The 55059-nt window shown below is 71.5% G+C and carries 60 protein-coding genes, 1 tRNA gene and 1 pseudogene (1 of these 62 only partly in view); 41 read left to right on the top strand and 21 right to left on the bottom strand.

The features are described from left to right. From recQ to AB0N84_RS13430, 4 genes are all read left to right on the top strand, one after another. Positions 1-1358 carry the 3' portion of a DNA helicase RecQ gene (recQ, locus tag AB0N84_RS13445; RefSeq protein ID WP_363547110.1) on the top strand. It extends 535 nt beyond the left edge of the window, so only the last 1358 of its 1893 coding nucleotides appear in the window; its start codon lies off the left edge, out of view; the stop codon is at positions 1356-1358. Positions 1359-1468: 110 nt separating this feature from the next. After that, positions 1469-2212, top strand: coding sequence for a lysophospholipid acyltransferase family protein (locus AB0N84_RS13440; RefSeq protein WP_182047173.1), 744 nt, complete (start codon positions 1469-1471; stop codon positions 2210-2212). 111 nt (positions 2213-2323) lie between these two features. Continuing rightward, complete coding sequence (locus AB0N84_RS13435; protein ID WP_289459390.1) at positions 2324-2566, top strand: hypothetical protein; 243 nt, start codon at positions 2324-2326, stop codon at positions 2564-2566. Positions 2567-2718: 152 nt separating this feature from the next. After that, a complete protein-coding gene (locus tag AB0N84_RS13430; RefSeq protein ID WP_220456237.1) occupies positions 2719-3561 on the top strand; it encodes an NAD(P)-dependent oxidoreductase in 843 nt (280 codons plus the stop codon). 25 nt (positions 3562-3586) lie between these two features. Here AB0N84_RS13430 and AB0N84_RS13425 read toward each other — a convergent pair whose 3' ends face one another. Both AB0N84_RS13425 and AB0N84_RS13420 read right to left on the bottom strand, forming a co-directional pair. Further along, positions 3587-3811, bottom strand: coding sequence for a hypothetical protein (locus tag AB0N84_RS13425; protein ID WP_141718917.1), 225 nt, complete (start codon positions 3809-3811; stop codon positions 3587-3589). 9 nt (positions 3812-3820) lie between these two features. Continuing rightward, positions 3821-4333 carry a MarR family transcriptional regulator gene (locus tag AB0N84_RS13420; RefSeq protein WP_069712473.1) on the bottom strand — a complete coding sequence of 171 codons (513 nt, stop codon included), beginning with the start codon at positions 4331-4333 and terminating at the stop codon, positions 3821-3823. 134 nt (positions 4334-4467) lie between these two features. Between AB0N84_RS13420 and AB0N84_RS13415 the strand changes: the two genes are divergently transcribed. After that, positions 4468-5358, top strand: coding sequence for an alpha-E domain-containing protein (locus AB0N84_RS13415; protein ID WP_182047171.1), 891 nt, complete (start codon positions 4468-4470; stop codon positions 5356-5358). Between the two features lie 158 nt (positions 5359-5516). Here AB0N84_RS13415 and AB0N84_RS13410 read toward each other — a convergent pair whose 3' ends face one another. Together AB0N84_RS13410 and AB0N84_RS13405 are read right to left on the bottom strand one after the other, a co-directional pair. After that, positions 5517-6863, bottom strand: coding sequence for an MFS transporter (locus tag AB0N84_RS13410; RefSeq protein ID WP_182047170.1), 1347 nt, complete (start codon positions 6861-6863; stop codon positions 5517-5519). After that, the gene (locus AB0N84_RS13405; RefSeq protein WP_289459389.1) at positions 6860-7279 is read right to left on the bottom strand and encodes a MarR family transcriptional regulator; all 420 of its coding nucleotides are present in this window, start codon (positions 7277-7279) and stop codon (positions 6860-6862) included. The genes AB0N84_RS13410 and AB0N84_RS13405 overlap by 4 nt, the downstream gene beginning before the upstream one ends. A gap of 119 nt (positions 7280-7398) precedes the next feature. Between AB0N84_RS13405 and AB0N84_RS13400 the strand changes: the two genes are divergently transcribed. Further along, a complete protein-coding gene (locus AB0N84_RS13400) occupies positions 7399-8151 on the top strand; it encodes a glucose 1-dehydrogenase (protein WP_069712477.1) in 753 nt (250 codons plus the stop codon). Between the two features lie 453 nt (positions 8152-8604). Here AB0N84_RS13400 and AB0N84_RS13395 read toward each other — a convergent pair whose 3' ends face one another. Genes AB0N84_RS13395 through AB0N84_RS13385 form a run of 3 tightly spaced genes read right to left on the bottom strand, consistent with a single transcriptional unit; the run spans position 8605 to position 11002 of the window. After that, positions 8605-9546 (bottom strand): acetamidase/formamidase family protein, encoded by a 942-nt coding sequence (locus AB0N84_RS13395; RefSeq protein ID WP_363547102.1) that lies wholly within the window; start codon positions 9544-9546, stop codon positions 8605-8607. 41 nt (positions 9547-9587) lie between these two features. Continuing rightward, on the bottom strand, positions 9588-9857 hold the full coding sequence (locus AB0N84_RS13390) for a hypothetical protein (protein ID WP_069712479.1): 270 nt from the start codon (positions 9855-9857) through the stop codon (positions 9588-9590). Between the two features lie 8 nt (positions 9858-9865). Then, positions 9866-11002 (bottom strand): inorganic phosphate transporter, encoded by a 1137-nt coding sequence (locus AB0N84_RS13385; protein ID WP_363547099.1) that lies wholly within the window; start codon positions 11000-11002, stop codon positions 9866-9868. 87 nt (positions 11003-11089) lie between these two features. Between AB0N84_RS13385 and AB0N84_RS13380 the strand changes: the two genes are divergently transcribed. The 4 genes from AB0N84_RS13380 to AB0N84_RS13365 all read left to right on the top strand — a co-directional run bounded on the left by AB0N84_RS13380 (position 11090) and on the right by AB0N84_RS13365 (position 14314). Then, positions 11090-11959 (top strand): alpha/beta hydrolase, encoded by an 870-nt coding sequence (locus AB0N84_RS13380; RefSeq protein ID WP_363547096.1) that lies wholly within the window; start codon positions 11090-11092, stop codon positions 11957-11959. Positions 11960-12153: 194 nt separating this feature from the next. Beyond that, the gene (locus tag AB0N84_RS13375) at positions 12154-13203 is read left to right on the top strand and encodes a biotin/lipoate A/B protein ligase family protein (protein ID WP_289459385.1); all 1050 of its coding nucleotides are present in this window, start codon (positions 12154-12156) and stop codon (positions 13201-13203) included. Positions 13204-13246: 43 nt separating this feature from the next. Further along, entirely contained in the window at positions 13247-13756 is a 510-nt protein-coding gene (locus AB0N84_RS13370) for a hypothetical protein (RefSeq protein WP_363547093.1), read from the top strand. A gap of 228 nt (positions 13757-13984) precedes the next feature. Next, positions 13985-14314, top strand: coding sequence for a hypothetical protein (locus AB0N84_RS13365; RefSeq protein ID WP_182047163.1), 330 nt, complete (start codon positions 13985-13987; stop codon positions 14312-14314). Positions 14315-14357: 43 nt separating this feature from the next. Here the strand turns inward: AB0N84_RS13365 and AB0N84_RS13360 are convergent, their stop codons facing one another. Further along, entirely contained in the window at positions 14358-14642 is a 285-nt protein-coding gene (locus tag AB0N84_RS13360; protein WP_069712486.1) for a GNAT family N-acetyltransferase, read from the bottom strand. Positions 14643-14742: 100 nt separating this feature from the next. Between AB0N84_RS13360 and AB0N84_RS13355 the strand changes: the two genes are divergently transcribed. Further along, entirely contained in the window at positions 14743-16092 is a 1350-nt protein-coding gene (locus AB0N84_RS13355; RefSeq protein ID WP_363547089.1) for a hypothetical protein, read from the top strand. A gap of 78 nt (positions 16093-16170) precedes the next feature. Further along, the gene (locus AB0N84_RS13350; RefSeq protein WP_363547086.1) at positions 16171-17043 is read left to right on the top strand and encodes a DNA methyltransferase; all 873 of its coding nucleotides are present in this window, start codon (positions 16171-16173) and stop codon (positions 17041-17043) included. Positions 17044-17120: 77 nt separating this feature from the next. Here the strand turns inward: AB0N84_RS13350 and AB0N84_RS13345 are convergent, their stop codons facing one another. Continuing rightward, positions 17121-19649, bottom strand: coding sequence for a DHA2 family efflux MFS transporter permease subunit (locus tag AB0N84_RS13345; protein ID WP_363547083.1), 2529 nt, complete (start codon positions 19647-19649; stop codon positions 17121-17123). Between the two features lie 203 nt (positions 19650-19852). Further along, positions 19853-21472: a phosphoglucomutase (alpha-D-glucose-1,6-bisphosphate-dependent) gene (gene pgm, locus AB0N84_RS13340; protein ID WP_363547080.1), complete on the bottom strand. Its 1620-nt coding sequence runs from the start codon at positions 21470-21472 to the stop codon at positions 19853-19855. Positions 21473-21549: 77 nt separating this feature from the next. Between pgm and AB0N84_RS13335 the strand changes: the two genes are divergently transcribed. The 10 genes and pseudogenes from AB0N84_RS13335 to AB0N84_RS13290 all read left to right on the top strand — a co-directional run bounded on the left by AB0N84_RS13335 (position 21550) and on the right by AB0N84_RS13290 (position 28146). Further along, entirely contained in the window at positions 21550-22437 is an 888-nt protein-coding gene (locus AB0N84_RS13335) for a DUF6177 family protein (RefSeq protein ID WP_289459380.1), read from the top strand. Continuing rightward, complete coding sequence (locus tag AB0N84_RS13330) at positions 22434-22796, top strand: DUF6507 family protein (protein WP_289459379.1); 363 nt, start codon at positions 22434-22436, stop codon at positions 22794-22796. The genes AB0N84_RS13335 and AB0N84_RS13330 overlap by 4 nt, the downstream gene beginning before the upstream one ends. Then, positions 22793-24583, top strand: a complete 1791-nt coding sequence (locus AB0N84_RS13325; RefSeq protein ID WP_363547075.1) for an RNase A-like domain-containing protein — start codon at positions 22793-22795, stop codon at positions 24581-24583. Before AB0N84_RS13330 ends, AB0N84_RS13325 begins: the two co-directional genes overlap by 4 nt. Then, on the top strand, positions 24576-24917 hold the full coding sequence (locus tag AB0N84_RS13320) for a hypothetical protein (protein ID WP_182048069.1): 342 nt from the start codon (positions 24576-24578) through the stop codon (positions 24915-24917). Before AB0N84_RS13325 ends, AB0N84_RS13320 begins: the two co-directional genes overlap by 8 nt. Then, positions 24895-25431, top strand: a pseudogene (locus tag AB0N84_RS13315) (contact-dependent growth inhibition system immunity protein); the annotation flags it as partial. The gene AB0N84_RS13320 and the pseudogene AB0N84_RS13315, both read left to right, overlap by 23 nt. A 209-nt stretch (positions 25432-25640) precedes the next feature. Beyond that, positions 25641-25781, top strand: coding sequence for a hypothetical protein (locus AB0N84_RS13310; RefSeq protein ID WP_353063199.1), 141 nt, complete (start codon positions 25641-25643; stop codon positions 25779-25781). Beyond that, on the top strand, positions 25774-26145 hold the full coding sequence (locus AB0N84_RS13305; RefSeq protein ID WP_363547071.1) for a hypothetical protein: 372 nt from the start codon (positions 25774-25776) through the stop codon (positions 26143-26145). Before AB0N84_RS13310 ends, AB0N84_RS13305 begins: the two co-directional genes overlap by 8 nt. Further along, positions 26145-26747, top strand: a complete 603-nt coding sequence (locus AB0N84_RS13300) for a contact-dependent growth inhibition system immunity protein (RefSeq protein WP_363547068.1) — start codon at positions 26145-26147, stop codon at positions 26745-26747. The genes AB0N84_RS13305 and AB0N84_RS13300 overlap by 1 nt, the downstream gene beginning before the upstream one ends. A 279-nt stretch (positions 26748-27026) precedes the next feature. Beyond that, a complete protein-coding gene (locus AB0N84_RS13295) occupies positions 27027-27341 on the top strand; it encodes a hypothetical protein (RefSeq protein WP_363547065.1) in 315 nt (104 codons plus the stop codon). 388 nt (positions 27342-27729) lie between these two features. Further along, entirely contained in the window at positions 27730-28146 is a 417-nt protein-coding gene (locus tag AB0N84_RS13290; RefSeq protein WP_363547062.1) for a hypothetical protein, read from the top strand. A 99-nt stretch (positions 28147-28245) separates the two neighbouring features. Here the strand turns inward: AB0N84_RS13290 and AB0N84_RS13285 are convergent, their stop codons facing one another. The 6 genes from AB0N84_RS13285 to AB0N84_RS13260 all read right to left on the bottom strand — a co-directional run bounded on the left by AB0N84_RS13285 (position 28246) and on the right by AB0N84_RS13260 (position 32944). Beyond that, entirely contained in the window at positions 28246-28491 is a 246-nt protein-coding gene (locus AB0N84_RS13285; RefSeq protein ID WP_363547059.1) for a hypothetical protein, read from the bottom strand. 120 nt (positions 28492-28611) lie between these two features. Continuing rightward, positions 28612-29274, bottom strand: a complete 663-nt coding sequence (locus AB0N84_RS13280; RefSeq protein WP_363547056.1) for a methyltransferase domain-containing protein — start codon at positions 29272-29274, stop codon at positions 28612-28614. Continuing rightward, complete coding sequence (locus AB0N84_RS13275; protein ID WP_363547054.1) at positions 29271-29921, bottom strand: DUF2064 domain-containing protein; 651 nt, start codon at positions 29919-29921, stop codon at positions 29271-29273. The genes AB0N84_RS13280 and AB0N84_RS13275 overlap by 4 nt, the downstream gene beginning before the upstream one ends. Then, positions 29918-30658 (bottom strand): glycosyltransferase family 2 protein, encoded by a 741-nt coding sequence (locus AB0N84_RS13270; protein ID WP_289459374.1) that lies wholly within the window; start codon positions 30656-30658, stop codon positions 29918-29920. Before AB0N84_RS13270 ends, AB0N84_RS13275 begins: the two co-directional genes overlap by 4 nt. A 349-nt stretch (positions 30659-31007) precedes the next feature. Then, on the bottom strand, positions 31008-32081 hold the full coding sequence (locus tag AB0N84_RS13265) for an NAD-dependent epimerase/dehydratase family protein (RefSeq protein WP_363547051.1): 1074 nt from the start codon (positions 32079-32081) through the stop codon (positions 31008-31010). Then, the gene (locus AB0N84_RS13260; protein ID WP_363547048.1) at positions 32078-32944 is read right to left on the bottom strand and encodes an MTAP family purine nucleoside phosphorylase; all 867 of its coding nucleotides are present in this window, start codon (positions 32942-32944) and stop codon (positions 32078-32080) included. Before AB0N84_RS13260 ends, AB0N84_RS13265 begins: the two co-directional genes overlap by 4 nt. A 116-nt stretch (positions 32945-33060) precedes the next feature. Between AB0N84_RS13260 and glp the strand changes: the two genes are divergently transcribed. The 8 genes from glp to AB0N84_RS13220 all read left to right on the top strand — a co-directional run bounded on the left by glp (position 33061) and on the right by AB0N84_RS13220 (position 39641). Next, positions 33061-34305, top strand: coding sequence for a gephyrin-like molybdotransferase Glp (gene glp / locus AB0N84_RS13255; protein ID WP_363547045.1), 1245 nt, complete (start codon positions 33061-33063; stop codon positions 34303-34305). A gap of 98 nt (positions 34306-34403) precedes the next feature. Beyond that, positions 34404-34832, top strand: coding sequence for a cyclic pyranopterin monophosphate synthase MoaC (moaC, locus tag AB0N84_RS13250; RefSeq protein WP_363547133.1), 429 nt, complete (start codon positions 34404-34406; stop codon positions 34830-34832). Further along, the gene (locus AB0N84_RS13245) at positions 34829-35341 is read left to right on the top strand and encodes a molybdopterin-binding protein (protein ID WP_363547042.1); all 513 of its coding nucleotides are present in this window, start codon (positions 34829-34831) and stop codon (positions 35339-35341) included. Before moaC ends, AB0N84_RS13245 begins: the two co-directional genes overlap by 4 nt. Continuing rightward, complete coding sequence (locus AB0N84_RS13240) at positions 35338-35766, top strand: molybdenum cofactor biosynthesis protein MoaE (protein WP_069712505.1); 429 nt, start codon at positions 35338-35340, stop codon at positions 35764-35766. The genes AB0N84_RS13245 and AB0N84_RS13240 overlap by 4 nt, the downstream gene beginning before the upstream one ends. Before the next feature lie 34 nt (positions 35767-35800). Then, positions 35801-36424, top strand: a complete 624-nt coding sequence (locus tag AB0N84_RS13235; RefSeq protein WP_363547039.1) for a hypothetical protein — start codon at positions 35801-35803, stop codon at positions 36422-36424. Between the two features lie 104 nt (positions 36425-36528). Next, positions 36529-36927: a PLD nuclease N-terminal domain-containing protein gene (locus tag AB0N84_RS13230; RefSeq protein ID WP_363547036.1), complete on the top strand. Its 399-nt coding sequence runs from the start codon at positions 36529-36531 to the stop codon at positions 36925-36927. Next, entirely contained in the window at positions 36927-37586 is a 660-nt protein-coding gene (locus AB0N84_RS13225; protein WP_363547033.1) for a hypothetical protein, read from the top strand. Before AB0N84_RS13230 ends, AB0N84_RS13225 begins: the two co-directional genes overlap by 1 nt. A gap of 207 nt (positions 37587-37793) precedes the next feature. Continuing rightward, positions 37794-39641 (top strand): ABC-F family ATP-binding cassette domain-containing protein, encoded by a 1848-nt coding sequence (locus AB0N84_RS13220; protein ID WP_363547030.1) that lies wholly within the window; start codon positions 37794-37796, stop codon positions 39639-39641. A 31-nt stretch (positions 39642-39672) separates the two neighbouring features. On the opposite strand, the gene AB0N84_RS13215 is transcribed toward AB0N84_RS13220, so the two are convergent. From AB0N84_RS13215 to AB0N84_RS13205, 3 genes are read right to left on the bottom strand one after another with little or no spacing between them, the layout of a single operon-like run. Next, the gene (locus tag AB0N84_RS13215) at positions 39673-40236 is read right to left on the bottom strand and encodes a hypothetical protein (RefSeq protein WP_363547027.1); all 564 of its coding nucleotides are present in this window, start codon (positions 40234-40236) and stop codon (positions 39673-39675) included. 18 nt (positions 40237-40254) lie between these two features. Beyond that, entirely contained in the window at positions 40255-40752 is a 498-nt protein-coding gene (locus AB0N84_RS13210) for a VOC family protein (protein ID WP_363547024.1), read from the bottom strand. A 30-nt stretch (positions 40753-40782) separates the two neighbouring features. After that, the gene (locus tag AB0N84_RS13205; RefSeq protein WP_069712512.1) at positions 40783-41277 is read right to left on the bottom strand and encodes a MarR family transcriptional regulator; all 495 of its coding nucleotides are present in this window, start codon (positions 41275-41277) and stop codon (positions 40783-40785) included. An 81-nt stretch (positions 41278-41358) separates the two neighbouring features. Here AB0N84_RS13205 and AB0N84_RS13200 point away from each other — a divergent pair. Then, positions 41359-41430 (top strand) — tRNA-Gln (locus tag AB0N84_RS13200). 32 nt (positions 41431-41462) lie between these two features. On the opposite strand, the gene AB0N84_RS13195 is transcribed toward AB0N84_RS13200, so the two are convergent. Then, the gene (locus AB0N84_RS13195) at positions 41463-42038 is read right to left on the bottom strand and encodes a DUF2510 domain-containing protein (protein ID WP_289459362.1); all 576 of its coding nucleotides are present in this window, start codon (positions 42036-42038) and stop codon (positions 41463-41465) included. 57 nt (positions 42039-42095) lie between these two features. Beyond that, positions 42096-43136, bottom strand: coding sequence for a LacI family DNA-binding transcriptional regulator (locus tag AB0N84_RS13190; RefSeq protein WP_289459361.1), 1041 nt, complete (start codon positions 43134-43136; stop codon positions 42096-42098). Between the two features lie 184 nt (positions 43137-43320). Here AB0N84_RS13190 and AB0N84_RS13185 point away from each other — a divergent pair, with 184 nt between their 5' ends. The 10 genes from AB0N84_RS13185 to dapA all read left to right on the top strand — a co-directional run bounded on the left by AB0N84_RS13185 (position 43321) and on the right by dapA (position 54918). Further along, positions 43321-44571, top strand: a complete 1251-nt coding sequence (locus AB0N84_RS13185; RefSeq protein WP_363547020.1) for an extracellular solute-binding protein — start codon at positions 43321-43323, stop codon at positions 44569-44571. A 58-nt stretch (positions 44572-44629) separates the two neighbouring features. Continuing rightward, positions 44630-45601: a sugar ABC transporter permease gene (locus tag AB0N84_RS13180; RefSeq protein ID WP_182045542.1), complete on the top strand. Its 972-nt coding sequence runs from the start codon at positions 44630-44632 to the stop codon at positions 45599-45601. A gap of 130 nt (positions 45602-45731) precedes the next feature. Next, positions 45732-46493, top strand: a complete 762-nt coding sequence (locus AB0N84_RS13175) for a carbohydrate ABC transporter permease (RefSeq protein WP_069712588.1) — start codon at positions 45732-45734, stop codon at positions 46491-46493. Positions 46494-46525: 32 nt separating this feature from the next. Beyond that, on the top strand, positions 46526-48460 hold the full coding sequence (locus AB0N84_RS13170) for a beta-L-arabinofuranosidase domain-containing protein (protein ID WP_363547017.1): 1935 nt from the start codon (positions 46526-46528) through the stop codon (positions 48458-48460). 82 nt (positions 48461-48542) lie between these two features. Continuing rightward, positions 48543-48764: a LacI family DNA-binding transcriptional regulator gene (locus AB0N84_RS13165; protein WP_069712522.1), complete on the top strand. Its 222-nt coding sequence runs from the start codon at positions 48543-48545 to the stop codon at positions 48762-48764. 50 nt (positions 48765-48814) lie between these two features. Next, positions 48815-50584 carry a hypothetical protein gene (locus AB0N84_RS13160; RefSeq protein WP_363547014.1) on the top strand — a complete coding sequence of 590 codons (1770 nt, stop codon included), beginning with the start codon at positions 48815-48817 and terminating at the stop codon, positions 50582-50584. 309 nt (positions 50585-50893) lie between these two features. Then, positions 50894-52144 (top strand): exo-alpha-sialidase, encoded by a 1251-nt coding sequence (locus tag AB0N84_RS13155; RefSeq protein ID WP_182045540.1) that lies wholly within the window; start codon positions 50894-50896, stop codon positions 52142-52144. After that, a complete protein-coding gene (locus AB0N84_RS13150) occupies positions 52141-53574 on the top strand; it encodes an SLC13 family permease (protein WP_363547010.1) in 1434 nt (477 codons plus the stop codon). The genes AB0N84_RS13155 and AB0N84_RS13150 overlap by 4 nt, the downstream gene beginning before the upstream one ends. A 24-nt stretch (positions 53575-53598) precedes the next feature. Beyond that, on the top strand, positions 53599-53973 hold the full coding sequence (locus AB0N84_RS13145; protein WP_220456173.1) for a VOC family protein: 375 nt from the start codon (positions 53599-53601) through the stop codon (positions 53971-53973). A 48-nt stretch (positions 53974-54021) separates the two neighbouring features. After that, positions 54022-54918, top strand: coding sequence for a 4-hydroxy-tetrahydrodipicolinate synthase (gene dapA / locus AB0N84_RS13140; RefSeq protein ID WP_182045538.1), 897 nt, complete (start codon positions 54022-54024; stop codon positions 54916-54918). Positions 54919-55059 lie beyond the last annotated feature (141 nt).

Here is a 55059-nt window from a genome sequence, read left to right as displayed (position 1 = left end):
CGGACTACCTCGAGCTCAGCGTGCTGCACGAGCGGTGGCCGACGGTGCCGCGCATCGCCCTGACCGCCACGGCGACGCCGCAGACCCACCGCGAGATCTCCGGACGGCTCGGGCTCGACGACGCCGCACACTTCGTGGCCGACTTCGACCGTCCGAACATCCAGTACCGCATCGAGCCGAAGACCGGCGCCCTGCAGCAGCTCCTCACCTTCATCAAGACCGAGCACCGCGGCGACGCCGGCATCGTCTACTGCCTGTCCCGCAACTCCGTCGAGCGCACCGCGGCCGCCCTCGCCGACCAGGGCATCCCCGCACTGCCGTACCACGCCGGACTCGACGCGAAGGTGCGCGAACGCAACCAGTCCCGGTTCCTGCGCGAGGACGGCATCGTCATGGTCGCGACCATCGCGTTCGGCATGGGCATCGACAAGCCGGACGTGCGGTTCGTCGCGCACCTCGACCTGCCGAAGTCCGTCGAGGGCTACTACCAGGAGACCGGCCGTGCCGGACGCGACGGGCTGCCGTCGACCGCGTGGCTCGCCTACGGCCTGAACGACGTCGTGCAGCAGCGCCGGATGATCGACCAGTCCGAGGGTGACGCCGCCCACCGGCGCCAGCTCAGTGCCCACCTCGACGCCATGCTCTCGCTCTGCGAGACGATCGAGTGCCGCCGGGTCCGGCTGCTCGCCTACTTCGGGCAGGAGTCGACGCCGTGCGGCAACTGCGACACGTGCATCGCGCCGCCCGAGCCGTGGGACGGCACCGTCCCCGCGCAGAAGTTCCTGTCCACCGTCGTCCGACTCGAGCGCGAGCGCGGCCAGCGGTACGGCGTCGCGCACCTCGTCGACATCCTGGTCGGCAAGCAGTCGCCGCGGGTGCAGGAGCTCCGGCACGACTCCCTCGCGACCTTCGGCATCGGCAGCGACCTCGGCGAGGGGGAGTGGCGCGCGGTCGCCCGGCAGCTCCTCGCGCAGGGGTACGCGGCGGTCTCCGGTGACGGGTTCGGCACGGTGGTGCTCAGCCCGACGAGCGCCGAGGTCCTCGGCGGTCGGACCCGGGTGCTCATGCGTCGCGACCCCGTGAAGGCCTCCCGGGCGTCGCGGTCGCGACGGCAGCCGGTGACGGACATGCCGCAGGAGGCACTCGGACTCTTCGAGGCGCTGCGAGCCTGGCGTGCGGCGCAGGCCCGCGAGCAGGGCGTGCCCGCCTACGTCGTGTTCAACGACGCGACGCTGCGCGGGATCGCCGCGGTCAAGCCGACCGACGAGGACGCCCTCAGCGAGATCTCCGGCGTCGGTGGCGCGAAGCTCGAACGCTACGGCCGAGCGGTGCTCGACGTCGTCGCCGCGCACGACTGAGCCACTGGATTGCCGGGCATCTGACGCCGATCACGGGTGCATGCCGTTCGGGGCATGTGGTGCTGCGGGCGCTCACTACACTCGGAACCCCTGTCCACGAGGAGGCCCGGGTGTCCGGTTCGACGACGATCACCACCACGCTCAGCCGCACGGTGGTGACCCCGCTCGCGCGACTGCTCTGGCGTCCCCGGGTGATCGGCCGGAAGAACGTCCCGAAGCGCGGCGCGGTCATCCTCGCGAGCAACCACCGGTCGTTCATCGACTCTCCGGCGATCACCCTCCTGGCCCCGCGGAAGGTGTCCTTCCTCGCGAAGCAGGAGTACTTCACGGGCACCGGCTTCCGCGGAGCGGTGTCGCGGGCGTTCTTCGGCGGCATCGGTGCGATCGGCGTCGAACGCGGCGCCGGAGCGGCCGCCCAGCACGCGCTCGACCTCGGGCTCGAGCGCCTGGAGCTGGGCGAGGCCTTCGCGATCTACCCCGAGGGGACGCGGTCCCTCGACGGCCGGCTCTACAAGGGCCGCACGGGCGTGGCCTGGCTCGCCCTGACGAGCGGGGCGCCCGTGGTGCCCGTCGCCCTCACCGGCACGGAGGACGTCCAGCCCGTCGGCTCACGGCTGCCGCGGCTCGCCCGGGTCACGGTCGAGTTCGGCCAGCCGATGGACCTGACGGGCTTCGGGGAGGCGTCCTCCGGTCGGGCTCGTCGGCACGCGACGGACGCGGTGATGGCAGCGATCCAGGAGCTCAGCGGGCAGGAGCCCGCCGGCACCTACAACAACCCGCCCACGACGATCGTCGAACGGGTGAAGCAGGCGCTGCGCCGGGACGACCCGACGCAGGCGGTCGAGCCGGACTGATCGGTCCCCTATTGCACATGCTGCATACCAGTGGTTGAATCGGGGGCGCGTCGGCCGCGTGTACACCTCGGTCGACGGCCCCGGATCCGCCGCCGATCGGAAGGCAGCAGCTTGTCGACCACTCCGCTCTTCGACGCCGTCGCTCGACGAGCCGACCTCGGGGACGACGCCGGAGCGCCGGCGCCCGGCTCCCGGGACGGCACCGGCACCCCGGCGGCCGTCGCAGGCCACCCGGTCGCCGTCGACCAGCTCGCCCTGGTCGAGGCCGTCGCGGGTGCCCTGACCCGTGCGGTGGTCGACGCCGTCGCCGCCGAGGTCGAGCGCATCGCGCGCGAGGGGTTCGTCCGCGCCTGACCGGACCGCCGCCGTGACCACGCACGTGCGCTTGCGCTCGACGTGCGCCCGCGCTCGACGTGCGCCCGCGCTCGACGTGCGCTCCACCGGCAGGCGTAGCGTCGACCGCGCGGCGGCAGGGTGCCGACCGCAGGACGGAGACGCTGGTGCGCGTGACGGTGCTGGGTACGGGGACGATGGGGGCAGGGGTCGCGAAGTCCCTGCTGCGCGAGGGCCACGAGGTCACGGTGTGGAACCGGAGTGCCGACAAGGCCCGACCGCTCGCGGACGACGGCGCCACCGTGGCGACGGACGCGGCCGCGGCGGTCCAGCACGCCGAGGTCGTGCTCCTCACGCTGTTCGACACGGACGCCGTCGTGGACGTCCTCGAGGCCGCCGCGGGTGACGCCCCGACCGACGCCGTGTGGGTGCAGTCCTCGACGGTCGGCACCGACGGCACCGAGACGATCGTGCAGCTCGCCGAGAAGTACGGCATCACCCTCGTCGAGGCCATGATGCTCGGCACGAAGGCCCCGGCGGAGCAGGGGAAGCTCACGATGCTCGCCGCGGGTCCGTCCGACCAGCTGGAGGCGATCGACCCGGTCCTCGACGCCATCGGAGCGAAGACCGTGCGAGCTGGCGAGCGGGTCGGCGACGGCACCGCGCTGAAGCTCGCCGCGAACGCCTGGATCGCCTCGATCACCGCCGCGACGGCGCAGTCGCTGGCGATCGCCCGGGCGCTCGGGCTCGACCCGGCGCTGTTCCTCGACGCGATCGACGGCACCGCGAGCGACTCGCCCTACGCGCACACGAAGGGCGAGGCCATGCTCTCGGGCGAGTTCGCACCGCAGTTCGCCCTCGACGGCCTCCGGAAGGACATCGGCCTGATCGGCGAGGCCGCGCGGGCCGCGGGTGTCTCGACGGTGCTCGTCGACGCGCTCGACCGCGTCTACGCGCAGGCCAGCGCCGAGGGGCACGGCGGCGACGACATCGCGGCGGTCGGCACCGCCTTCTGACGAGCCGGCGGTCCTGCCGATCCGGTCAGGACCGCCGGAACCACCGTCGGACCGCGCCGCTGAGCCGACCGACGGCCTCGTCGTTCATCGTGTTCGCCAGGTCGAACGCCTCGCGGGCCGGGTCGGACCCGTTGCGGATGCGCCGCAGTGCCGCGTCCGCCCGCGCCCGAGCGTCGAGCTCGGCGAGGGGCATGTCGTCCTCGGGATCGTGCTGCGGTGCCCCGGCCGGGCCGCCAGGAGCGCTGCGCATGAGAGCAGGCTACGCGGAACGCTCGGCGTCGTCCTCGTGGTCGACGACCCGCGCCATCTGCTCGAGGAACGTGACGATCACCGACATCTCCGACTTCGGCAGGTGCTCGGCGACCTCGATCGCGCGGGTGTCGAGCTGGTCGATGACCTGCAGCACCTGACGCATCGAACCGCCGGATGCCGTCAGGATCACGCCGCGCCGGTCGTGGGGGTCGGGGTGGCGCTCGACGTGGCCGCTGCGGACGAGCCGGTCGACCAGTGCCGAGGTCGACGCGGGTGTGATCTCGAGCCGGTCCGCCAGCTCCTTCGCGTTCACCGACCGCCCGTCCGACTCGGCGTCGAGGAGCACGCGGAGGGCGAGCAGGGCGTTCTCGCCGATGCCCAGTGCCTCGCGAGCACGTCGTTGCGCGGCGCTCTCGGCGCTCCGGTACCTGCGGAGCGCATTGAGCACGTCCACCGCGTCGACCCTGGAATCCGTGCCGTACCAGAAGCCCGTGGTGGTGTTCGTCACCTCGGTCGTCATGGTGACAATGCTAGACGCTCTAGTTAGTTTGTCTAGCGAGCGCGCCTCGTGGACGACCCCGCAACACCCGTGACGCGGTCCGGAAACACTCCCGCAACGCCCGCTCGGTACCGTCGCCGCATGCAGGAGCCGACGTGCTGAGCCGACTCGCGGGGAGCGTGTTCCACGTCGGGAGCGCGGTGGAGCGGGCGGACGTCGTCGCCCGGATGCTCGACGTGTACGTCGCCCGCCCGGACCCGGCGTCGGGCCACGAGGACGCCGCCGTGTCCGCAGCGCTGCGGTCGGTGCTCGGCGCGGTCCCCTCGACGCGCCGGCAGGACCGGACGACCTCGATCGACTCGTTGGCGCTCGACCGGCACGAACCGGCCTCGATCGCCCACGCGGTCGGTGTCGCGCGGGACCACGCGCGGCGTGCCCGCGAGGTCGTCTCCACCGAGCTCTGGGACTGCCTCGACGTCACCCGGTCGCGGATGCCCCGCAAGGTCGCGGTCGACCGGGCGCACGAGTTCCTCGGGTGGGTCCGGGAGCGCAGTGCCCTCGCGGTCGGTGTGGTCGAGGGGGACGCCAGCCGCGACCAGGTGTGGGAGTTCTTCACCCTGGGCCGGTCCCTGCTCCGCTGCGGTCTGACCGCTCGGCTGCTCGGGTCGTCGCTCGTCGACGCGTCCTCGTCGTCCTCGTGGCAGACCGCACTCCGGGCATGCGGTGCGGGCGAGGCCTTCCGCCGCGGCCGCGACCACGGGACCGAGGCCGAGGACGCCGCGCACTTCCTGCTGCACGACCAGCACAGTCCGCGCTCGCTCGCGTTCCTGGCGGCACGTGCCGACGACTGCCTGACCGACGTCGCGCCCGACTGCGTCGCGGACGAGGTGGACGCCTTCCGCGCCGCCCGCTCGTCGCTCGGACGGGTCGACGTGGCGGCCCCTGCCGACCTCCGCGCGGTCGCCGACCGGCTCGCCGGTGCCGTCGGCGCGGTCGTCGCGGCACTCGACGCGCGGGTCTTCGCGGTCGCGGCGCCCACCCACTGATCCCGCCGCCGACCCGGGTCCGAGCGGGCCGGATCGGCGGATCGACGTGCGCACCGCGGTGGAGCCGCGCACGATGCGGACGGGAGGCGCGTGGCGGCGCCGCACCGCGCCTCCCGTCCGGCGGATGCCAGCCCGCCGCCGCCTCGCCCCGTCGTGCGTCAGACCGCGCTCGAGCGGTCGGCCACCGCCTCGTCGCGCTCCAGGTCGCGCCGCAGTGCCGTGGACGCGCCGGGCGACCCGACGACGGGCACCGCGTGCGTCACGGCGAGGTGCAGGCGCGCGTCGGCGTCGTACCGGAGCCGCAGGTGCTCCCAGCGCACGAGCCAGACGAGGGCGATCGCGAGGGCGACGAACCCCGAGGTGGCGCCGACGCCGATCGCCCACCGCGGACCCCAGGCGTCCGCGACCGCACCGACGATCGGAGCGCCGATGGGGGTCCCGCCGGCGAAGATCGCCATGTAGAGCGCCATCACCCGGCCGCGCATGGCGGGCTTCGTCGTGGTCTGGACGAGCGCGTTCGCGGTGGTCATGAAGGTCAGCGACGCCAGGCCGACGAAGACGAGCACGATCGCGAAGGTCCAGTAGGTCGGGGCCAGCGCCGCCGCGGTGCACGCCACGCCGAACCCGGCGGACGCGACCACGAGGGTGCGCATCCGGGGGCGGTCGCGCCGAGCGGACAGCAGTGCACCGGCGACCGAGCCGATCGCCATCACCGAGTTGAGCAGGCCGAACTCGCTGGCGCCCTTGCCGAACTCGACGCGTGCCATCGTCGAGGTGAAGATCGGGAAGTTCACGCCGAACGTACCGACCACGAAGATCATGCACAGCACCACGACGATGTCCGGCCGGGTGCGGACGTAGCGGAAGCCCGCGACGATCTGCCCCTTGCCGCGCTCCGCCCGGACGCGCTCGGCGAGCTGCGCGGGGTCGACGAACCGCAGCGCGAGCAGGACGGCCAGGAACGACCCCGCGTTGATGACGAACACCCATCCGGTGCCGATCACGGCGATGAGCACGCCGGCGACCGCGGGGCCGACCAGCCGTGCGGCGTTGAACGACGCGGAGTTGAGCGCCACGGCGTTCGCCACGTGCTCGCCCTGCACGACGTCGGAGACGAAGGCCTGGCGGATCGGGGTGTCGAACGCGGCGACGATGCCGAGCGCGAGGGCGAAGCCGTACAGCGACCAGAGCGTGGCCGTGTCGGTGAGCACCATGATCCCGAGGCCGAGCCCGAGTGCACCCATCAGCCCCTGCGTGAGCATGAGCATCTTCCGCCGGTCGAAGCGGTCCGCAGCCAGGCCGGTGAGGGGGAGCAGGAGCAGCTGCGGCCCGAACTGCAGCGCCATGGTGATGCCGACCGCGATCGCGTCGTTGTCGGAGAGCTTGGTGAGGACGAGCCAGTCCTGGGCGGTGCGCTGCATCCACGTGCCGACGTTGGACACGAGGGCACCGGCGAACCAGATGCGGTAGTTGCGGGCGGACAGGGATCGGAACATGGCGCTCACTGCTGGGCCAGCCTCCTCATGATCTCGGTGGCGTCGGCCAGGGCGCGGCGCTCCTGGTCGGACAGTGCGGCGAGGCGCGGGGAGAGCCAGTCGTCGCGGCGGCGCCGGGTCTCCTCGACGAAGGCGGAGCCGGCGGGTGTGGCGGCGAGCAGGACCTTGCGGCGGTCGTCGCCGTGGTCGTCCTTCGACACGAGACCGCGGTCGACGAGCACCGCGACCGACTTCGTCATGCTCGGCGGGGTGACGCCGTCCTGGCGGCTCAGCTCGGCGAGCGTCATGGCCCCGTCGCGGTGCAGTCGGGCGAGGGCGGAGAACTGCCCGTCGGTCATGCTCGCGTCGGCCTTCTGCGCGCGGAGCGTCCGCGACAGCCGGTTGACGGCGATGCGGAGGTCGGTGGCGAGGGAGGTGTCGGGCACGATCGTCAGCCTAACTCATTAGTTCGGTGAACGAACTGGGTGTGCACGGGTGTACTCTCGTAGAGCAACAGGTGTTGCTTTCAGCACGTTCGACGAGGTCGTCGAGGGAGAAGGAGAACATGTCCGAGTTCGAGGGCAGGGTCGCGATCGTCACCGGTGGCGGCAGCGGCATCGGCGAGGCCGTCGCGAAGGAGCTCGCGGCCGCGGGTGCGTCGGTCGTCGTCACCGACATCAAGCTCGACGCCGCCCAGCGCGTGGTGTCCGAGATCGAGGGTGCCGGCGGCACGGCCTCGGCGTTCGAGGCCAACTCCGCGGTCGCCGCGGACAACGAGCGCATGGTGCAGCACGCCGTCGACACGTACGGCGCCCTGCACCTCGCCGTGAACAACGCCGGCATCGGGGCCGCGCCGAAGCCGATCGGCGAGTACGACGTCGAGGCGTGGGACCGCGTGCGTGCGGTCGACCTCGACGGCGTCTTCTACGGGCTCCGCTACGAGATCCCGGCGATCCTGGCCGCGGGTGGCGGTGCGATCGTGAACATGGCGTCCGTCCTCGGGTCGGTCGGCATCGCCCAGAACGCCGCCTACGTCGCGTCGAAGCACGCGCTCGTCGGCCTGACCAAGGTCGCGGCGCTCGAGTACACCGCCCAGGGCGTCCGCACGAACGCGGTCGGCCCGGGCTTCATCGACACCCCGCTGGTCCGCTCGTCGCTGTCCGCCGACGAGCTCGCGGCGCTCGAGGGCGAGCACGCCGCGAAGCGCCTCGGCACCGACGCCGAGGTCGCGGCGCTCGTGCTGTTCCTGCTCAGCGACAAGGCGTCGTTCATCAGCGGCAGCTACCACCTGGTCGACGGCGGGTACAGCGCGCACTGACCCCGGTCGGGCGTGCCGGGTCGCTCCGGGCGTACCTGGGCGCGTCGCACGTCCCCGGGGCGCTCCGGGCGTACCTGGTCGGTCCGGGCGTGCCTGACGGGAACGTGCCTCCCCGGTCGCGTTGCGCGTGCTGGGTAGGAGCGGGCGTACCTGGTGGGAACGGGCGTAGCTGGTCAGCACGATCGACCGGGTACGCCCGTTTCCGCTTTCCATCGCAGGCGTTATTGGAAAGAACGGGCGGACGGGAGGCGCGGCGCAGCTCGAGCGCGCAGCCTCGCCAGCATGGACGCTCCGAGCCTCGCATCGCGCAGGGCCCTCCGGGTCGCTTCGGGCGTACCGGGTGGGAACGGGCGTACCTGGTCAGCACAGTCGACCAGGTACGCCCGTTCCCGCTCTCCATCGCGGGCGTGATGGGAAGGAACGGGCGGACGAGAGTGCGCTCGCGTCGAGCGCTCAGGCCGCGTCGGGACCGAGGATCGCGTCGTGGGGGAGCAGGGCGTGCACGCCCCACGTGCGGTTCGCCACCTGCGTCACCCGCATGCTGACGGCCACGCTGGCCATCGCCAGGGCCTCGGCGCGGGAGATGCCGTACGACCCCGCGATCCAGTCGACCATCCGGTCGAGGGCCGTCGTCGTGGCGGCGTTGAGGTCCGCGTCGAACCCGAACGTGATCCTCCCGGCGGGAGTGTCGGCGTGGATGCCCGCGACCGGGGCGTCGTCGAGCAGCGAGAGCGTCATCGTGGTCGTCATGCCGCACTCGACCGCGGTGCCCGAGACCTCGCCGTCGCCCTGCGCCGCGTGGCCGTCACCCACGGACAGCAGGGCGTCCGGCACGGTCACCGGCAGGTACAGCGTTGCGCCGGCGACGAGCTCGCGGCAGTCGATGTTGCCGCCGCCCACCGGCCGGGGCGGGATCGTCGAGTGCTCGCCGGTCGGCTCCGGCGGGAGTCCGACGACCCCGAGGAACGGAGCCGTCCGGACGCCGAGCCCGAGCTGGTTGCGGGCGACGCCGGTGGCCGCGTCGACGTCCCAGAGCAGTGGGCCGCGGGACGTCGGGTCCGCGAGCCCGAGCGCGCGGTTCAGCTCGGTGTCGACACCGCCGGAGCCGGTGTAGCCCCAGTCGTCCGGCACCAGGGCGTCGAAGCGGACGGCGAGGACCTGTCCCGGCCGGGCGCCCGTGACGGCGATCGGGCCGACCAGGCAGTGTCCACGCCGCGGGTCGACGAGGGTGGGGGCGTCGGCGCCCGGGGACGCCTGCCGTTCGGTGTAGCCGGCGGCGCTCAGGGTCCGGACCGTCACCGTGTCACCGTCGTCGACGCGGAGCACGGGCTCGCGTTCGGCGGTGAGCACGTCGATGGCGGTGTCGAGCGAGGCGTCGATGCGGTGGGAGGTCACCAGTCGATCCTCGCAGGACACCGCCCGCGACGGGCAGGCGGTCAGTGGAACTGCGGGATCGTCAGCCAGATGCCGTACAGGACCGCTGCGACGCAGAACGCGAAGCACACCACGGCGCCGACGATCGCGGCCGGCGGCGTGTGCCCGGACCGCGGAGTCTCGTCGCGGTACTCGGTGCGTTCGCCCCCGGCGTCGACCGGTTGCCCCGTCCCGAGCAGCCGCAGCCCGAGCGTGTAGACGAGCACCACGCCGACGGCGGCGACGAAGCCGACGCCCGCGACGATGCCGATGCTGCTGAGGTCGATGTCCACGGTGCCTCCTAGGCGGAGACCGGCTCGGCGGCCGGCTGCTCGTCGTTGACGGTGTCCTTCGTGATCGGCTTCCGCCGCGCGAGGAAGAAGAAGCCGAGGCCGCCGCCCAGGGCGAGCACGGCCACGACCACCAGACCGATGGTGCTCGTCGAGGCGACGAGGGTGGCGAGCGCGCCGACCACGGCGGCGGCCGGCAGCGTGATCACCCAGGCGACGACGATGCGTCCGACGACCGACCAGTGCACGTCGGCGAGCTTCTTGCCGAGGCCCGAGCCGATCACCGAGCCGCTCGTGACGTGGGTCGTCGACAGGGCGAAGCCGAGGTGCGACGACACGAGGATCGTCGCCGCCGAGCTGGTCTCCGCGGCGAAGCCCTGCGGCGACTGCACGTCCGAGATCTTCTTGCCGACGGTGCGCATGATCCGCCACCCGCCGGTGTACGTGCCGAGGCCGATCGCGAGGCCGCAGGCCAGGATCACCCAGAGCGCCGGACCCGTGCCCGAGGGCTGGTAGTTCGCCGCGATGAGCGTCAGGGTGATGACGCCCATGGTCTTCTGCGCGTCGTTGGTACCGTGCGCGAGCGAGACCAGCGACGCCGAGATCGTCTGCCCGTGTCGGAAGCCGGTCGCGGCGCCGTGGGTCGTGGCGTTCTTCGTCAGCGAGTACGCCAGGTACGTCGCCACGAGGGCGATCCCCCCGGCGATCACGGGGGAGAGCAGCGCGGGGAGGACGACCTTCGACACCACCGTCGCCCAGTCGACCGAGTTCAGCCCGGCGCCGATGATCGACGCGCCGATCAGGCCGCCGAACAGCGCGTGCGTGGACGACGACGGCAGGCCGAAGTACCAGGTGGCGAGGTTCCAGAGCACCGCGCCGACGAGTCCCGCGAAGATCATGGTCGGACTGATCTGGATGCCGTCCTGGCCCTCGCGGATGATGCCCTGCGAGACCGTCTTCGCGACCTCGGTGGACAGGAACGCGCCGACCACGTTGAGGACGGCGGAGATGAGCACGGCGGTCCGGGGCTTCAGGGCTCCGGTGGCGACCGAGGTGGCCATGGCGTTCGCGGTGTCGTGGAAGCCGTTCGTGAAGTCGAACACGAGGGCAACGACGATCACCAGCACGACGGTGACGAGGACGTCCATGGCGGCGACGCTAGGCCCGCCCCGGACCCGCTGCGTGAACGCCGGGTGAACACGTCCGCGGGGTCGTCCGTCTGTCAGGATGCAGAGGTGCCGACCTTCTCCGCAGCCCGAGGGGACTCCTCGTTCACCGACGCGCACGGCGTCGAGATCGTCTACTCGACCTGGCGCGCGGCCAGACCGAGGGCCGTCGTGCAGATCGCGCACGGGGTCGGCGAGCACGGCGTGCGGTACGAGCCCCTCGCGCAGGACCTGGTCCGCGCCGGCTACACCGTGTACGCCAACGACCACCGCGGACACGGACGGACCGGACTCGGACAGTGGGACGGCGACCACACGAAGCTCGGGCGGCTCGGCCCCGGGGGTCTGCGGGCGGCCATCGCCGCCGTCGAGCAGATGACCGCGGTCGCCCGAGAGCAGGACCCCGGCATCCCGCTCGTGCTGCTCGGGCACTCGTGGGGGTCCCTCATGGCGCAGCACATCGTGAACACCTCGTCCGAGGCGTACGACGGGGTCGTCCTGTCCGCCACGGCCTACCGGCTGCCCGGCTGGATGAACAGCGGCGACCTGAACGCCCGGCACGCGGGGTCGGGGCCGACGAAGCACGAGTGGATCAGTCGCGACCGGGCGGTCGTCGACGCGATCGCCGCCGATCCGCTGGTCGTCGAGGCAGACGTCATCAAGCTGTTCGGTGTGCGTGACGCGCTCCGGTTGCTCGGAGTCCCGCGGCGGGCGATCCCGCACGACCTGCCCGTGCTCCTGCAGGTCGGGTCCGACGACACCCTCGGCGGGCCGCGGTCGATCGAGCGGCTCGCGGCGGCGTACCGCCGGCGTGGCGGGCTGTCGGACGTGCAGGTGCACGCCTACGAGGGGGCGCGGCACGAGGTCTACAACGAGACCAACCGCGACGAGGTCATCGCCGATCTGATCGCGTGGCTCGACCGCCACGTGGGTCGCTGACGCGGGTCGTCTCTCCGGATCGGGTTGGTCGCATCGAACCACAGATCCGACATCGAACCAGGAGCGGCGGGCGGTTCGACGTCGGTTCCGTGGTTCGGTCCGCACGTCGGTGACCAGCGTCACCACAGGTCGGACGGGAGGCGCGTGGGGGCGCCGCCACGCGCCTCCCGTCCGCCACGGCGTAGGCTCGTGCCGTGCACGGTGAGTACAAGGTCCCCGGAGGCAAGCTGGTCGTCGTCGACCTCGAGGTCGTCGACGGGAGCATCCGCGAGTTCCGTCTGGCGGGAGACTTCTTCCTCGAACCGGACGACGCGCTGCCGCTCATCGACCAGGCCGTGGACGGCCTGCCCGCGACCACGGACGCAGCCGGCATCGCCGCCGCCGTCCGGGGCGCACTGCCCGAGGGCGCCGTGCTGCTCGGCTTCACGCCCGAGTCCGTCGGCGTCGCCGTCCGTCGTGCGCTCTCGCGGGCGTCGACGTGGCAGGAGTACGACTGGGAGATCGTCCACGAGGGCCCGGTCAGCCCGAACGAGCACCTCGCGCTCGACCAGGTCCTGACCGAGGAGGTCGGCGCCGGACGCCGTGGCCCGACCCTGCGCATCTGGGAGTGGGACCAGCCGGCCGTCGTCATCGGGTCGTTCCAGTCGCTCAAGAACGAGGTCGACCCGGAGGGTGCCGCGAAGTACGGCGTCGAGGTCGTGCGCCGCATCTCCGGCGGCGGCGCGATGTTCATGGACGCCGGGGCCATCATCACGTACTCGCTGTACGTGCCGACCGACCTCGTGCAGGGCATGACCTTCGCGGACTCCTACGCGTACCTCGACGAGTGGGTGATCGAGGCGCTGAAGTCGCTCGGCATCGAGGCGTACTACCAGCCGCTCAACGACATCGCCTCGGCGAGCGGGAAGATCGGCGGCGCGGCGCAGAAGCGGCTCGGGACCGGTGCGCTGCTGCACCACGTGACGATGAGCTACGACATGGACGGCCAGAAGATGGTCGAGGTCCTGCGCATCGGACGCGAGAAGATGAGCGACAAGGGCACGACCTCGGCGGCGAAGCGCGTCGACCCGCTGCGCTCGCAGACCGGGCTCGCGCGGGCGGAGATCATCGAGCGGCTGATCGGCACGTTCACGTCGATGTACGGGGCGCGCGAGGGGCACGTGACCGAGGCCGAGCGGGCCCGGGCGCGGGAGCTCGTGGCGACGAAGTTCGCGACGCAGGAGTGGCTCGAGCGGGTGCCCTGATCGGGGAGGGGCGTCCGCTCTCGGATGCCTCTAGGCTCGCCGCGTGCGATGCGCCCCTCGTCTCCTGTCCGTCGTCGTCGCCGCGATGGTCGTCACCACCACCGCCACCGCCTGTTCGGGCGGCTCTCCGGACGACGCATCCACGTCGGAGGCAGCACTCTCGCGGTGGTCCTCGCTGATGGGGACCGCACTGCTCGACGAGGAGCACGGCCAGGGCGGAGCTGGCGGCGAAGGAGCGGGAGCCGCTGGCCTCGGATCGGTGCCGGCGGGCGCGTGGGACCTGCTCGTCGCCTGCAACGGCGCCGACGGGTGGTCCTTCCGTGTCGACTCGGGACCGGACGGCGGCGACACCCTCGCCCGGAGCGACGTGCCGTGCGGAGCGACCGAACGGCTGTCCGTGACGGTGCCGGAGAGCGGCGGGTTGACCGTGCGGGCGCACCCGCTCAGGACCGCGCCGGAGGCGGTGCGTCGTGGAGACGTGCCGGTCCACTGGTACGTCGCGGTCGTGCCGGAGGGGTTCGAGCCGGAGTCGCGGTCCTACGGGCTTGGCTGATCGTCGGGCTACCGCGTGTCGAGGTCCCGGTCTGCGTCGTCGAGCACGTCGCCGTCTTGGCACGCAGCAGTGACGGCGGCCCGGGAGGGGGGACCCGGACCGCCGCGGAGACGAGTCTCGGTGGCGTTCCCATGAACCAGCCGTGCAGACCACGCGCAGCCGTGCAGATCGCGAGGATCATCCGCGCGGCGGAGGTGGTCGCCGAGTGACTGACGTAGCGTCGGGACCGTGAACTGGTTGATCCTCCTGGGGGCGGTGGCCGCAGCGGCCGTCGTGATGTGGGTCGCCGATCGCGTGGGGTGGATCGACCTGTCGAACAAGGCCACACGCAGCGGCGGATCCGGTGGTGTCGTGTCGATGATGGACGAGGTGTTCGCACCGACCCGTCACGAGGCGCAGGCCGAGTACGAGCGGCAGGCACGCCTGCCGCACCAGGCCCCGACACCCGCCGACGACGACCACGACCTGCTGAGCGGGAACGTGCTCATCCGGGTGCCGTCGGTCCGAGGCGCCGGTCGGCACGAGGCCCGACCGGGCACGCTCGACCGCACGTACTGACCGCGCGCGGACGCGGACGGCAAGCTTGGGTGCTGCCGTCGTGTCAGCGCGTCGTGAGCTCCTGGTAGTCGGGGTGGCGCTCGATCCACGCGTGCACGTAGCTGCAGAGCGGGACGACGCGCAGCGAGCCCTCGCGGACGTCGTCGAGTGCGTGCTGGACGAGGATCGACGCGTGGCCACCGCCGCGGTGTGCGGGGTCGACCTCGGTGTGGGTGAAGCGGATCTCGTCGCCGTCGACCTCGTACGCCGCGAAGCCGATGACCTCGCCGTCCTCGACCAGGGAGTACTGCTGTGCGTCGGTGTCGTTGCGGACCTCGGGTGATGCCATGACGACGACCGTACGCCGTGCCCCCGGAGAGCGTCGTGGACGGCGCCGGTCCCCGAACGCGGGGCGGTGACACGCTCCCGTTCCGCACTACTCTCGCCCCGTGCACGATGCAACACCGCCCCTGCGCTTCCGGACGCCGCCCGGCTGGCCCACGCCGTCGTCCGAGTGGGTCGACCTGTTCCAGGGGGCCGAACCCGACGCCGGCTGGCGGCCGAGCGACGACATCCCGCCCGCTCCGTCCCGCTGGCGGTTCTGGGCGCCGACGCGAGCGCTGCACCACCGGGTGCCCCGCGCCGCCCGGGTGGTGCCGGTCGTCGGCGCCGCGATCGCGCTCGCGTCGTTCGTCGCCGTGGTCGTCCTCTGGGCCGTCGGCGGACCGGCGGTCCTGGCACTGGCGCCGGTGGTCGCCGGCACCGCGCTCTGGGTGATCGGGGCGTCCCGGTACGCCGATCGGCTCGCCGAGGCCCTGCACGCGGTGCGTGCCGAGGCGTCGGTCCGGCGGGCCACCGAGCTCCCCGCCCGTGCCGCCGCGGTCTTCCCGGGCGCCGATCCGGCGGACGCATCGGCAGGGTGGGACGCCCGCGGCTGGGCCGTGCCCGGCGCGCGACCCTTCGTCGCGGGGCCGCCGTCGCGGTCCGGCACCCGGACACAGCGGGCGCTCGTCGCCGTCACGGCCGGGGTCGCCGGGCTCGTCCTCGCGACCGGGGCCTCCGTCTCGCTCCTCCCGCTCGTGCCGGCGGTCGAGGAGGGCGCAGCCCGCGCGCTCACGGGCGTCGAACCGGGGTCTCCGTGGTCGGTCGAGGGCGACGACGAGGACGCCGCACAGCCCGAGTGGACGTCCGACGACGGCAGCATCGAGGCGTGGTGGCTCGCGGGCGACGACGAGTGGGAGGGCACCTGTGACCTGACGCCCGGTGACGCCGGTTGCGACGCGTACGAGATCGACAGCGACCGGACCTGCACGGCGGTCGTGACGGTCGGGTTCTTCGCGTCCCTGGACGACGCCCGACCGAGTCGCGTCGAGGAGCGAACGGTGTCGATCACGGAGGGCGTGCCGCTCGTCCTGGTCGAGAACCACGACGAGGACACGTCGAGCATCGGCGACGTGTCCTGCGCGTCCGACGACGACCCGCACGCGGACCGCATCGCGGCGACGCAGGGGGCCGACGCGGACACGGATGCCGAACGGCCCGCGGGTTGCGCGACCACGGACTGCGTCGCCTTCGCGGTGCGTTCGTCCACCGACTGCGCGGACGCGGCCGTGCAGTTCCGCGTCGGGGCCGAGGTCGGCTCGATCGCCGCGCCGCACGACGTGGTCGTCATGACCCCGCTGCTCGCCGGGCAGCCGACGGACGTCTTCGTCGGCGGCACGACGTACGCGTCCGACGTCACCCCGGGTGGCGTCACCTGCCGAGCGGGCACCGAGGACGACTCCGCCGCACACGCCTGACGCCGTGCACGCCCGATGCCGCACACGCCTGACGCCGCTCGGTCCTGCGGCCGGTCGGGTGCGGGGGAGGATGGTCCGGTGCGCAGCATCGACGACCGGAGCCCCGACCTCGTCGTGCTCGGGGACAACCTCGACGTCCTGCCGACCCTGCCGGACGCGTCGTTCACGGTCGTCTACCTGGACCCGCCGTTCAACACCGGTCGGAAGCAGCGCCGGCACGCGGTGACGGCCGAGCGGCGGACGGCCGGCGACGCCGGGACGATCACGGGCTTCCGCGGCCGGACGTACGAGCGCGTCCGGGGTGACCTCATGCGCTTCGACGACCGGTTCGAGGACTACTGGGCGTTCCTCGAGCCCCGGCTGCTCGAGGCCTGGCGGCTCCTCGCCGAGGACGGCACGCTGTACCTGCACCTCGACTACCGCGAGGCCCACTACGCGAAGGTCCTGCTCGACGCGCTGTTCGGTCGCGACGCCTTCCTGAACGAGATCATCTGGGCGTACGACTTCGGGGCGAAGTCGCGCTCACGCTGGCCCACGAAGCACGACACGATCCTGGTCTACGTGAAGGACCCGGAGCGCTACTGGTTCGACTCCGAGACCGTCGACCGCGAGCCGTACATGGCGCCCGGACTCGTGACGCCGGAGAAGCGGGAGCGCGGGAAGCTGCCGACGGACGTGTGGTGGCACACGATCGTCTCGCCGACGGGGAGCGAGAAGACCGGCTACCCGACGCAGAAGCCTGAGGGGGTGCTCCGGCGGATGGTGCAGGCGTCCTCGCGCGAGGGCGACTGGGTGCTCGACTTCTTCGCGGGGAGCGGCACGCTCGGTGCGGTCGCGCGGGACCTCGGTCGGCGCTTCGTGCTCGTGGACGACAACCCGGTGGCCGTCGATGTCATGCGCCGGCGGCTGCCACACGCGGTGGTCGACGAGGTGGCGCCTCCCGGGGAGTGACCGAGGCGACACCTCCGACGTCGTCCGACGTCGGAGGTGTCGCCTCGGAGGGGTGCCGATGTGTTCGGACCGCCCGGCTACTCCGCGGAGTGGCGCCCGTGCGGGTGGTCGCCGTCGGTCGGACGGGAGGCACGGTCTGCGTCCGCCCCGTCGGTCCGGTCCGCAGTGCCGGTCGCCCCTGTGGTCGCCGCGGTCGCGGTGGCGGTGGCGGTCGCGTCCGCGGCGCGGTGCTCCGGTGCGGCGTGGGCGGGGTGCGTGCGGATCGTGCCCGTGGTGGTGGCCGGTTCGTCCACCGGCGCGGCCGCGGAGTGGGCGCCGTGCGTCGTCGCCCCCGGCAGCGGTGCCCGGGTGTCGTCGTCCCGCACCGCCGTGGCCGTGGCGGTCGTGCCCTGGACCGTCCCACCGTCGGACCGGACCGACGTGGCGGAGGCGGTGGTGCCTCCCGTCCGGTCCTGCGGCGGCTGGGCCGCGACGTCCGGCGAGGTCGGGACCGTCCGCATCGATCCGGTGTCGGGCGAGACGAGCGAGCCGGTGTTCGCGGCGGCGCGCTGCGCATCGGACGTGAGCTGGTCGGCGTCCTTCGCGGCGTTCGCCTGCTCCTGCAGGGCCGAGACCTTGCGGAGCGGCGGGACCCGGAAGAACCAGGTGAGCACGAACGCGAGCAGGATGACGCCGAGTCCGACCCAGTACACGACGACCGCGGAGCTGCTGAAGCCGACGAGGAACGGGCGAGTCAGTCGCGGGTCGGCGCCGTTCAGGAACGACGTGTCGGTCGTGGCGGAGCCGGCCGAGGAGCTCGCGGCGGTGTCGCCCTTCTTCAGCTGGTCGACGAGCTTCGGCGCGACCTCGTCCACCACGGCCCGACGCTGGTCGGCGTTCGCGTAGTCGATCTGCAGCGTGCCGTCGACGACCTCGGCGTTCGCCTTGGACGCGGCGGTCTCGAGCGCCTGCTGCTCGGCGGTGGACTTGTTCGCCGCGACCTGCTGGGCGATGACCGAGTCGGCTGCCGAGGCCGGGATCGTGCCAGCGGCGACCTGCTGCTGCACCTGGGCGGTGACCTGCTCGGTGACGGCCTGGTCGGCAGCCTGCTTCGCGGCAGCGGCGCCCTTGTCGAGACCCTGCTGCACGTTCTGCTGCACCGGGTCCACGATCTTCGACCAGATCTGGTCCATGACGCCCTTGTTCTCGGACGCGCCGGCGACCGAGGGGGTGAGCGCCGCGTTGAGCGCGGGCTTGAGGTTCGACTCGTTCTGCATCGCGCCGGTGATGTTCGTCGGCATGAGCGTGAACAGCACCGAGAGGAGCACCGCGGTGCCCATCGTGCCGCCGATCTGGCGGAAGAAGGTGGCTGCGCTCGTCGCGACGCCGATGTCTCGCGGGGAGACCGAGTTCTGTGCGGCGAGGGTCAGCGTCTGCATGAGCTGCCCGAGGCCCAGGCCGATGCCGAACATGCCGATCATCAGGAACCACAGCGGGCTGTCGGCGGTCAGGAAGGTCAGGACCGTGAAGCCGATCGCGGTGAACGCGGTGCCGGTGATCGGGAAGACCTGGTACCGCCCGGTCCGCGAGATGATCTGGCCGGACGCGATCGACGCGATCATGAGGCCGAGCACCATCGGGAGCATGCTGAAGCCGGACTCGGTCGGGGTGACGCCCTTCACGATCTGCAGGTAGAGCGGGAGCGTGAGCATGGCGCCGAACATGCCGAAGCCGACGAGCACGGAGAGCACCGCGGCCATCGAGAACACGCGGGAGCCGAACAGCTTGAGCGGCAGGATCGCGTCGTCGCCCATCGCCCGTTCGACGATCACGAACCCGATCAGGCCGAGCGCGCCGATGACGTAGCAGGCGATGGCGCCGGGGGAGTCCCAACCCCAGTCGCGGCCCTGCTCGGCGATGAGGAGCAGCGGGACCAGCGTGACGATGACGAGCGTGGCGCCCCACCAGTCGATGCGGGGCTTGCCGCGGTCGCCGAACTTCGGCAGGTGCAGGAACGTCGTCACCATGACCAGCGCGATCACGCCGACCGGCACGTTGATGAGGAACACCCAGCGCCAGCCGTCGACGAACAGGATCTGGGACGCGCCGGCGAACAGACCGCCGACCAGCGGGCCGATCACCGAGGAGATGCCGAACACGGCCAGGAAGTACCCCTGGTACTTCGCGCGCTCGCGGGGGGCGAGCATGTCGCCCATGATCGCCAGTGGCAGCGACATGAGACCACCGGCGCCGAGGCCCTGCAGGGCGCGGAAGCCGGCGAGCATGAGCATCGAGGAGGAGAACGACGCCAGGAGCGAGCCGATGATGAAGATGGCGATCGCCGTGAGGAACAGCGGGCGCCGGCCGAAGATGTCGGAGAGCTTGCCGTAGATCGGGGTCGTCACCGTCGAGGCGATGAGGTAGCCGGTGGTCACCCACGCCTGCTGGTCGAGGCCGTGCAGGTCGTCGCCGATCGTGCGGATCGCCGTGCCGACGATCGTCTGGTCGAGCGCGCCGAGGAACATGCCGGCCATCAGTCCGTAGATGACGAGCAGGATCTGTCGGTGGTTCATCACCGCGTTCGAGGACGTGGTGGGGGCCGCTGGTGCGGTCGCCGTCTGGGTCATTCGGTCTCCCGTGCGTACTGGTGCTCGCGCAGGCGTTCCGTCCCGGGCGCGGGGGAACGTTCGTTGCGCGCACTGCAAAAATACAACCAGCGCAAACGGTTTGTTCCCCGGAACCGCGTTCCTGTGGACATCGGCAGGGTCCGGGGCGGATGTGCAGGAGGCGCCGTCGGACGGATCCGACGACGCCTCCCGGGAACGACCGACTACGCCCCGAGGGCGGCGTCCACGATCTCCTTGGCCTCGCGCTGGACCTGCTCCAGGTGCTCCTGCCCGACGAAGCTCTCCGCGTAGATCTTGTAGACGTCCTCGGTGCCGGACGGGCGGGCGGCGAACCACGCCTTGTCCGTGACGACCTTCACGCCGCCGACGGCCGCGTCGTTGCCGGGTGCCTTGGACAGCTTCGCCGTGATCGGGTCGCCCGCGAGGGTGTCCGCGGTGATGGCGTCACCGTCGAGCTTCGACAGGCGCGCCTTCTGCTCCTTGCTCGCCGCCGCGTCCACGCGCTGGTAGACCGGGGCGCCGAAGCGCTCGGTGAGCTCCGCGTACAGCTGCGACGGGGTCTTGCCCGTGACCGCGACGATCTCGGACGCCAGCAGCGCCAGGATGATGCCGTCCTTGTCCGTGGTCCACGCCGTGCCGTCCTTGCGGAGGAACGAGGCGCCGGCGGACTCCTCGCCGCCGAAGGCCACGGAGCCGTCGATCAGGCCCGGGACGAACCACTTGAAGCCGACCGGGACCTCCCAGAGTCGACGACCGAGCGACTCGGCCACGCGGTCGATGATGCTCGACGAGACCAGCGTCTTGCCGATCGCGGCGTCGTCGCGCCACTCCGGCCGGTGTGCGTACAGGTACTCGATCGCGACGGCCAGGTAGTGGTTCGGGTTCATCAGTCCGCCGTCGGGGGTGACGATGCCGTGGCGGTCCGAGTCGGCGTCGTTGCCGGTCAGCACGTCGAAGTCGTCCTTCCGGGCGAGCACCGACGCCATCGCCGAGGGGCTCGACGGGTCCATCCGGATCTTGCCGTCCCAGTCCAGGGTCATGAACGCCCAGGTCGGGTCGACGTCGGGGTTCACCACCGTCAGGTCGAGTCCGTAGTGGTCGCGGATGCGCTCCCAGTACGGCAGCGAGGCGCCGCCGAGCGGGTCGGCGCCGATCTTCACCCCGGCGCGCTTGATCGCGTCGATGTCGATGATGTCCTCGAGGTCCGACACGTACGAGCCGAGGTAGTCGTACCCCTCGGCGGACGTCTCGTCCTGGCGGCGGACGTCGGCGTTGCCACCGGCGATGATCGCGTTCGCGCGGTCGGCGATCCACGACGTGGCGTCGCTGTCGGCCGGGCCGCCGTGCGGCGGGTTGTACTTGAAGCCGCCGTCACGCGGGGGGTTGTGGCTCGGCGTGATGACGATGCCGTCGGCGGTGTCGCCGTGCTCCTCGCGGTTGTACTTGATGATGGCGTGGCTGAGCGCCGGGGTCGGCACGTAGCCGTCCTCGGCGTCGGCGAGCACCCGGACGCCGTTCGCCGCGAGGACCTGCAGTGCGGTCTGCTCGGCGGGGGCGGAGAGCGCGTGGGTGTCGCGGCCGATGAACAGCGGGCCGTCGGTGCCCTGCTCGGTGCGGTACTCGATGATCGCCTGCGTGATCGCGGCGATGTGCGTGTCGTTGAACGCGGTGTCCAGCGAGGAACCCCGGTGGCCGGAGGTGCCGAACACCACCTTCTGCTCGGGGATCGACACGTCGGGGACGCGCTCGTGGTAGGCCGCCAGGAGGGCGTCGAGGTCGACGAGGTCGTCTGCGGTCGCGGGGGTGCCGGCGCGGTCGTTCATGGGCCCATCCTGGCACTCGGCCCCTTGTGTGTGTCGCGGCATCGCGGGGCGGCACCGGACGGCGCTACGGTCGGAGGATGGGGGAGACGGTCCGCGCGGGTGCCGAGCTGTCGGCAGCCGTGCAGCAGGAGGACGGCGCCGTACTGCACACGACAGCAGGGACGACGGTTTCGTGGGCGGCGCTGCACCTGCTCGCCGAACGCGGCTTCCGGTGGGCCCCGGAGGCGGCGCACTCGACCGCTCCGCAGCTCGGTCGGCGTCTGCACGTCGACCTCGTGATCGAGCACGACCCGGCTCCGGGCATCCTGCTCGGTGTCGCGTCCTCCCGGTTCGTCGGGCACGCGTTCGGTGCAGTACCGCGGTTCGCCCTGGTCGAGAACGGTGAGGCCATCACGCCCGACCGCCTGACCCTCGCGGCGGAGCGGCGCTCGCCGCAGGACGCGCTGTTCGTCGTGACGACGAGGGAGCGGCCCGTGCTCGGCGGTGTCCTCGTCGTGCAGCGCGCTGCCGATGTCGTGCTCGAGACGCTGCGCTGCACGATCGCAGTGCCGCCTGGAGGCGACAGTGCGCTGCACGCCGGACTGGAGGCGGGTCTCCGGTCCGTCATGCACGGTCACCACGCGCGCTCGGCGCGGTTCGCACTCAGCCGCGGCAGGACCGACGGCGTGGTGGACACCTCGGTGGCTGGCCCTCCCGCACCGTTCGGCGTGTACTCCGCTGGGCGGGCCGCTCGAGCACACGAGGCGGCCGCAGACACCGCGGGGTTGCCGCACCGTGTCCTCGTGGTCGGCAGCGAGCGTGGTGTCGTCTCGTGGTTCCCGGGCAGCGAGCGCGAACGCTGGGCCGCTGCAGCGGTGCTGGTCGAGCGCTTGCAGGAACGCCGCTCTCGCGCCGCGCACGCATCGGACTTGCGGGCGGAGGGTGGTTCCGGTGAACATGGCACGCGGGTGGGGGGAGAACGATGAGTACACAGGGGTGGCGGATCGACCCGGCAGGGGTCGCGTCCGTCCTGTCCGAGGTCCGCGAGTCGGTCAACGGGACCGCGTCGGCGCTCCGGGCGGTCCAGAGCGGGGTCGCCGAGGTCGCGGCGGGTGCCGGGGACGTGGTGAACGAGGCGCTCGGGGCCTTCGTCGAGGAAACGCAGGACGACGTCGATCAGGTGACCTACCGGCTGATCGGCGGGGTGCAGGGCGTGACGAACGCCGTCGACGCCTACCGCGCGGGCGACCTCGACATGGCGGCGAACGCACAACGTGCTGGCGTGCGCGCCCACGAGGGTCACGACCTCTCGCTGTTCATCCGCGCGGCGGAGGAGCGACGGTGAGTGGAGTCGCGTACGGGGACCACGGCCTGATCGCGCCGGACGCCATCCCCGGGGCGGATCTGCAGCTCGATGCCGTCTCGACGGGGGCCGCGACGATCCGAAGCGGAGCGGACTCGATGGAGACCGTCGCCGACGACCTCCCGTCGAAGTGGCAGCGTCTGAGCGGTGTCTACGAGTCACCCGAGTCGGATCAGGTGTTCGCCCTCATGGATCCGGTGACGGACGACGTGCACACGATCGGCGGTGTCGCCCGGAGGGTCGCTTCGGCGCTGGACACGTACGCGTCCACTGCCGCTGCGCCGAAGCGGGAACTCGACGCCCTCCGCGTCGAGGCCGAGGCCTTCGTCGCGCGGGTGCGGCACGGGGTACCGAGGTTCGAATCAGCCTTCACGCCGAAGCAACCGGCTCCGGTCTCCGGATCGTGGAACGGCTACCAGGCCGTGGAACAGGAGCCGGAGTCGAAGACGGTGCCCTGGTACGAGGACATCGCGACACGCGCCGAGAACGACCAGCTGATCCGGCGTGTCAACGAACAGGTCGCGTTGCTCCAGGCAGCACAGGCGGAGTGTGCCCTCGCGATCAAGAAGGCGTCGGGTGCGTCGGTGAAGCACGCCTTCCAGGCGCCGTCGAGGAGCGACCTCGACGCTCGCGGGGTGGACCTGCCCTGGTCGCGGGTCGGGACCGCCGAGGGCAAGACGTGGGCCGAGCAGTTCGAGGAGGGCTTCACCGACGACCTGCTGAAGACGCTCGGAGGACTCCTCCACCTCGGCGGCTGGGACGACAGCGGAGAGTGGAGCTGGGGGAACGCTGGCTCGGCGTGGAAGAGCATGGGCGACGGTCTCGTGGCCTTCGGCATGCTCGTCGACCCGCTCGCCTGGCTTGATGCCGCGGCCGATCCCGAGGGGCAGGCGGGGCAGACCCTCGGCGCGTTTGGTGACGGCGTCGAGCGTTGGTGGGAGGACGCGCAGGAGCACCCCGCGGTCGCAGCCGGCGCGGCTGCTTCGGCGGTCGGGACGAGCTTCATCGGGCCCGAGGGATGGGCTGGTCGAGCCGGCCGAGCGGAGGAACTCGCGTCGGGGCTGGGGAAGCTTGGTCTTCGCGGCATGGAAGCCGACGTCCGCTCGTGGGTGAAGGGTGGAGCCTCGCAGGCAAACATCGACGCACTCGCCGACCTCGTCGACCGTGAGTACGCGAAGTGGTCACGTACGGCCGGGTACTCGCCTGCCTCAGGCGTGGGCGATGACTCCTTCGCGAGCTTCTTCCGCGACGAGTTGAACCGGTTCGAGTTGGAGCATCCGGACTACCACCGGCTGAACGATGCCGATGCGATCCCGCACGGCGTCGAATCGTCGATCTTCATCGAGCGCGGGGGTTTGCAGTACGCCGAAGATCACGGTGGGCATGCGATCAAGTGGCACGTTCCACCGTCGGTGCTGAACAAGGAAGCCTTCGACGACTTCGTACGATCCCGATTCAAGGGCGAAAAGGAGAACAGCGCCTACTCGCTCCCGGTGCGGAAGGTCGACGAGATGATCGCCTCGACGCTCGACGCCAACCACGAGGCCATCCAGGAGTGGATCGCGGCGAAACGAAACGGCTCGATCGGGAAGCCCACCCAAGAGTTCGAGTGGCCGTCCGACACCGTGGTCGGTCGCTACTTCGACCCGGATGGGGTACTGCCGATGCGCGATGCGTCCGTTGTGCGGGTGGTGTTGAAGTTCTTCCCGGACGGCCATCCCCCGTACTCGATCGTCACAACGTACCCGCGAGAGGACCTGAATGGATAAGCACGAGTACTACCGGAGCGTGGCGGCTCGCGCTCCGGGCTTCAGATCGCTCTTGGCGGCTGAGTTCAACTACGACTGGGACCTCGATTGGCCGGATGTCGAGTCCGTGCTCGTCAGCGACCTCGATGAGGTATCGCGGGCCGAGAACCTCCAGTACCGCGACGAACTGAACTTCCTGTTGCAGGAGCTGCCGACCGACAGTGACGTCGACGGTTTCTTCAAGTTCGTGGGTACGGGCCTCTCGCCGCGGGTCGACCTCGGACAGTCAGCGCGGTCGTGGATGCTCGAACTCCGGGACCGGGCAGCACGGAATGTTCGATCGAAAGCAGAGTGATGAGGAAGCCAGGGAAGCCCGGTTGCATCGCCATCGAGGTGGAAGGGGAAGCATGACGGACCACACGGCGCGGACCGGGGTGTCCTACTTCCCGAGTGTCGATCGAGCAGATGACGCCGTGGCCTACGCGCTCGACGCCAATCACGAGCGGATCAGGAATTGGGTGGCGAACGGTGCCAGTCGACCGCTGCGGATCTACGCAGTCCCGGGCGGGTTCACCGGGCGGGGGAAGCCCTTCCGGGAACCGCAGGACCTCGAAGCCGTCCGCGTCGTCCTGGTCGGAACCTCGGACGATCCCTCGGGGTACTTCGTGTTGACGGCGTACCCCGCTGTGGCGAGCATCACGGCGCGGAACTTCCACGGCTTCGACGCTTTCGTCGGTACCTACTTCCACCAGGACTGGACGGAGGAGCCGTACTCGGCGGAGCAAGCGCTCGAGGACCACCTCGCGAGCTCTTCGCCCGACGCGCTCAGCGAGTTGCTCGAGGACGTCCGTGACCTGGACGGAATCCTCCCGGACGAGGCAGCGCTCGGGGGCCGGATCGGGTCGAAGACCGACCCCCGCACGACGGTGCCGCCGGAACGTCGTGCGATGGCGACGGCCTCGTCCGACACGTCGACGCCGAGCGCCGGGATGCCGAGGGCCTGGGCCGCGACGAGCATCCGCCCCGGGCCGCAGCCGATGTCGATGACGGGGCCGTCCGCTGGCCAGCAGATCAGGTCATCGGCCGGAGATTCGTCGAGGGGCGTACACCGCCGATCCAAGATGCGTCCGTTGTGCGGGTTGTCCTGAAGTTCGAACCCAGCGGAGACCCCCCATACTCGATCCTGACTAGTTACCCGCGAGAGACGATCAATGGATGACGAAGACTTCTACCGTGAGGTGATCCGTCGCGCTCCGAGAACGACCTCGTTGCTCGGCGTGGAATTCAACCTCGATTGGCAGCTCGATTGGCCAGATGCGGAATCGGTCCTCGTGCAGGACCTCGATGATGCTCCGCTGCGCGACAACGAGGTGCTGCAAACAGAGCTCGACTACCTCTTGAACGTGCTGGGGACCGACTCGTCGGTTGACGACTTCTTCACGTACATCGATTCGGGCCTCGATCCCCTCGCCGAGACTGGCCAAACCTCCCGTACCTGGCTCATCGGACTTCGAGACCGTGCTGCCCGCAATGTCCGAAATGGCGATCCGGTCGAGGGTGGGCAGACCGGTGAGGTCCTCTGATGGCACGCACTGTACGGACGGGTGGGTCCTACTTCCCGAGCGTGGAGCGCGCGAACGAAGCGGTGGCCTACGCGCTCGACTTCAACCACGAACGCATCAGGCGTTGGGTCGCGGAGGGTGCTTCACGCCCGCTGCGGGTGTACGCCGTCCCCGGCGGCGTGACCGGCCGGGGGAACCCCTTCGTGGAGCCGCAGGACCTCGAAGCCGTGCGCGCCGTGCTCGTCCGATCGGCGGACAGTCCCTCGGGCTACACGGTGTTCACGGCGTACCCCGCGGTCGCGAGCATCACGGCGCGCAACTTCCACGGGTTCGATGACTTCGTCGGGACCTACTTCCATCAGGACTGGGCGGACGAGCCGTACTCGGCGGATGCAGCGCTCGAGGACCACCTTGCTCACACCTCCTCCGACGAACAGCGTGCGCTCCTCGAAGACGTCCGCGACCTGGACCAGATCCTCCCGGACGAGTCGGCACTCGATGGACGCCTGACTGAACTAGACTGCAACTACGTGCCGGCGGACGACGGACTCGACGACCGAGCGTGGTTGCGCAACGTGGCGGCTCGGGTCGAACGACAACTCAGCAACGGCGGAGCGGGATGACCGACGACGTGATCCGCCGACGGACGCTCCGCACAGGATCAGCTCGGTTCTCCATCGATGCACGAACAATGCGCTCGTACCCGGACGCCGCGATCAGCGCTGCGGAAGCACGGTTCGAAGCGTGGACGAACCGTGGGTTGGTGAAGCCGTTGCGCCTGCGCTTCCGGCCCGGGAACGCAGCTGTTCGATGAGGAGGTCGGTGCGTACAAAGCGGCGCACCCGGAGTCCGGTCTTCTCGGCCCGAGATTTGATCTTGACTCATTCGTCAGGACGGGCGGCGTGCAGGGGATCGATGCAGCCGGTGGGCATGTTGCATCGCGACACATCATCAACCCGGACACCGGGAACGTCGAGCGAGCGAACGAGGTGGTCGCCTACGCGCTCGACTTCAATCACGAGCGGATCAGACGATGGGTCGCCAGCGGCACCCCGCGCCCGCTGCGGATCCATGCAACGACCGGTGGTGTGACAGGTCGGGGAAACCCGTTCGGGGTGCCGCAGGATCTCGAAGCCGTTCGGGTGGTTTCTGATCACATCGTGGGACGATCCCTCGGCGGGCGAACGCCGCAAATCGAGAAGAAGTGGTTCCCTTGAAAGCGTCAGACCAGTACCCCGCCTTCGACGCACTCATGGGCGGCGCCTTCAACCAAGACTGGAAAGATTAGTGGTCCTCCGTCGACGAGCTCTTGACCGAAGCTCTTGATGATCCTCCGGCAACTCGCCGCGCGCTCCTGACCAAGCTTCTCGAGATTCGGCAGAGGTGTTCGGAAACCGACGTGGTGGACTTGTTGGAATCGATGGGTAGTGGCTTCCGACCGGAGGTCGATGCGCAGGTGAGCGCTTTCGCCTGGGTCGACCGTCTCGGCCGACGGATCAGCACACACGACGCCGATGCGTGCACAGCCGACCCAGCTGCGGGACGCCGCACAGCGGACAAGGACGATCGCTTCGGGTCTCCCTCCCGGCAGGAGTCGAGGCGCTCGTGACCTCCGATTCCTGGCAGCAGCTCGCGGCATTGCGGAGGGAACTCTTCGCTCACCTCGACAAGGTTGCTCACGAGGACGCGCCAGGGGTTCCGACGTGCGAGGCGTTCGCGGACGCGCTCGACGACGCGGGGCTCGAGTGGGAGGACCACGATCGACAGGAGGGCCCGTGCGGAGATCGGGTCATCCTCCGTCACGTCGACCTCGGCGAAGCGGTCACCCATCGGCTCCTCATGTGGGAGTTCCCGTACAACGACGAGCCGTCGGGATGGCTCTGGGGTTGCGCACCGTCCACGCAGGCTCGGTTCCTGCGCGCACTCGAGTGGGCACAGCGTCATCCTGACGAGTGGTCGCCGCTGCTCATCCAGCATCCGGTGACGGAGCATGACCCACGGGGGCCACGACTCGACCGGTGAGTGCAGACCGGTGAGCACAGAGCGAGCGGCCGCCCGCACCGGGGACGTGGGGGGACGTTCCGGGGTGGGCGACCGCTCGCGGTCTGGGGGAGTGGCGGCTCAGGCGGTCCGGAACGACCCGGTCGCCGTGCGCAGCGACCCGGTCACGGTCCGCGTCGAGGCTGTCGACGTGCTCGGACGCCGGAACTGCGTGTCCACGAAGCGCCCGACGGTGCGGCCGATGCCGGTGCCGGTGTAGCTGCCGACGGGGCGCCAGGCGGCCTCGACCGCGTAGGCACCGAGCTCGTCACGCTGCTCGAGACCGGAGACGTAGGCGCCGCCGAGGGGGTTCTGTCGGTTCTGCACGGGTGCTCCTCGTCGTCGTGCCGCGGGTCACCGACCGTCGGACCGACGACCAGGACGCCGTCGGCTGATGACGACCACGCTACCCCGTTGTCTTGAACGATGCAAGACAACAGGGCCGCATCACGCGACGAGCTCGCAGAACGTCCGACCCTCGGCCGTCCAGCTCTGGCGGGCCTGCAGTCCCGCCGTCGCCGCGTGCTCGAGCAGCGCGTCGACGCCCACCTCGGCCCAGGGGAAGCCCTCGCTGCGGTTGCCGTCGCCGTCCGCCACGTGCGCGGTGAACGTCCGGTCGGCGGAGCGGTCGACGTGGGTCTCGACGACGACGCGACCGCCGTCGCGGACGATCTCCGCGCAGCGGGCGAGCAGTGCGACGGGGTCGCCGCCGATGCCGATGTTGCCGTCGATCACCAGTGCGGTGTCCCACCGGCCCTCGTCCGGGATCGGGTCGAAGACCGACCCCTGCACGGCGGTGCCGCCGGAGCGTCGTGCGATGGCGACGGCCTCGTCCGACACGTCGACGCCGAGCGCCGGGATGCCGAGGGCCTGCGCCGCGACGAGCATCCGCCCCGGGCCGCAGCCGATGTCGATGACGGGTCCGTCCGCGCCGTCGAGCAGTGAGCGGTCGACCCGGTCGGCCGCGGCGCTCCAGCGACCGACGTCCATCGTGACCTCGACGTCGGGGCGCTCGGGGTCGGTCAGTCGCAGGCGGCCGTCGGTGCGCAGGGCGCGGGCGTAGGGCTCGCCGCCACCTGCGCCGAACGTGATGGTGTCGTGCATCGTCATCGGGCGCCTCCGGTCGTCGTGGTCAGGGTGGTGGGTGCCTCGGCGCGGAAGGCCGCGGCGAAGCGGGAGTCCGGCGCGAGGGCGGCCACCTGCTCGGCGTCCGCGACGGTGTCGACGTCGAGGAGGCCGGGCAGCGTGCCGACCGACAGGCCGGCGTCGGTCAGGCGGGCGAGCTGCACGGCACCGGTGTCGTCCTGCGACATCGGGACGCCGCGGAGCAGGGCGCCGTCGGGCTCGCGCAGGTAGAGCGACCAGAAGCCGCCGTCGTCGGCCGGGCCGAACCAGGCGTCGCGGTCCGGGTCGTCGAACACCCGGGCGAGGTGCTCGGGCGTCGCCTGCGGGGTGTCCATGCCGACCAGCAGTGTCGGGCCGGTCATCGCGTCGAACATCGCACCGAGGCGCTCGTCGAGACCGCCGCCCACCTGGTGCAGCACGTCGAAGTCGTCGGTGCCCTCGGGCAGGACGACGCCGTCGTAGAGCAGGACGCGCCGCGACGCCGGGAGGGCCCGCACCGTCGCGATCGTGTCGGCGAGTGCGGCCGACGCGACGCGCGCGGCACCCTCCGGCGTCAGGGCCGGCGTGAGCCGGGTCTTGACCTTGCCTGGCAGGCACTCCTTTGCCACGACGACCACCGTGACGTCCGTCATGAACGTGCTCCTTCCGAGGACCCGGCCACGTCGCGGGCGGGACCGGGCGCCACGACGCGGGGCCGTGCCTCCCGTCCGTACTGGCGCAGCAGACGGGACATGTCGCGGACGGCGTTGACCGTGCCGCGGAGCGTGCCGGTGACCTTGCTGTCACCGACGCGCTGGGCGTACCCGATGTCGGACTCGTCGACCCGCCAGCCGGCGGCGTGCGCGGCCAGCACCATCTCGAGCGGGTAGCCGCTCCGACGGTCCTGCAGGTCGAGCGCGACGAGGTCGGCGCGGCGCATGACGCGCATCGGGCCGAGGTCGCGGAGCCGGTAGCCGGTGGCGCGGCGCATGAGCACGGCGAGCACGCGGTTCGCGAAGCGGGCGTGCGGCGCCCAGGCACCACGCGTGGTCGGGACGCGCCGACCGAGCGCGAGGTCGGTGCGGCCGTCGGCGACGCGCGCCACGAGGGCCGGCAGCTCGGCGGGGTCCATCGAGGCGTCGGCGTCGCAGAACGCGACGTACTCGGCGGTCGCGGCGGCGACGCCGGCGGCGCACGCCGAGCCGAAGCCCTTGACCGGTTCGGTGACGACGGTCGCGCCGTGCGCGCGCGCCACGTCGGCGGAGCCGTCGGTCGAGCCGTTGTCGACCACGATGGCGCGGTACCCCTCGGGCAGGCGCCCGATGACGCGGGGGAGCGCGTCCGCCTCGTCGAGGCAGGGCAGGATCACGTCGACGGTCATGGTGTCCATTCGGTGCGGTCCGTCGGATCGACGGGTGCCCGCGTCGGTCCCGCTCGCCTCGGCGGCGGCGGGGTCGTGGTCGTCGGAGGGCGGGCGGTCCATGTACTCGACGTAACACGAAGACACAGCCCGGGGTACAGGTTAGCCGTCCCCCGCCGGTCACTCCGTGCGCCCAGTGGATGCCGTGTCCCGCTTCCGGGGGACAGCCGGGAGGCCCGGATCGCCTCCGCACGACGGCGCACCCGGTCGGGTGGCCGGTCCTGGCGGGATCGTGGCGGCTCGCGCAGGCTGTGCCGAGTCTCAGCACGCAGCCGGCCGCGCGGACGCGGCCGGGAGTGCCCCGGCCGCGTCGGCGCCGTCAGCGCTGGACGGCGGCGCGGAGCGGGGCGGTCGCGAACGCGCGCATGCCCTGCTCGAAGTCCACCTGTGCCTGCCACCCGAGCTCGGCGCGGATGCGGTCCGACGACGCCGTCACGTGGCGGACGTCGCCGAGCCGGTACTCACCGGTGACGACGGGCTGCGGCCCGTCCGGTCCGGCGATCGCCGACGCCATGTCGCCGATCGTGTGCACGACACCCGAGCCGACGTTGTAGGCGCGGAAGGTCTCGGCGGGCAGTTCGGCGGTCGCGGCGATCGATGCCGCGTTCGCTCCGGCGACGTCGTCGACGTGCACGAAGTCGCGCCGCTGCCGGCCGTCCTCGAAGACCCGGGGTGCCTCGCCGCGGGCCAGCGCCGAGCGGAACAGCGAGGCGACCCCGGCGTACGGGGTGTTCGACGGCATGCCCGGGCCGTACACGTTGTGGTAGCGCAGGGCGATCGCGGTACCGCCGGTCGCGCGCGCCCACGACGACGCCAGGTGTTCCTGCGCGACCTTCGTCTGCGCGTACACGTTGCGGGGGTCGAGCGCGGCCGACTCGTCGATGAGGCCCGGGACGAGCGCCCGCCCGTCGGGGCCGATCGGGTCGAAGCGGCCGGCGTCGAGGTCCTCGCGGCGACGGGCCGGCGGTCGCACCGGTTCGCCGTCGGCGGTCTCGTACGCGCCCTCGCCGTAGACCACCATCGAGCTCGCGACCACGAGCCGGCCGATGCCGTGCCGGTCCATGCCCGCCAGGACGTGGGCGGTACCGGCGTCGTTCGACGAGACGTAGTCGGGGGCGTCCTGGAAGTCGACCCCGAGGCCGACCTTCGCCGCCTGGTGGCAGACGACGTCGACGCCGTCGAGCGCGGCCTCGAGGGCGACGCGATCGCGGACGTCGCCGTGGACGAAGGACAGACCCTGCTGCTCGTGGGCGCGGAGGACCTCGCCGGGGTCGCCGTGCACGTCGTCGCGCAGCGAGTCGAGGATGCGGACCTCGTGCCCCTCGGCGAGGGCGCGGCGGACGACCGCGGAGCCGATGAAGCCGGCGCCGCCGGTGACGAGCAGGCGGCTCATGCGCCGACCGCCTTGCGGAGCACGCTCTCGCTGGCCTCCGAGGGCACGAGCTCGCGGGGCGTCCAGTCGTCGGGCAGTGCGGCGACGACGTCGCCGATGGCGCGGACGATGACCTCGTTGGCGCGGGCCAGGCGCTCCATGACGGCGGCGTGGGTGACCGGGGCCTCGGCGGCCGTGGTCTCGTCCGCGCTGGGTGCCAGGCCGGCGTCGGCGTCGGTGACGTACGACAGGTTGACGGTGCCGATGCCGAGCTCCGCTGCGAGCGGGACCTCGGGCGTCATCGTCATGTTGATCGTGTGGCCGCCGGCCTCGCGCATCCACACCGACTCGGCGCGGGTCGAGAAGCGCGGACCCTGGATCACGACGCACGTGCCGGTCGGACGGAACGGCACGTCGAGCGCGGCGATGGCGTCGATCGCGGCGCGGCGGAGCACCGGGTCGAACGGGTCCGCGAATGACAGGTGCTGCACCTGGTCCTCGAAGAAGGTGTCGGCGCGACCCCACGTGCGGTCGATCAGCTGGTCCGTCACGACGAACGTGCCCGGCGCGTAGTCCGGGTGCAGGCCGCCCACGGCGCTCGACGAGACGATCGCACGGACGCCGAGCGAGCGGAGCGCCCAGACGTTCGCACGGTGGTTGATCAGGTGCGGCGCGACCGAGTGCTCGCGGCCGTGCCGGGTGAGGAACGCGACGCGCTTGCCCGACATCGTGCCGACCGTGATCGGGCTGGAGGTCGGACCGAACGGGGTCGCGACGTCGATCTCGTCGGCCGTGCCCTCCTCGAAGAGGCGGTAGAGGCCGGAGCCCCCGATCACCCCGATGCGAGCGGTCGTTCCGTCCACGGGCGGTTCGGTCGTGGTCACGTGGTCCTCCACAGGTCCTTCAGGATGTCCTCGGCGCGTGGTGCGCCCTGGATACGCTACTGACGCCCCTCCGGCAGTGACCGGGAGCGGGCATCCCCACGGGTTCGGAGGCACGGGTGCGCACGATCGGTCAGCATCGCGACGAGGTCGCCGCGCTCCTCGCACCCGCGCTCGCGCAGCGTGGTGCGGAGACGGTCGCGATCGACACCCTGGCGGACGGCGTCGGCGCCGGTCGGGGCCATCGTGTCCTCGCCGCCGCGGTGACGGCGCCCGTGCCGTTGCCCGTGTTCGACAACAGCCAGATGGACGGGTTCGCCGTCCGCGCCGCCGAGTCCGGTCGGTCCGTCCGGGTGGTGGACCCGATCCCCGCCGGTGCCGTCCCCGTGCCGCTGGCCCCGGGGACCGCGGCGCCGATCATGACCGGCGCGCGCATCCCCGAGGGTGCCGACGCGGTCGTCCCGGTCGAGGAGACCGCCCCGGGCGCGTTCCCCGCGGCCCTGGCGCTCGCCGAGCTCACCGTGCCGGACGGCACGACCACGGGCACCTTCGTCCGGACGGTCGGCAGCGACGTGCGGCGCGGAGCGGAGCTCGCCCCGGCGGGCGCCCCCGTGACGCCGGCGCTGCTCGGGACGCTCGCCGCCGCCGGCATCGACGTGGTCGACGTGGTGCGGTCCGTGCGCGTGCTCGTCGTCTCGACGGGCAGCGAGCTGGCGGACGGTGGTGATCGCGGAGACGGGCACGGTGGGTCGGGTGCGACGATCCGCGACGCGAACGGCGTCGCACTGCGGGCGGCCCTGGCCGAGGTCGGTGCCGCGGCGCGGACCGTCCGGCTCACCGACGACGTCGACGCCTTCCTGCCCGCGCTCGAGGACGCCGTGGGGGAGTGGGCCGACCTCGTGCTCACCACCGGCGGGATCAGCGCCGGGGCGTACGAGGTCGTGCGCCAGACGCTCGAGCCGCTCGGCCTCGCCGTCACCCCGGTCGCGATGCAGCCCGGCGGCCCGCAGGCGCTCGGCCGGCTCCCGCTCGCTGGACGCCGGGTGCCCGTCGTCGCGTTCCCCGGCAACCCCGTCTCGGCGCTCGTCTCGTTCGAGGTCTTCCTGCGACCGGTGCTCGCGGCGGTCGTCGGCGCTCCCGACCGAGTGGCGCAGGAGCTCCCCGCGGCGGAGTCGGCGACCTCACCGGTCGGCAAGCACCAGGTGCGCCGCGGCACGGTCGTCGACGGCCGTGTGCACTTCGTCGGCGGGCCGAGCTCCCACCTGCTCGGGCACCTCGCCGCCGCGACCCACCTCGTCCACGTCCCGGTCGGCACCGACACCGTCGAGCCCGGGGACCCGCTGACCGTCTGGAGCCTGCGATGACCGACGACCCCACCACCCACTCGTCCAGCGCCGATCCGACCGACGCCGACCCGACCGGCGCCGGCCTCTCCCACGTCCGGTACGACGGGTCCGCCCACATGGTCGACGTGTCGGAGAAGGACGTCACCGCGCGCAGCGCCACGGCCACCGCCACCCTGGTGACCCGTGCCGACGTGGTCGAGCGGATCATCGACGGCTCGCTGCCGAAGGGCGAGGTCATCGGCACCGCCCGGATCGCGGCGATCATGGCGGTGAAGAAGACGTCCGACCTCGTGCCGCTGTGCCACCCGCTGCCGATCGCGGGCGTCGAGGTCGACATCACCGGGGCGGGCGACCGCGTGCACATCGAGGTCGCCGTCCGGACCACCTCGCGCACCGGCGTCGAGATGGAGGCGCTGACCGGCGCGAGCGTCGCCGCCCTGACCGTGTACGACATGGTGAAGGCCGTCGACCGTGCGGCCGTGATCACGGACGTCCGGGTGCTCGAGAAGCACGGCGGACGCTCCGGGGACTGGAGCGCTCGATGACGTCCGAACCGACCAGGGGCCGCGCCGGCGTGGTCGTCGTGTCCACGCAGGCGGCGACGGATGCCTCGCTCGACCGCACGGGCCCGACGATCGCCGCCTGGTTCCGCGAGCGGGGCTTCACGGTCGCCGAGCCGACGATCGTGCCGGACGGCGGCGCGATCGCCGAGACCGTCACCGCCGAGCTGCTCGCCGACGCGAGGGTCGTCGTGACCACGGGCGGGACCGGCGTCACCCCGACGGACCGGACGCCCGAGGCCGTCGCGCCCCTCATCGACCTGGAGCTCCCGGGTCTCGTCGAGGAGATCCGTCGGCGGGGCCTCGCCGGTGCCGGCCCGACGGCGCTCCTCACCCGAGGTGTCGCGGGCATCGCCGGCGGCCGCACGCTCGTGCTGACCCTGCCCGGTTCCCGCGGCGGGGTGGCCGACGGGCTCGCGGTGCTCGACGGCGTGCTCGACCACGTCCTCGCGCAGCTGCACGGCGCCGGGCACGCACCCCGGAGCGCGTCGTGAGCGGGGAACGCGTCGTCATCGCCGACGTGGTGGACCGGGTCATCACCGTCGACGAGGTCTCGGACGCCGTCGCCACCGACCGCGACGGCGCGGTCGTGACCTTCGCCGGGGTCGTCCGCGACCACGACGACGGCAAGGGCGTGACCGCACTCGATTACGAGCGGCACCCGAGCGCCGGCGACGTGATCGCCGAGGTCGCCCGGTCGATCGCCGTCGACCACCCCGAGGTCCGCATCGCCGTGCTGCACCGCGTCGGCGCGCTCGGCATCGGGGACGTGGCGCTCGCCGCCGCCGTCTCGTCGCCGCACCGGGCGGAGGCGTTCGCGGCGTGTGCAGCCCTGATCGACCTGGTGAAGGAGCGCACGCCGATCTGGAAGCGCCAGGAGTTCACGGACGGCACGGACGAGTGGGTGGCTGCGCTCTGACGGGACGGGGCTCCTGGTGGTTGGCTCGGACGCGATGACCACGGACGAAGTGACCGCCGCCGCGAACCGGTGGGCCCTGGCGGACGAGCGCGCACGAGCCGTCCTCGCCGCGGCCGAGCCGTCGTCGCGTCCACGCGCGGCGGCTCCCGTCCTCTGGGTGCTCGTCGCCTCGGCCGCCGTGGCCGTCGCCCTGGTCGTCCTCGCGGTCGTGCTCCCGTCCGGTGCGCCCGGCAGGTCGGTCACCACCACGGTCGTCATGGTCGCTGCACTGGCCGGCATGGTGGTGCAGGTCGTCGCATCGATCGTCGTCCGCCGACGCCGCGGTGTGCCCCCGGCTCCCGTGGTCGCACTGCTGCAGACCCGCGAGCGGCACGCCGTCCGCCAGGCCTTCCACCGCAGTCGACCGGTGCCGGAGGACCGTCGGCGGGTCGTGGACGCCGCTGCGACGCAGGCCGCAGCCGGGCAGGAACTCGTCGTGCTGTGCCTGTTCGCCGTGAGCAGCGTGGCGGGACTGACGACGGGGAGCGAGCTGTGGCCGATGTTCGCCGCCGCCGGCCTGCTCGCCGCTGGGTCGACTGTCGTGTCGGCCCGCGACGCCGTCGCCGCTCGACGCTGGCTCGCCGACCGCGTGATCGAGGCCCCGAGCCCGACGACCTGAGCCGGGCGACCTGAGCGACACCGCAGGAGACCGACGCAGGATCGTGATCCCGGCACCCGTTCAGGGCGTGGTCCCGCACTCGGCGGATCCATAGACTCCGGAACATGAGCGTTCTGCTGTACGGCGCGGGGATCGTGCTGCTCGTCTTCGCCCTGATCGACATCATCACGCGGGGCGACGACCAGGTCCGTGGGCTCCCGAAGTTCGCCTGGATCCTCATCTGCATCTTCCTGCCCCTGGTTGGCAGCATCGTGTGGTTCGCCGTCGGGCACGACTGGAGCGCGAACGACCGGAACCAGGGCCGCTACATCGAGCCGAACCGCCACGAGGACCGGTACGCCAGCATCGGCCACGCCCGCGCGGCGCACGGCGACAAGCGCGTGAACGGCACCGAGCAGGAGCTCGCCGAGCTCGAGCGGGAGATCGAGTACTGGGAGGCCCAGGCGCGGCTGCGCCGTGCGAAGGAGGCCGCCGGCGAGGGTGACCCGACCGCGGGCAGCTGATGCGTCGCGACTCGGACGAACCGATCTCCGACGCGACGTGGGAGACCGTGGCCGAGACCATCGCCGGACGGCCACTCGCCGCGGTGCGTCGGCGTCGGCAGCAGTGGCGGGTGGTCCTGGTCGTCCTGGTGATGGTCGCCGTCGTCGGTGGCGCCTTCGTCGGCTGGCGGCTCGGACCCGACATCGACTTCGACACTGAGCCGCGGGACGGCGCCTGGGGCACGGTGGGGGCAGTGTGCCTGCTCGCGTCCCTCGTGGCATGGGTCGTCGCGGTGGTCTGGTTGCTCCGCCGCAACGCGTTCCCACCGCTCGGGAACGACCCGACAGCGGGCCTCCGCACGCGCGAACGACGGGCGATCGACCGGATGGCACGCGGTGTCACGGTCTGGCCCGACGAACGGACCGACGTCCTCCGCGCTGTGGCGGAGCAGCGACGGCGGACCTCCACGCCGATCATCGCGTTCGCGCCCGGCTTCCTGCTCCTGTGGAGTGGGAACCTGCTGACGACCACCTGGTCGACGTTCACTGCGATCCAGGCCGTTGCGCTGGTCTTCTTCGCGGTCGTCCTCGCCCTGGCGCTGCGCTGGCGGGCCCAGTACCGGGCCTTCGTCGAGCGCAACCCGCCCCGCGCCGAGCGCGAGCCGGCGCCTGCGGGCTGAGCCGCGCCTCCCGGCCGGACCGAGAGCGGCCGTCCCGCGGTCGCGCACAACGCGGAGCACCTCGCGCCACCGAACTCCGTGGCGCGACGTGCCGACGCTTGTCCGAGAGCGCAGCGCACCACGGACCACCCGAACGCGCTCACGAACGCCCGGCCCCACCGCACCCCCGCGGTACCCGCACCCCGCCGCGCCGCCTACCCTTGACGGGTGGCTCATCTCCTCGGCGCCGAGAACGTGCATCTCGAGTTCCCCACCCGTGTCGTCTTCGACAGCGTCTCCCTCGGCCTCGACGAGGGTGACCGCATCGGCGTCGTCGGCCGGAACGGCGACGGCAAGTCGACCCTGCTCGCGCTGCTGGCCCAGCGCCTCGAACCGGACGCCGGCCGCGTCACGCACCGCCGCGGGCTGACCGTCGGGTACCTCGACCAGCGCGACGTCCTGCCCGCGGGCGCGACCGTCGGCAGCATCGTCGTCGGCGAGCTCGAGGAGCACGAGTGGGCCGGCGACCCGAAGATCCGCGACGTCATCGGCGGTCTCGTGTCGGACATCCCCTGGGACGCCGTCGTCGACGACCTGTCCGGTGGGCAGCGCCGCCGGATCGCGCTCGCGAAGCTGCTCGTCGGTGACTGGGACGTGCTGTTCCTCGACGAGCCGACGAACCACCTCGACGTCGAGGGCATCCAGTGGCTCGCCGACCACATCAACCGCCGGTGGTCGTCGAACCAGGGCGGCATGGTGGTCGTCACGCACGACCGGTGGTTCCTCGACGCGGTGTCGACCGACACGTGGGAGGTGCACGACGGCGTCGTCGAGCCCTTCGAGGGCGGCTACGCGGCGTACATCCTGCAGCGCGTCGAGCGTGACCGGCAGGCGGCCACGATCGAGCAGCGCCGCCAGAACCTGGCCCGCAAGGAGCTCGCCTGGCTCCGCCGCGGCGCTCCGGCCCGCACGAGCAAGCCGAAGTTCCGCATCGACGCCGCGAACGCGCTCATCGACGACGTCCCCCCGATCCGGGACACCGTCGCGCTGTCGCAGACGGCGACCGCGCGACTGGGCAAGGACGTCGTCGACCTGCTCGACATCGGCGTCTCGTTCGGCGACGCCGTGATCCTGCGCGACGTCGAGTGGCGCATCGCGCCGGGGGAGCGCACCGGCATCCTCGGCCCGAACGGCGCGGGCAAGTCGACGCTCCTCAACCTGGTGTCCGGCAAGCTCCAGCCGACGAGCGGCCGCGTCAAGACGGGCAAGACCGTGCAGGTCGCCGTGCTCGACCAGCAGCTCGCCGACCTCGCGCAGTTCGCGGACGACCGCGTCCGCGAGGTCGTCGCCCGCAAGAAGACGAGCTACGTCGCGGACGGCAAGGAGATGACGCCGTCACAGCTGCTCGAGCGGCTCGGCTTCACGTCGGAGCAGCTGTCGACGCCCGTCAAGGACCTGTCCGGCGGGCAGAAGCGACGGCTGCAGCTCATGCTCATCCTGCTCGACGAGCCGAACGTGCTCATCCTCGACGAGCCCACGAACGACCTCGACACCGACATGCTCGCCGCGATGGAGGACCTGCTCGACACCTGGCCGGGCACCCTGCTCGTCGTGTCGCACGACCGGTACCTGCTCGAGCGCGTGACCGACCAGCAGTACGCCGTGCTCGGCGGGCACCTCCGGCACCTGCCCGGCGGGGTCGACGAGTACATGCGGCTGCGTGCGTCGGGTTCCGTCCCGCAGACGGCTGCTGCGGCTGCCGCCGCGACGGCCGGGAGGCCCGACACCGTCGGCGGGACCGCCTCGGCCGGTCCCGTGGCCGGGTCCACCGCAGCCCCCGCCTCCTCGCTCTCGGGTGCGGACCGGCGGACGGCCGAGAAGGAGATGTCCGCGCTCGACCGGAAGATCGCGAAGGTCGGCGCGGACCGGAAGAAGCTGCTCGACGCGTTCGCCGCGCACGACCAGTCCGACTACGCCGGGCTCGGGGCGCTGCAGACGCAGCTCGCCGGGCTCGAGGCCGAGGTCGAGCAGCTCGAGGAGCGGTGGCTCGAGGTGGCGGAGCTGCTCGGGGTGTAGTCGGGCCCGGTCTGGTGGTCGAGCGGCGTGGTCAGGCGCCGTGGCAACCGATCTCGCTCGCGTCGTGCCCGGTGCCGATGCCGGTCCCGAAGGCGATCGGTTCGGTGACCGTGTGCAGTCGTCCGAGCCCGTCCTGGGTGGTGACGACCACGCCTCTGACGAACCCCGCGGTCCGGTCCGGGTCGAGCACGATCCGACCGCTGACGTTCAGGTCGCCGTGCGGCCGGACGACGACACCGCTGCCGACCGGGACGGTGCGACCGTACTCGGCGGGCTGATCAGGGTCCTCGGTGATGATCACGCCGGGCGACGACGTCCGGGGGTGCGGGGCGAGTGCGAGGTGCTCGAGCCGCACGCCCTCGATCGTGGCGATGCGGACGGTGCGGACGCGGACGTCGTGGTCGGTCTCGTTCTGGAGGTCGGTCATGAACCACGCTGCCGCCACGGCCGAGCCCTCGGGGTAGGTGCCGCACACGCCGCCGCCGGTGGTGCTCGTCGACAGGCCCTGCGTCGGCACGGTCTCGACCACGAGCCCCGCGGCGAGGACCAGTGCTCCGATGACGCTCGCTCCGACGACGGCCCGCCCCTTGTCCATGCCGCAACCGTAGGGGAGTCAGTGCCCGCCGCGCGCCCCCTCTTCGCGTGCGGTGGTCTCCGCGTCCGCGGCGGTGTCGTGGTCGGGCCGCACCTCGGCCGGATCCCCCTCGCCGGGGTTCGCCACGACCTCCCACAGGTGCCCGTCCGGGTCCTGGAAGAAGCCGGACCACATGCCCCACGGGCGCGTGTACGGTGCCGCGAGCATCGTCGCACCGGCCGCCCGCGCCCGGTCGAGGAACGCCTGCGCTGCCTCCTGCGACGGCTCGAAGTGCCCGATCGTCGTGCTCGGCGCGGTCGCCAGGTCGACGCCGGAGTCCTTCCGCATGTCCTCGCGGCCGTACACGCTGACGATCAGGCCGTCGTCGAGGGTGAACATCGCCGTGGTGCCGCCCGCCGCGTTCTCGGTCGCGGGGTACTCGGTGCCGATGATCCCGCTGCCCTCGATGCCGAGCAGGGCGCGGTAGAAGGCTGCCGATCGTCCGACGTCGGCCACGGCGAGGGTGATCGCGTGCATGCCGCGCACGCTACGCCGGGCCGGCTGCCCTCAGTCGCCGAGGCCGAGGATGAGGCGACGGAGCAGCGCGGCGAGCTGGCCCTGCTCGTCGTCGGACACCCCGGTCAGGATCGCCCGCTCGGCGCTGAGCAGGTCGGCGATCGCCGCGTCGACGGCCGCGCGCCCGCTCGCCGTCAGGGACACGAGGATGCCCCGGCCGTCGCGCGGGTCGGTCCGGCGGCTGACGAGTCCGCGTGAGGCCAGCCGATCCACCCGGTTCGTCATGGTGCCGCTCGACACCAGCGTCTGCTGCAGCAGCGTCTTCGGGCTGAGCTCGTACGGCTCGCCCGCACGCCGGAGCGCCGACAGGACGTCGAACTCCCACGGCTCGACGTCGCTCGCGTCGAACGCGGCCCGGCGGGCCCGGTCGAGGTGCCGTGCGAGTCGGTCGACGCGCGACAGGACCTCGAGCGGACCGAAGTCCAGGTCGCCGCGCTCCCGGCCCCACGCCGTGACGATCCGGTCGACCTCGTCCTGCTGCGGCATCCCTCCATCTTGGCCGAACCGGTGCCGCGCGGCCAGCCTCGACGGCATGGGAGGATGGAGGGGCATCCCATCGGGGTGCGTTCCGCCTTGGTGTAACGGCAGCACGACGGCCTTTGGTGCCGTTAGGTCCGGGTTCGAATCCTGGAGGCGGAGCGGTCGGCTGTCGGAGCGGGGAGCCGCCGTGGCTACGGCAGCATCTGCTGGAACAGCGCCGCAGCGCGCACCACGCCGAAGACCGTGCCGACGGCGCCGACCACCAGGTACGTCCACAGCGGCCACATCGGCCGACCCGGTGCCACCTTCCGCACGACGACGAACCGCCCGATCACGTAGACGATCGTGGCCAGGAACGCCCAGGGCCAGGGGAAGGGCCGGACGACACCACGCCGTCGGAGCGCACGGTGGTCGAGGAACGCGAGCAGCACGGCCGCCCCGTAGAGGAGCAGCCCGCCGACCTGCAGGACGAAGTAGCCGACGGTGTAGACCGATGCCGGGTCGAGCGCCTGCAGGCCATCCGGGCCGATGGTCCGGAACCGGAGCTCCGGCCTGTAGGCGAACTGGAGCAGCACGACGAGGACCGGCTGGAGTGCCAGCAACCAGATCGGGAGGGTGTCCGTCGCCACTCCGTCCGGGATCCGGGGACGCTGCACCGGTCCGGCGGGCGGATTGACGTGCTGCGTCCAGGCGGCGCCGTCCCACCAGCGGTTCCCGGGCTGTCCGGACGGGTCCGGGTACCAGCCGGGCGGCGTCGTGGTCGACATCGGATCCCCTCGTGCATCGGCGGGAGCAGCGTGCCCCACACCGTCCGAACCTAGTGGTCAGGAGTCCGCGCCGCTCGAGCCCCTCGCCACCAACCGGACGGGGTTGCGGATCCGTCCGCGCCGCACCCGCCCCTCGATGCTCTCGACGAGTGCCTCCGCAGCCAGCCGTCCGAGCTCCTGCAGGTTCATGTCCACGCTGGTCAGGTGCGGCCGAGCGCCCTCGACCAGGATGTCCCAGTTGTCGAACCCGACGACGGCGACGTCGTCCGGGATCCTCCGCCCGGACTCACGGACCGCGTCCATGACCCCGCGGGCGATGTGGTCGCTCCCCGCGACGACCGCGTCGACGTCGGGGTGTGCCGCGAGGAGCCGGCCGGCCGCCTGCCGTCCCCAGGACTCGTCCCAGGCACCGAACACCAGGCCTGGGTTGCCGACGAGCTCGAGACCGTGGTCCTCCATCGCGGCGGCGGCCCCGCGCAGGCGGTCCCGGGCTGCCGCGTAGGTGTCCTCGCCGTTGACGATCGCGATGCGTCGGCGACCGGCGGCGACCAGGTGCTCGACGGCGATCCGCCCCGCCAGTTCGTTGTCCGGCTCGAAGGACAGGTCCTGTTCGTCGGTCGAGGGGGCGTAGACGTAGACGACCGGGACGTCCGGCTTCGCCTGCATCGGCGGCCGGGGGTTCGTCGTGCGGCCCACGACCAGCACGCCGTCGACCCGCCGGGTCAGCAGGGACTGCAGCTGCAGCTGTTCCCGGAGCGCGCTGTCGCGGGCGTCGGCGAGCAGGACGCTCAGCGACCCGGCGCCGAACGCGTCCTCGGCGCCGAGCAGGATCGGCAGCACGAACCGGTTGTCGAGGTCGCTCGTGAGCATGCCGATGGTGTTCGTGGACGCGCGGTTCAGGGCACGGGCGAACGGGTTCGGCGTGAACGAGAGTGCAGCGGCGGCGGCGAGGACGGCCTCTCGAGAACGGGCGCTCACGTGCGCCCGACCGTTGAGCGCCTTGGACGCGGTCGCGACGGAGACGCCGGCTGCGCGCGCGACGTCGGCCAGCGTCGTGGTCTCGGCCGTGGCCCCGGTGCGGTGATCGTCGTCGTCCATGTGCCCCTCCGAAACCAGTTTACGAAAGTTCTTGACACTGCGGCAAGGGTCCTCGTACATTGCTCCCGAAACCGGTTTCGGTCCTGCTCGACGAAGAGTTCCTCCTGGGGAGGTGCGCTCGCCGGGACGGACGTTGCCGGACCCGAACGGCGATCACGTCGCATTCAGAGAGGAACCCGTGATCATGCGCACCAAGACTGTTGTCCGCATCGGCGCGCTGGTGGCAGCAGCCAGCGTCGTCGCCGGTCTCACCGGATGTTCTGCCCAGTCCTCCGGCTCCGGTTCGTCCGACGCCGCGAAGGGCACGTACACCTTCTGGGACCCGTACCCCCAGTACGACGCCTCGTCGGACTGGGGCAAGCTCATCGCCCAGTGTGGCAAGGACGCCGGCGTCACCGTCAAGCGCACCGGCTACGACACGTCCGACCTGACGAACAAGGCGCTGCTCGCCGGCCAGCAGGGCAAGTCGCCCGACGTGCTGCTCGTCGACAACCCGGTCGTCTCGACCCTCGCCCAGGCCGGCATCCTGACCGACACCGCGACGAGCGGGCTCGAGACCGGCGACATCGCGCAGAACATCCTCGGCGCCGGGGTCGTCGACGGCAAGACGTACGGTGTCCCGATCGGCGCGAACACCCTGGCGCTGTACTACAACCCCAAGGTGCTGCAGGCGGCGGGCGTCGACCCCTCGTCCGTCAAGGACTGGGACTCGCTGACCGCGGCACTCGCGAAGGTGAAGGCGGCGGGCAAGAAGGGCATCACCTTCTCCGGCATCAACACCGAGGAGGGCTCGTTCCAGTTCCTCCCGTGGTTCTGGGGCGCCGACGCCGACCTGACCAAGCTCGACTCCGCGAAGGCCGAGGAGGCGCTGAACCTCTGGAAGGGCTGGATCGACGAGGGGTACGCCCCGAACTCGGTGATCCAGAACACCCAGACGACCAGCTGGCAGGAGTTCCAGTCGGGCGACTTCGCCTTCGGTGAGAACGGCACCTGGCAGAAGGACGCGGCGAAGCAGATGGGCGCCGGCGTCATCACGATCCCGGCGAAGGACGGCGGAGCCGCCCCGGTGCCGACCGGCGGCGAGTTCTTCACGATCCCGGTGCAGCAGGACGACGCCCGCTACGCGACCACGAAGAAGATCGTCGAGTGCCTTTCCTCTGGTGACAACGTCGTGAAGACGGACAACACGCTGAACTACGTCGCCGCGTCGAAGGACCTCCAGCAGCAGCAGCTGTCCGGCAACGCCGACCTGAAGACCTGGGTCGAGGCCGTCGGTGCCGCCCGCGCGCGCACCGGGGACGACCTCGGCGTGAAGTACCCGGTCATCTCCGAGCAGCTCTGGACGGCCGTGCAGAAGGCCGAGTCCGGCTCGGCGTCGCCGTCCGACGCCCTGCAGTCCGCCCAGCAGGCCGTCGACGAGAAGCTGCAGAAGTAGCCGACGGCGGCACCAGCACCACCACCACCCGCACCACCGAACGGAAGCCGACACGACCATGACGACCGACACGACGTCACTGCGACCGTCGGCTGCGCGTCCCCGGGCCGAGGACACCAGCTCCTCGGCCCGGAGCCGCCGCGCACACGCGCAGCGGAGAGCGCAGCTCACGGCCTGGGCGTTCCTCGCCCCGGTGGCCCTGTACCTCGTGCTCTTCTACGCGTACCCGCTCTGGAAGAACATCGAGCTGAGCCTCAAGCACTACACGGTGGCGTCCTTCGTCTCCGGCAACGCCCCCTTCGTCGGCCTGCAGAACTTCGTCGACGTGTTCTCGAGCGCGACCTTCGCCCCGGCGATCTGGCACACGGCCGTCTTCGTGCTCGTGTCGATCGCCGTGCAGTTCGCCCTCGGGCTCGCCCTCGCGGTGTTCTTCCACGAGAACTTCCCCCTGTCGGGCCTGCTCCGCGCACTGTTCCTCGTGCCGTGGCTCCTGCCGCTGCTCGTGTCCGCGAGCACGTGGTCGTGGATGATGAACAGCGACTCGGGCATCGTGAACGCGTTCCTCGAAGCGGTCGGCATCGGACAGATCAACTGGCTGACGAGCCCGGAGTGGTCGCTCTTCGCCGTCCTCGTCGCGAACATCTGGATCGGCATCCCGTTCAACCTCGTGATCATGTACTCCGGCCTGCAGGGCATCCCGGGGGAGCTCTACGAGGCGGCGTCCCTGGACGGGGCGAACGGCTGGCAGCGCTTCTGGCGGATCACCTTCCCGCTGCTCCGTCCGGTCACGGCGATCACCCTGCTGCTCGGCTTCGTCTACACGCTCAAGGTCTTCGACATCATCTGGATCATGACGAAGGGCGGCCCGTCCGGCTCGTCCACCACCCTCGCCATCTGGTCCTACCAACTGGGTTTCGGATCGCTCCTGCCCGACTTCAGCTCCGCCGCGACCGTGGGCAACGTGCTCATCGTCATCGCCCTGGTCGTCGGCCTGATCTACGCGCGCGTGCAGCGCCGACTGGAGGTGTGAGGTGGCCACCACGACCGTCACCCGAGCCGTGACGACCCGGAGCACCCGCGGCCGACAGCGGGCCACGGGCACACCGCCCGCGGCGAAGCGCTGGTGGCGGACCGCCCTCGGCGTCGTCCTCACCGCCGTGATGCTGTTCCCCGTCTACTGGATGGTGAACGTCTCGCTCACCCGCGACCAGGACATGCGCAAGAGCCCGCCGAACCTGATCCCGATCGACGGCACCCTGCACGGGTACAGCACCGTGCTCGGCCAGCAGCTGCCGTTCCTCGGCACGAGCCTGCTCGTCGGCCTCGGCACGGTCGTGCTGACGCTCGCCCTGTCGGCCCCGGCCGCGTACTCGCTCGCGAAGCTGGGCCCCCGGGGCGGCGGCGCGATGAGCTTCGTGCTCCTCATCGCGCAGATGATCCCCGCGATCATCATGGCGATGGGCTTCTACACGATCTACGTGCAGCTCGGGATCCTCGACACCGTGTGGGGGCTCATCCTCGCCGACTCGACGATCGCGGTGCCCTTCGGCGTGCTCATCTTCACGGCGTTCATGCGGGGGATCCCGGACGAACTCCTCAACGCGGCCCGCATCGACGGCGCGAGCACCTGGCGCACCTTCACGTCCGTCGTCATGCCCGTCAGCCGCAACTCGATCGTGACGGTCTCGCTCTTCAGCTTCCTGTGGGCCTGGTCGGACTTCCTGTTCGCCAACACCCTCGACGGCGGCGGGGACGCGAAGCCGATCACCCTCGGCATCTACGCCTACATCGGCAACAACAACCAGGAGTGGAACTCGATCATGGCCACCGCCGTGGTCGCGTCGATCCCCGCCGCGGTGCTCCTCGTCCTCGCCCAGCGCTACGTCGCCGCCGGTGTCACCGCCGGCGCCGTGAAGGACTGACGCACCCGCACCCCACGTCCCAGGAGGACATCGTGACCATCACCCACACCACCGTCCCGGCCGGTCCCGTCGTGCCCTCGACCGGTGCGCTCCGCCCCCTGCCGCTCGGCGACCTGCGCCTGACCGGCGGCTACTGGGCCGACTGGCAGCAGCGGAACGCGGACACCGTGATCCGGCACTGCGAGACCTGGATGGAGCGCATCGGCTGGACCGGGAACTTCGACGCCGCGGCGACCGGAGCGCCGTTCGACCACGCCGGCATCGAGTTCGTCGACTCCGAGGTCTACAAGCTGCTCGAGGCCATGGCCTGGCAGCTCGGCGTGCAGCACGACGACGACCTGGCCGAGCGCTACGACCGGCTGGTCGACCGGGTCGCCGGGGCGCAGGACGCCGACGGGTACCTCCACACGAGCTTCGGTCGCCCCTGGCAGCGGCCCCGGTGGTCCGACCTGGAGTGGGGCCACGAGCTCTACTCGATGGGGCACCTGCTGCAGGCCGCGGTCGCGCGGCTGCGCACCGCCGGTGGCGGACGGCTCGTCGACGTGGCGGTCCGCGTCGCCGACCACCTGGTCGACGTGTTCGGGACGGGCGGACGGGAGGCGGTGTGCGGGCACCCCGAGATCGAGCCGGCCCTCGTGGAACTCGGCCGGGCGACCGGCGACCACCGGTACGTCGACCTGGCGCGGACGTTCGTGGAGCGTCGCGGGCACGGGCTGCTCGCGCCGATCGAGTACGGCCAGGAGTACTTCCAGGACGACGTCCCCGTCCGGGACGCCGAGGTCCTGCGCGGACACGCCGTCCGGGCGCTCTACCTGGCGGCGGGTGCGGTGGACGTCGCGGTCGAGACCGGTGACGCCGAGCTGCTGCGCGCGGTCGAGACGCAGTGGGCGAACACGGTCGCCAAGCGCACCTACCTGACCGGCGCGATGGGCGCCCACCACCAGGACGAGGCGTTCGGTGCCGACTACGAGCTGCCGCCGGACCGCGAGTACGGCGAGACGTGCGCGGCGATCGCGTCGAACATGCTCTCGTGGCGGCTGCTGCTCGAGACGGGGGAGTCGAAGTACGCCGACCTGATCGAGCGCACGCTGTACAACGCGGTGATGGTCGCCCCGCGCGAGGACGGCCGGGCCTTCTTCTACGCGAACACCATGCACCAGCGCGTCGAGGGCACCGTGCCGCCGGAGGACGAGGTGCTCCGGCGCGCCCTGTCGAGCCTGCGTGCCCCGTGGTTCGAGGTGTCGTGCTGCCCGACGAACCTGTCGCGCACGATCGCCAGCGTGCAGTCCGTGTTCGCGACCGTGAGCGACGACGGCCTGCAGCTGCACCAGTACGGCGACTACGAGGTCGACACCGTCGTCGGCGACGGCACCCGGGCGGCGTTCTCGGTGCGCTCCGACTGGCCGCACGGCGGCCGGGTCGAGGTCGTCGCGACCGCTGACTCGGACGGCCCGGTCGCCCTCCGACTGCGGGTACCGTCCTGGTCTTCGGGAGCCACCCTCGACGTGGCTGGCCAGGCGGTACCCGTGGTGGGCGACACCGTCACCGTGACCCGGGTCTTCGCCGCGGGTGACCGCGTCGTCCTCGACGTGCCCGTCCGTGCGCGGATCACCGTGCCGGACGCCCGGATCGACGCGGTGCGCGGCACCGTCGCGGTCGAGCGCGGCCCCCTGGTCTACGCGCTCGAGTCCACCGACCTGGGCGCCGACGTGCGTGACGTCACGGTGCCGACCGGTGTCGAGCCCGTGGACGGCGGTGTCGACGACGTGCGCATCGCGGTCCGGGTGCACCCGACGCCGGAGCCGGACGCGCTGCCGTACCGGAGCGCCGACGGCACGACCGACCACGAGACCGACCGCGCCGCGGACGGTGCTGCCGGCGACGGCCGGACCGTCCGCCTGGTGCCCTACGCGTCCTGGGGCAACCGCGGTCCCTCGACCATGCGGGTCTTCCTGCCCGTCGGGTAGGTGCGCTGCGGACGGGAGGCGAGCCGCGCCTCCCGTCCGCCGCGGACCCGGCCACCCGCCGAGCGGGCCGAGAGGAGGAGCGATGACGCTCGACCACACCGAGCGGCCGACGATCTACGACGTGGCGCTCGTCGCCGGGGTGTCGCACCAGACGGTGTCCCGCGTCCTGAACTGCCCGGAGACGGTGCGACCGGTGAACCGCCACCGCGTCCTCGCGGTCATCGCCTACCTGGGCTACGAGCGGAACGCCGAGGCGGAGCGCCTCGGCCGGCTCCACAAGCACCCCGCCGACAGCGCGGAGTGACCACACCACCGCACCGGGACCACCACCCGGTGCACCACGAGGAGGAAGCAATGACGCATCTTCGAACACCGATCCGGTCCGAGCGCCGCCGTGGCCGTCCACGCCGTGCCGCAGCGGTCCTCTCCGCACTCGCCGTCGCCGGGACGGCCGTGTTCGGCTTCGGGTCGGCGACGCCGGCCTTCGCCGCCGGCAACACGCTGACGGTCGACGTCGGGACCACCGTCCGCCCGGTCACCCACGTCGCCGCCGGCGGCCTGTACGGCGTCGACACGGGCAGCACCCCGCCGCTGAGCCAGCTCTACCCGCTGCACGTCAACACCTTCACCCAGCCGCCGCCCGGCACCCAGCAGCTCGGCAACGGTGCGACGCACCCCTGCTGCGACGGCCTGCAGGTCGCGGACAAGATCACGGCCGCCGGCGGTCAGCAGTACCTCCGGCTCCCCGACGTCTTCAGCACGTTCCCCTACAACTGGGTCAGCTGGCCCGACTGGGAGTCGAAGATCAAGACGATGATCTCGGCCCGGGTGAACGCCACGAGCACCACGAACATCGCCGGGTACGAGATCTGGAACGAGCCGGACGCCAACTGGACGACCAGCACGAAGAACGACCCGAACGCCGGCAGCTACCTCGACATGTGGACCCGCACCTACCGGGACATCCGCGCGATCGACACGCTGACCCCGATCATCGGTCCGGGTGCCAGTGCGTACGACCACTCCTTCATGCAGTCGTTCATGACGAACGCGAAGAACACGAACACGCTGCCCGCCATCGCGGTGTGGCACGAGCTCGGCGACTTCAGCTACCAGGACGTCCAGGCACACGTGGCGGACTTCCGGTCCATCGAGGACTCCCTCGGGCTGCCGCACATCCCGATCTCGATCAACGAGTACGCGTCGCCCGGCCAGGTCGACCAACCGAGCATCGGCGTGCACTACATGGCCGCGTTCGAGCGGGCCGGCATCCACGACGCCGAGCGGGCCTACTGGTACGAGGCCGGCACGATGGACGGGCTCCTGTACAACAACCTGCCCACGGCGTCCTACTGGGCCTACAAGTGGTACGGCGACCAGTCCGGCAACGTCGTCCGGACCGTCCCGCAGTCGTACCTGGACGGCGTCGCGTCCTACGACGCGAGCCGGAAGCAGGTGAACGTCGTCTTCGGCGGCGACAGCGGCTCGAACACCGTGCAGGCGAACGGGCTCGCGGGGCTCGGCAGCCAGGTGAGCGTGCGGCTCTCGTCGACGAACACCACGGGGCGCACGACGAACCAGGCCGCTCCGAACCTCGTCTCCACGACGACGTACTCCGTGGTGAACGGCTCGATCACCGTCCCCGTCGCGAACATGGACGCGGTCGCGGCGTACCAGCTCCTGATCACGCCGACGTCCGGGACCCCCGCGTACCAGCAGACGTACGAGGCCGAGAACGCGACCGTCGTCAACGCGAGCCCGCTGTCGTCGTCCACCGCGTCGAACGGCGGGTACGTCGGACGCATCGACGGGACCGGTGACGTCCGGACGGACAGCTTCGTGGACTTCCTCGTCGACGTGCCGACGGCCAAGGCCTACACGATGACCGTCAAGTACGCGAACGCCACGGGTGCGACCGCGACGCAGGGGCTCGCCTACAACGGTGGCGGGTTCTCCACCGTGAGCTACCCGCCGACCACGTCCGGCTGGGGGAACCCCACCGGCAGTGTCGACGTCACGGTGCAGCTCAAGGCCGGCTACAACGTGATCCGCCTGGCCAAGGGATCGCCGAACTACGGCGGTGGCACCGGGTACGCGGAGCTCGACAGCATCCGCCTGCAGTAGACCCAGACCAGGACGAGCCCGTTCCGTGCGCGGAACGGGCTCGTCCTGCTGCCCGGACCGGACGGGCCAGGTCGACCTGCAGCGCGCGTCTCGTGCACGGACGGCGCGTTCCGTCCATCGGTGACGACGGCATGCACGACTCGCGCAAACCGGTTGCGCGATTCGAGCAGGAATGTCAGGATGGCCTCCTCGCTCGATCGGCGGAGGATGCACCAGGTCTGATGCGCACCGCTCCCGGCGAGGACCGTTCACCGCAGAACTGCACCAGACCGCTGGTGCCCACCGTCAGAGTCGACCGGAGGACCCCGCATGCACGACCCCGATGGCCGCTTGCGAGCCCGGACCGACGGAGGAGCCGAGGCGCTCCTGCCGACACCGACGGTGCAGTGCCACGCGGCGAACCTCGCCTTCCTGCCCGGGGGAGACCTCGCGTGCGTGTGGTTCGGTGGCACCCAGGAGGGCGTCTCCGACATCTCCGTCCACCTCTCGCGGCTGCCCGCGGGGACGGACCGCTGGCTCGAACCCGTCCAGCTGAGCTCCGACCCTGCGCGTTCCGAGCAGAACCCGATCCTCTTCACGGCGCCGGACGGTGCCGTCTGGCTGCTGTACACCGCGCAGGTCGCCGGGAACCAGGACACCTCCGAGGTGCGGCGCCGGGTCTCCCGCGACGGCGGCGTGACCTGGGGTGAGCCGTCCCCCTTGCTCGGTGCCGACGCACCGGTCGGTGTCTTCGTGCGGCAGACGCCCGTCGTGCTCGAGGGCGGTCGGATCCTGCTGCCGGTGTTCAACTGCCGGACGGTACCCGGCGAGAAGTGGGTCGGCAACGACGACACCGCATCGGTCTGGTACTCCGACGACGGCGGCGAGACCTGGTCCGAGGTCGCCGTGCCCGAGTCGAGCGGCTGCGTGCACATGGACATCGTGCCGCGTGCGGACGGCGTCCTCTGGGCGTGCTTCCGCTCTCGCTGGGCCGACCACGTGTACGAGTCGTGGTCGACGGACGGCGGCATGACCTGGGCGCCCTGTCGTCCGACCGACCTGCCGAACAACAACTCGTCGATCCAGGCGCGCACCCTCGATGCCGACGGCCGGATCGCGATGGTGATGAACCACGCGAGCAAGGCCGACGCGACGAGCCGCAGGGTCTCGCTGTACGACGAGATCGACGACGACGGGATCGCGGCCGACCAGGCCGACGGTGGTCCCCGGGTCGCCGAACCCGCGCTCGACGCCGACGGGCCCAGTGCGTTCTGGGGTGCGCCACGTGCTCCGATGACGCTCGTGGTGTCGACCCCGGACGGGCGGTCCTGGCCGACCGCCTACGACATCGAGAACGGCGACGGGTACTGCCTCTCGAACAACAGCCGCGACGGCCTCAACCGCGAGCTGTCCTACCCCTCGGTGCTCCCCGACCCGGCCGGGGGACTGCACATCGCCTACACGTGGCACCGCAAGGCGATCAAGCACGTGCACCTCGGCGCCGACGTCCTCGCGGGGATCGTGTCGACGTCGTCCACCTCCGCCGGTCCGGACCTCTCTGCGAAGGAGCAGCGAGCATGACCCTCCCCATGGTCTTCGCACTCGCGATCACCGTCTTCATGATCGTGCTGATCATGATCGACCGCCTGCCGTTCGGTGTCCCGCCGTTGATCGCCTGTCTCCTGATGGTCGTGTTCAACGTCGTGCCGATCAACGTCGCGTTCAGCGGCTTCGCGAACGCGACCATCATCATGCTGGCGTCGTTCATGGCGGTGATCGCCGCGTTGCAGAAGACCGACCTCGTCTCGGGCTTCAAACGGATGATCACGAGACTCGGGACGAAGGGCGGGTTCCGGGCCTACGTCCTCATCATCGTGTTCGTCATGCTGGGCTGCAGCATCTTCGGCACGGGCTCCACCGCCTACTACGTCCTGGTGATCGGGCTGCTCTCGACGCTCGCCTACAACAAGAAGCTGCCGCCGTCGAAGGTCCTCATGCCGGCCGGCTTCGCGGCGAACCACCCCATGCTCCCGTTCAACGTGGCGCTGCAGTACGGCATCGTCGTCGCGGTGCTGGAGGCGACCGGCGTGCGGGAGAACATCGACCTCGTCCGGTTCTCGATCGTGAACCTCGTGCTCAGCCTCGGGTTCCTCGTCTGGTGCCTCATCGCGTACCGCCTGCTGCCCGACCACCCGATCACCGACGAGGAGTCCGACCCGCAGCGGGCGGCCGAGGCGCAGGAGCCGGCCACGGTCGGCGCGCGCAGCACCGCTGCCGGAACCGGCCCGGGCACGACCGGCCCGGGCGCGACCGACTCGGCGACCCCCGGTCCGCACGCCGCCGAGGCGAACGCCACCGCGATCGCCTCGTCGAGCGCGACCGCCACGGTGACCGCGCCGACGCTGGACCGTCGGAAGCAGCTGGCGACCTACGCCTGCTTCGTCCTCGCGATCGCCGGCATGATCTCGTACAGCTACATCGGCGATGCGGGCTACGCGATCACGGGCCTCTCGGTGGCGCTGCTGCTGATCATGAAGGTCCTCGACTTCACCGAGATCCGCGACGCCATCAGCCAGCCGATCATCATCATGTCCGCCGGCGTGATCGGCATCGCCGAGGCGCTCGGCGCGACCGGCCTCACGAAGCTCGTCGGCGAGTCCGTCGCCGGACTGCTCGGCGGCAACGTCAGTCCGTTCCTGCTGGTGTTCGGGTTCTGCGTCCTGACGAGCGTGCTCGCGACCCTCACGGGATCGACGATCGGCACGGTGTACGTGTTCGCGCCGCTGGCCATCGCGACCTGCGTCAGCCTGGGGCTGGACCCCGCGGCCGCGGCCGTCGCCATCGTCATCTCCGGGTGGAACGGTCACTTCCTGCCGATCGACGGGCTCCCCGCGATGGTGATGGGCGTCGGCAGGTACTCGCTCCTGCAGTTCTGGAAGTTCACCATCCCGATGTACTTCATCCGCCTGCTGGCCCTGACGGCCGGCGCCCTCCTGCTCTTCCCGATGTGACGAACCCGACGTGACGAACCCGATGTGACGGAGCCACCCGACGTGCAGAACACCTTCCAGCTCGCCCACGTGGGCATCAACAACCCCGACGCAGCAGCAGCGCAGGAACTGTGCGACCTCTTCTGCCTCATGTTCAACCTCGACCCCCGCCAGGGGAAGAAGTCCGAGTTCGCCGGCACGTTCTTCGAGTGCGTCCGGTCGCAGTACCTCGGGACGCACGGCCACATCGGGATGTCGACCGACGACCTGGAGGCAGCGGTCGAGGAACTCACCGCGAAGGGCTTCGGCTTCGACCAGGAGACCGCCGCACACTTCGAGGACGGACGGCTGCAGAACATCTACCTGGCGGGGGAGTTCGGCGGCTTCGCGGTCCACGTGATGCAGCAACCCCGTCCCTGACCCACCACCAGACCGCCTGCCCCCCCCAGCCGACAAGGAGCACCTGCAGTGACAACCACGATCAGCGGCAGCATCCACGCGCTCGTCACCCCGTTCCACGACGACGAGTCGCTCGACCTCGACCAGATGCGGCTCCACACCGACCGCGCCGTCCGGGCGGGCGCCGACGGCGTCTTCTGCCTCGGTACCAACGGCGAGTTCTTCCAGCAGACCGAGGACGAACGGCTCGCCGTGCTCGAGGCGGTCGTCGACGCCACCGCGGGCCGGGTCCCGGTGTACGGCGGCGCCGGTGCCGTCGGGACGAAGGAGACGGTCCGCATCGCCCGACGCATGCAGGCGGCGGGCGCCGACGTGCTCTCCGTCATCACCCCGTACTTCGCCGCGGCGTCCCAGGACGAGCTGTACCGGCACTTCGCGGTCGTCGCCGAGGCCGTCGACGTCCCCGTGCTCGTCTACAACATCCCCGCGCGGACCGGGAACACCATCAGCCCGGCGACCGTCGCCCGCCTGGCGGAGATCGACAACATCGCGGGCGTGAAGGACTCGTCGGGCAACTTCGACGCGATCCTGCAGCTGATCGAGCTGACCGATCCCGAGCACTTCGCGGTGCTCGCGGGCACCGACTCGCTGGTCCTGCCGACGCTGCAGGCCGGGGGCGCGGGCGGCATCACCGCCGTCGCGAACGTCTACCCGCGGACCATGGTCGAGATCACCCGGAAGTGGGCGGCGGGCGACCTCGAGGGGGCCCGAGCGGCGCAGGCGTCCATCCGCCCGCTGCGCAACCTGTTCGCGCTCGGCAACCCGAACACGATCGTCAAGGCGGCGACCAACGCCGCCGGCGAGCCCGTGGGGCCGTGCCGCGCGCCGTTCAACCTGCTGAGCGAGGCGGCGCTCGAGAAGATCGCGGACACGGTGCGCGCCGACCAGGCGGCGGGACTGGGCTGAGCGGTTCACAACCGACCCCGGGACGGACTGGAGGGGGGGGGGGGGGGGGGCCCCCCCCCCCCCCCCGGGGGGGGGGGGGGCCGCCCCGCGGGGGGTGGGGGGCGGGGGGGGGCGGGCGCCGCCGCCCCCCCGCGCACGCGC

Origin of the sequence: Curtobacterium sp. NPDC089185 (assembly GCF_040685235.1) — a bacterium.
Taxonomy (GTDB): Bacteria; Actinomycetota; Actinomycetes; order Actinomycetales; family Microbacteriaceae; genus Curtobacterium; species Curtobacterium citri.
The sequence above is the reverse complement of the archived record's forward strand: the minus strand, read 5'-3'. Positions and strand labels throughout refer to the sequence as shown.

What these genes read in the sequence shown, in the direction of transcription:
- AB0N84_RS13425 (WP_141718917.1), bottom strand. Translation starts at nt 3,811, where the DNA reads ATGCGCAGCGCTCCTGGCGGCCCGGCCGGGGCACCGCAGCACGATCCC.
- AB0N84_RS13420 (WP_069712473.1), bottom strand. Translation starts at nt 4,333, where the DNA reads ATGACGACCGAGGTGACGAACACCACCACGGGCTTCTGGTACGGCACG.
- AB0N84_RS13400 (WP_069712477.1), top strand. Translation starts at nt 7,399, where the DNA reads ATGTCCGAGTTCGAGGGCAGGGTCGCGATCGTCACCGGTGGCGGCAGC.
- AB0N84_RS13385 (WP_363547099.1), bottom strand. Translation starts at nt 11,002, where the DNA reads ATGGACGTCCTCGTCACCGTCGTGCTGGTGATCGTCGTTGCCCTCGTG.
- AB0N84_RS13360 (WP_069712486.1), bottom strand. Translation starts at nt 14,642, where the DNA reads ATGGCATCACCCGAGGTCCGCAACGACACCGACGCACAGCAGTACTCC.
- AB0N84_RS13345 (WP_363547083.1), bottom strand. Translation starts at nt 19,649, where the DNA reads ATGACCCAGACGGCGACCGCACCAGCGGCCCCCACCACGTCCTCGAAC.
- pgm (WP_363547080.1), bottom strand. Translation starts at nt 21,472, where the DNA reads ATGAACGACCGCGCCGGCACCCCCGCGACCGCAGACGACCTCGTCGAC.
- AB0N84_RS13335 (WP_289459380.1), top strand. Translation starts at nt 21,550, where the DNA reads ATGGGGGAGACGGTCCGCGCGGGTGCCGAGCTGTCGGCAGCCGTGCAG.
- AB0N84_RS13330 (WP_289459379.1), top strand. Translation starts at nt 22,434, where the DNA reads ATGAGTACACAGGGGTGGCGGATCGACCCGGCAGGGGTCGCGTCCGTC.
- AB0N84_RS13320 (WP_182048069.1), top strand. Translation starts at nt 24,576, where the DNA reads ATGGATAAGCACGAGTACTACCGGAGCGTGGCGGCTCGCGCTCCGGGC.
- AB0N84_RS13305 (WP_363547071.1), top strand. Translation starts at nt 25,774, where the DNA reads ATGGATGACGAAGACTTCTACCGTGAGGTGATCCGTCGCGCTCCGAGA.
- AB0N84_RS13300 (WP_363547068.1), top strand. Translation starts at nt 26,145, where the DNA reads ATGGCACGCACTGTACGGACGGGTGGGTCCTACTTCCCGAGCGTGGAG.
- AB0N84_RS13280 (WP_363547056.1), bottom strand. Translation starts at nt 29,274, where the DNA reads ATGACGATGCACGACACCATCACGTTCGGCGCAGGTGGCGGCGAGCCC.
- AB0N84_RS13275 (WP_363547054.1), bottom strand. Translation starts at nt 29,921, where the DNA reads ATGACGGACGTCACGGTGGTCGTCGTGGCAAAGGAGTGCCTGCCAGGC.
- AB0N84_RS13270 (WP_289459374.1), bottom strand. Translation starts at nt 30,658, where the DNA reads ATGGACACCATGACCGTCGACGTGATCCTGCCCTGCCTCGACGAGGCG.
- AB0N84_RS13265 (WP_363547051.1), bottom strand. Translation starts at nt 32,081, where the DNA reads ATGAGCCGCCTGCTCGTCACCGGCGGCGCCGGCTTCATCGGCTCCGCG.
- moaC (WP_363547133.1), top strand. Translation starts at nt 34,404, where the DNA reads ATGGTCGACGTGTCGGAGAAGGACGTCACCGCGCGCAGCGCCACGGCC.
- AB0N84_RS13245 (WP_363547042.1), top strand. Translation starts at nt 34,829, where the DNA reads ATGACGTCCGAACCGACCAGGGGCCGCGCCGGCGTGGTCGTCGTGTCC.
- AB0N84_RS13235 (WP_363547039.1), top strand. Translation starts at nt 35,801, where the DNA reads ATGACCACGGACGAAGTGACCGCCGCCGCGAACCGGTGGGCCCTGGCG.
- AB0N84_RS13230 (WP_363547036.1), top strand. Translation starts at nt 36,529, where the DNA reads ATGAGCGTTCTGCTGTACGGCGCGGGGATCGTGCTGCTCGTCTTCGCC.
- AB0N84_RS13225 (WP_363547033.1), top strand. Translation starts at nt 36,927, where the DNA reads ATGCGTCGCGACTCGGACGAACCGATCTCCGACGCGACGTGGGAGACC.
- AB0N84_RS13215 (WP_363547027.1), bottom strand. Translation starts at nt 40,236, where the DNA reads ATGGACAAGGGGCGGGCCGTCGTCGGAGCGAGCGTCATCGGAGCACTG.
- AB0N84_RS13210 (WP_363547024.1), bottom strand. Translation starts at nt 40,752, where the DNA reads ATGCACGCGATCACCCTCGCCGTGGCCGACGTCGGACGATCGGCAGCC.
- AB0N84_RS13205 (WP_069712512.1), bottom strand. Translation starts at nt 41,277, where the DNA reads ATGCCGCAGCAGGACGAGGTCGACCGGATCGTCACGGCGTGGGGCCGG.
- AB0N84_RS13195 (WP_289459362.1), bottom strand. Translation starts at nt 42,038, where the DNA reads ATGTCGACCACGACGCCGCCCGGCTGGTACCCGGACCCGTCCGGACAG.
- AB0N84_RS13190 (WP_289459361.1), bottom strand. Translation starts at nt 43,136, where the DNA reads ATGGACGACGACGATCACCGCACCGGGGCCACGGCCGAGACCACGACG.
- AB0N84_RS13185 (WP_363547020.1), top strand. Translation starts at nt 43,321, where the DNA reads ATGCGCACCAAGACTGTTGTCCGCATCGGCGCGCTGGTGGCAGCAGCC.
- AB0N84_RS13180 (WP_182045542.1), top strand. Translation starts at nt 44,630, where the DNA reads ATGACGACCGACACGACGTCACTGCGACCGTCGGCTGCGCGTCCCCGG.
- AB0N84_RS13175 (WP_069712588.1), top strand. Translation starts at nt 45,732, where the DNA reads ATGCTGTTCCCCGTCTACTGGATGGTGAACGTCTCGCTCACCCGCGAC.
- AB0N84_RS13165 (WP_069712522.1), top strand. Translation starts at nt 48,543, where the DNA reads ATGACGCTCGACCACACCGAGCGGCCGACGATCTACGACGTGGCGCTC.
- AB0N84_RS13160 (WP_363547014.1), top strand. Translation starts at nt 48,815, where the DNA reads ATGACGCATCTTCGAACACCGATCCGGTCCGAGCGCCGCCGTGGCCGT.
- AB0N84_RS13155 (WP_182045540.1), top strand. Translation starts at nt 50,894, where the DNA reads ATGCACGACCCCGATGGCCGCTTGCGAGCCCGGACCGACGGAGGAGCC.
- AB0N84_RS13150 (WP_363547010.1), top strand. Translation starts at nt 52,141, where the DNA reads ATGACCCTCCCCATGGTCTTCGCACTCGCGATCACCGTCTTCATGATC.